Genomic DNA, 57,671 nt, shown 5'->3' on the forward strand with positions numbered 1-57,671 from the left:
CGGCCCATCGTCCATTTTTGCCGGATCTTACGGCTGGCGTTCAAACGGCGTGCTGCATAAGGCGTCGACGCTGCTGCAGCGTTACATGAGTCTGGCGGGCGGTTATACAGGACATCTGGGAGATTATTCCACTGGCGCTGCGCAGGCGATCATGCCGTACGTGGTCGGCGGCAACGAAGTTTACCAGCAGCAGACCAGTTGGCCGCTGGTGCTGGCGCATACCGATGTGGTGGTGCTCTGGAGTGCCAACCCGCTTAACACGTTGAAAATTGCCTGGAATGCCAGTGACGAGCAGGGCATTGGCTATTTCGACGCGCTGCGCAAAAGCGGCAAGCGCATCATCTGCATTGACCCGATGCGCTCTGAAACCATGGATTTCTTCGGCGACAGAGCCGAGTGGATTGCGCCGCATATGGGCACCGACGTGGCAATGATGCTGGGTATCGCCCATACGCTGCTGGAGAACGACTGGCACGACAGTGACTTCCTCACCCGCTGCACCTCCGGCTTTGACCAATTTGCCGACTATCTCACGGGGCAATCCGACGGGGTGGCTAAAACCGCAGAATGGGCGGCAGGAATTTGTGGTGTTTCTGCTGACAAAATTCGCGAACTGGCCGCGTTATTCCATGACAACACCACGATGTTAATGTCCGGCTGGGGGATGCAGCGCCAGCAGTTTGGCGAGCAGAAGCACTGGATGCTGGTCACGCTTGCCGCCATGCTCGGGCAGATCGGTACGCCGGGCGGCGGTTTTGGTCTCTCCTATCATTTTGCCAACGGCGGAAACCCAACGCGCAAAGCGGCGGTGCTGGCTTCTCTGCAAGGTTCGGTGGCAGGCGGCGTGGATGCCGTGGATAAAATCCCGGTGGCGCGAATCATTGAAGCCCTGGAAAACCCGGGCGGTTTTTATCAGCACAACGGTCTGGACCGCCATTTCCCGGATATTAAATTTATCTGGTGGGCGGGCGGGGCGAACTTCACGCACCATCAGGATACCAATCGCCTGATCCGCGCCTGGCAAAAGCCGGAGTTGGTGGTGATTTCCGAGTGCTTCTGGACCGCTTCGGCCAAACATGCGGATATTGTGCTGCCGGCGACCACGTCGTTTGAGCGTAACGATCTCACCATGACCGGCGATTACAGCAACCAGCATATGGTACCGATGAAGCGCGTTGTGGCGCCGCGCGATGAAGCACGTGATGATTTTGACGTGTTTGCTGAACTGAGCGAGCGGTGGGAAGCGGGCGGTCGTGAACGTTTTACCGAAGGGAAAACGGATCTGCAATGGCTGGAGACGTTTTACCAGATCGCCGGGCAGCGCGGTGCGGCGCAGGGCGTAACGCTGCCGCCATTTTCTGCGTTCTGGGAAGCGAACCAGTTGATCGAAATGCCGGAAAGCGAACAGAACGCGCAGTTCGTCCGTTTCGCTGATTTCCGCCGCGACCCGGAGAACCATCCGCTGAAAACCGAGAGCGGCAAGATTGTGATCTACAGCGAGCGCATCGCCAGCTTTGGCTATGCCGATTGCCCGCCACACCCTTCCTGGCTGGAGCCGGACGAGTGGCACGGCAACGCCCAGCCGGAGCAGCTGCAGGTGTTATCTGCTCATCCCGCACATCGTCTGCACAGCCAGCTTAACTACTCCTCACTGCGTGAGCAGTATGCGGTCGCCGGGCGAGAGCCGATCACGCTGAATACCCATGACGCAAAAGCCCGCGGGATTGCGGACGGCGATGTGGTGCGCGTCTGGAATCATCGTGGTCAGGTGCTGGCAGGGGCGGTGGTCAGCGACGGGATTAAACCGGGCGTGATCTGTATTCACCAGGGCGCATGGCCCGATCTTGAGCCTGCCGAGGGGGGGATCTGTAAAAACGGGGCGGTTAACGTGCTGACCAAAGATCTCCCCAGCTCGAAGCTGGGGAACGGTTGTGCAGGGAATACGGCGCTGGCCTGGGTCGAGAAATACCAGGGGCCTGAGCTTACCTTAACGGCGTTTGATCCGCCTGCCAGCTCATAATCCAGGTCGGGTGCTGGGTATCGTCCTGCCAGGCGCTGTCTTCGATGCGAAAGCCCTGTGCATGATAGAAATTCACCGCCCGGACGTTTTTCTGATAGACCTCCAGGCTTAAATGCGGGAAGCGCTGTTGAACATGGTTCAGCAGCGCGCCTCCAATACCTTGCCCGATATACGTTGGCCTGACGAACAGCGCCCCCACAAACTGCGACTGTATAATGCTAATAAAACCACGCAGCGTACCGTCCTCTTCCCACACCCAGGTTTCCGCTGCAGGGAGGTAGACCTCCCGCACCATGGCTTCGTTCTCCTTCCAGTAGCTTGCGCTGATGAACGGGTGCGCTTCGGTGGTGCTTTCAAGCCACAGGCTCAGGAGCGGATCGGCATTGTCACTTTGCCACTTGCGGATCATGTTGCCTCCCCGGATGACAGAAGCAGCCGGTAACATGGTCATTGACCAGGCCACAGGCCTGCATAAAGGCGTAGCAGATGGTGGAGCCGACAAACTTAAAGCCGCGCTTTTTGAGGGCCTTAGAGAGCGCGTCCGACTCCGGCGTGGAGGCCGGGATCTCCGCCAGCGAGGTGGCCTGAGTGAGCTGCGGCGTGTTATTCACAAACGACCAGACAAACGCAGAGAAGGGCTCGCCGTTTTGCTCCATCGCCAGGTAAGCGCGGGCATTGCCGATGATGGCCTGAATCTTACCGCGATGGCGGATGATGCCAGCATCCTGCACCAGGCGTTCTACGTCTTCATCGGTCATGGCGGCGACGGCGGCGGGGTCGAACTGGTGGAAGGCGTTGCGGTAGTTTTCACGTTTCTTCAGTACCGTTATCCATGACAATCCCGCCTGCTGTCCCTCAAGGCAGATCATCTCAAAGAGTTTTCTGCCCTCCGTCTCCGGCACGCCCCATTCCCGATCGTGATAGTCGATATAAAGCTGATCCTGGCTTACCCAACCGCAACGTTCCATCCGTTATCTCCCTTACTGATGCTGATTTCGCAAAATTTTCATTCCGTCTGTCTTGACGTGCCTGGTATAAAGACAATAGTTAATACAGGGCTATATGCCCGCTAAACGCTTCCTGAATAACGACAAATATCGCCGAACTCGGCTCTCTCTGGGGTCGCTTTGATGATGATAAAAAAAATCAGTGGTCGCCATGCTGTTTCTGGCCTGGTGGGGATTTCAGCCTGCCTGTTGTTTTGTCATACAGCGTCTGCCTGGCAACAGGAATATATCGTTTCAGACGCCCAAAATAATACGGCGGAACGCTATACATGGGACGCGGATCACCAACCGCGTTATGAAGATATTCTTGCTGAGCGTATTCAGTCTTCGCAAAATTTGCCTGGGCTTGCCCTGGCTGTACCTTCAGGCGCCACCACGGACGCGGCGATGAGCCTGGGCTGGAATTTTCCGGTTTCAGCGCGGATAACCACCGGTCCGGTGATGTCCTGGCGGTATGACGGCTCGACGCCGATGATGATCAATGAGTTTGGCGATAGCGCGACGACGCAGACGCTCGCCGATCCGCTCTGGCATGCCAGCGTGAGCACGCTAGGCTGGCGCGTAAATACTCAGTACGGCGATCTTCGTCCCTGGGCGCAGGTGAGCTATAACCAGCAGTTTGGTGAAAACCAGTGGAAATCGCAGTTTGGCATGCCGCAAACGCCGGCCCCTGCTCAAAACGGTAGCTGGATGGATGTCACTGTTGGAACGGATATGCCTTTTAATACGCACATGGCGGCGTATGCGTCGCTGGCTCAGGGGGAACGCACCACGACGGGTGAAGAGTTTCTCTATACCCTGGGGGTGAGTGCGAATTTTTAATGTTGTTACTTTTTTAAACGTAGCGATAACATCTCGGAAACAATAACCACGGGCTTTACAGTGATAGCAGGTACTAACCTGCTGTCGCTTTGTTCCCCGGCAAGGTCATTCATTCCCGATTCCAGGCATTTCATTCCGTTCCTCCTGCATTTCATGCCGTTTTACCCCATCACCGCTAGGGTTTTGTTTATCGTTGTCCTCAGCGAATTCTTCTAATTTCTGTTGCAGGACAACGGCCATGAACACATCAACTTATAACCGTACGCGCTGGCTCACGCTCTTTGGCACCATCGTCACCCAGTTCGCGCTGGGATCGGTCTATACCTGGAGTCTGTTTAACAGTGCGCTTTCCGACAAACTTGGCGCACCGGTCAGCCAGGTGGCGTTTTCTTTTGGTCTGCTGAGTCTTGGGCTGGCGATCTCGTCTTCCGTCGCGGGCAAGCTGCAGGAGCGTTTTGGCGTGAAGCGCGTGACCATGGCGTCCGGCATTTTGCTCGGTCTGGGCTTCTTCCTGACGGCGCATTCCAGCAACCTGATGATGCTGTGGCTGAGTGCTGGCGTCCTGGTGGGCCTGGCAGACGGTGCGGGCTATCTGCTGACGCTGTCGAACTGCGTGAAGTGGTTCCCGGAGCGTAAGGGGTTAATCTCCGCCTTTGCCATTGGTTCTTATGGCCTGGGCAGCCTCGGCTTTAAGTTTATTGATGCCCATCTTCTGGCGTCCGTTGGCCTCGAAAAGACCTTCATGATCTGGGGTGCCATCGTGCTGGTGATGATTCTGTTCGGTGCCACGCTGATGAAAGATGCCCCGCAGCAGGAAGTGAAATCCGTTAACGGCGTGGTGGAGAACGACTTTACGCTGGCGCAGTCCATGCGCAAACCGCAGTACTGGATGCTGGCGGTGATGTTCCTGACGGCCTGCATGAGCGGTCTGTACGTCATTGGCGTGGCGAAAGATATCGCCCAGGGAATGGTGAAACTGGATGCGGCAACCGCGGCGAATGCGGTGACGGTTATTTCCATCGCCAACCTGTCTGGTCGCCTGGTGCTGGGGATCTTGTCCGACAAGATTGCCCGTATCCGCGTCATTACGATAGGGCAGGTGGTCTCTCTGGTGGGGATGGCGGCGTTACTGTTCGCCCCGCTGAATGAAGCGACATTCTTTGCAGCAATTGCCTGCGTGGCCTTTAACTTTGGCGGCACCATTACCGTCTTCCCGTCGCTGGTAAGCGAGTTCTTTGGGCTGAATAACCTGGCGAAAAACTACGGGGTTATCTATCTCGGCTTTGGGATCGGCAGTATCTGCGGCTCGCTGATTGCCTCGCTGTTCGGCGGGTTCTACGTGACCTTCTGCGTGATATTTGCTTTGCTGATTATTTCGCTGGCACTGTCCACGACGATTCGTCAGCCGCAGCGTGAAGTCTATAAAGAAGCGCATGCCTGATTTAATAAAGAGAGGCCGCAGGGCCTCTTTTTTATCTCTGCATTGCTTTCGGACTTGTTATTTTGTAAAAATCTTCATCGATCACATTCTCTGCTGCCACTTTTCTTTCCCGCTGTGGTCTACTTATCGCGCTTGTGGACCTTTCTGATAACGGTTTCTCTCGCACCAACTTACTCTGTCTGCTTTCTCGATGAGATTCGGCGGGTCTTTATACCCCTTCCCCCAGGGTTGTTTGCATGAAATATATTAGGTCTCTTACCCAGCAACGATTGTGTCTGATGCTGGCTGTCTATATCGGTTTGTTTCTGAATGGCGCGGTGCTGTTCAGAAGAGTGGAAGGTTATTTTGAACACCTCACCGTAAGAAATGGAATTTTTGCCGCGATTGAAGTGTTTGGTTCCGTTCTGGCAACCTTCTTCCTGTTACGCCTGCTCTCACTTTTTGGCCGACGTACCTGGCAAATTCTGGCCTCGCTGGTGGTGATTATCTCTGCCGCCGCAAGCTATTACATGACGTTCATGAACGTCGTCATCGGGTACGGTATCGTGGCGTCGGTGATGACCACGGATATCGATCTTTCAAAAGAGGTGGTCGGTAAAGGCTTTATCGTCTGGACGGTGTTAACCTGCCTGATCCCGCTCTTCTTTATCTGGAGTAATACCTGCCGCTATACCTTATTACGCCAGTTGCGTACGCGCGGACAGCGGGTACGCAATATCGTTGTCGTTTTGCTGGCCGGACTGCTGGTATGGGCGCCTATTCGCTTAATGGAAAAACAGCAAAAACGAATTGAAAAAGCGACGGGCGTTGATATGCCAAGCTACGGTGGTGTAGTGGCTAACTCTTATCTGCCGTCTAACTGGCTCTCGGCATTAGGTCTTTATGCCTGGGCACAGGCGGACGAATCGAGTGATGTGAAATCGCTGATTAACCCGACAAAAAAATTCACCTATCAGGCACCTGCTGACGGACTGGATGATACTTACGTCGTGTTTGTTATCGGTGAAACAACACGCTGGGATCATATGGGTATTCTCGGTTACGACCGTGATACCACACCAAAACTGGCTCAGGAAAAGAACCTGGTGGCCTATCGCGGCTACTCTTGCGATACCGCGACGAAGCTCTCATTGCGCTGTATGTTTGTGCGTGAAGGCGGTGCGAGTGATAACCCACAACGCACGCTGAAAGAGCAAAACGTGTTTGCTGTGCTGAAGCAGCTTGGTTTTAGCTCCGATCTCTTCGCTATGCAAAGTGAGATGTGGTTCTACACCAATACGCTGGCGGATAACATCGCGTACCGTGAGCAGATTGGCGCCGAGCCCCGCAACCGCGGTAAAAACGTCGACGATATGCTGCTGCTTGAGGAGATGTCTGAGTCTCTGAAGAATCATCCGCAGGGCAAACATCTCGTCATTCTGCATACAAAAGGGTCACATTACAGCTATTACCAACGTTACACGCGCGACTTTGCAAAGTGGCAACCTGAGTGCATCGGTATTAATAAAGACTGCAGCAAGCAGGAACTGATCAATGCCTACGATAACTCGGTACTGTATGTTGATACCTTCCTGAGCCGCGTGATTGACCAGCTGCGCGACAAGAAAGCGATTGTTATCTATGCGGCAGATCACGGTGAATCCATCAATGAGAAAGAGCATTTGCACGGTACACCGCGCAAGCTGGCACCGCCGGAGCAGTTCCGCGTGCCGATGATTATGTGGATGTCGGATAAGTATCTGGAAAACCCTGACAAAGCTGCAATGTTTGCTCATCTGAAAAAAGAGGCGGAGATGAAGGTGCCACGTCGCCACGTTGAACTGTACGACACCATTATGGGTTGTCTCGGCTATACCTCACCAAATGGTGGAATTAACGAAAACAACAACTGGTGTAAACTCCCTGATAGCACCGCAAAAGCCGCGCAGTAGCTGCTCTGGCGAGAATATCGCCAGTTGAATGGCTTTTTGAAAATAAGGGATTGACGGGGGCGCACCTCAGCAGTAAGATGCGCTCCGCATTCGGCGAGTAGCGCAGCTTGGTAGCGCAACTGGTTTGGGACCAGTGGGTCGGAGGTTCGAATCCTCTCTCGCCGACCACATTCTGAAAAGGGCTAACCGCAAGGTTAGCCCTTTTTGCATTATGACCTTAGCCCGCCAGAGTCACCAAAACGCCCCTTATCCTGGCTTCTCCCTGCCTGTTAACGATTTTGTGACATAATCCATTGTATTTTTTTATATATAGATTGATCTTTTTTCGCGTTGCTTATGGATAACCTCAGCATTTTTCGCTGTGCGTTTTAACGTTCGCGGTATTTAGTGCTCAGATAATCACCATTCTGCAAGAAAATTTACCCATTCTGAATAAAAGTTAATCACTGATTGTTGCGAAATATGAAGATATTTGTGCTGCAAGATGGCGAGTAGCATAAATTTCCCTGCTGAAAACTGGCATACATAGTTTTTTTAATCTTTGTTTGCGGTTTCTCACACTCCACGTAAATCCCCGTCACCTGTATTGACGTTTTCACATTCTGTTGACAGATTGTAGGGCATGAGGGGCATTTCAGGGACGATCTGCGCTGCAACTCAAACGCTCTTCTGAAAGGATTCTCCATCCCTTTACTGCCTTCGGGCACCACCGACCGGACCGGGTAAAAAATAAATAAAGGTCTGGCGGCGTAACACAACAAAGCAAAACATCACATTGGAGCAGAATAATGAGTATTTCCTTGAAGAAGTCAGGGATGCTGAAGCTTGGTCTGAGCCTGGTGGCTATGACCGTGGCAGCAAGCGTACAGGCAAAAACCCTGGTTTACTGTTCTGAAGGCTCGCCGGAAGGCTTTAACCCACAGCTCTTTACCTCTGGCACGACGTACGACGCAAGCTCTGTACCGATCTATAACCGTCTGGTTGAATTCAAAACCGGCACCACCGAAGTGATTCCGGGTCTGGCTGAGAAGTGGGACGTCAGCGAAGACGGTAAGACCTATACCTTCCACCTGCGTCAGGGCGTGAAGTGGCAGGACAGCAAAGAATTTAAACCAACGCGTGACTTTAACGCCGACGACGTTGTGTTCTCCTTCGACCGTCAGAAAAATGCCCAGAACCCGTACCACAAAGTGTCGGGCGGCAGCTATGAGTACTTCGAAGGGATGGGTCTGCCTGACCTGATCTCAGAAGTGAAAAAAGTGGACGATAAAACCGTGCAGTTCGTGCTGACGCGTCCGGAAGCGCCATTCCTGGCTGACCTGGCCATGGACTTCGCCTCTATTCTCTCTAAAGAGTATGCGGACAACATGCTGAAAGCCGGCACGCCTGAGAAAGTGGACCTGAACCCAATCGGTACCGGCCCGTTCCAGCTGCTGCAGTACCAGAAAGACTCCCGTATTCTGTATAAAGCCTTCCCGGGCTACTGGGGCACCAAGCCGCAGATCGACCGTCTGGTCTTCTCCATCACGCCTGATGCGTCCGTGCGTTATGCAAAACTGCAGAAAAACGAATGCCAGGTGATGCCATACCCGAACCCGGCTGACATCGCGCGCATGAAGCAGGATAAGAACATTAACCTGCTGGAACAGGCGGGCCTGAACGTGGGCTACCTCTCCTTCAACACCGAGAAGAAACCGTTTGATGACGTGAAAGTGCGTCAGGCGCTGACCTACGCGGTGAACAAAGAAGCGATCATCAAAGCCGTTTACCAGGGCGCAGGCGTTGCAGCCAAGAACCTGATCCCACCAACTATGTGGGGCTATAACGATGACGTTAAAGACTACAGCTACGATCCTGAGAAAGCGAAAGCGCTGCTGAAAGAAGCGGGCCAGGATAAAGGCTTCACCGTTGAGCTGTGGGCGATGCCGGTACAGCGTCCGTACAACCCGAACGCACGCCGTATGGCGGAAATGGTTCAGGCTGACTGGGCGAAAGTTGGTGTACAGGCCAAGATCGTGACCTACGAGTGGGGCGAGTACCTGAAGCGCGCCAAAGCGGGTGAGCACCAGGCGGTGATGATGGGCTGGACCGGTGACAACGGGGATCCGGACAACTTCTTCGCTACCCTGTTCAGCTGCGCGGCGGCGAAAGACGGTTCTAACTACTCTCGCTGGTGCTACAAGCCGTTTGAAGACCTGATCCAGCCGGCGCGTGCGACCGACGATCACAACAAACGTATTGAGCTGTACAAGCAAGCGCAGGTTGTTATGCACGATCAGGCTCCGGCGCTGATTGTTGCTCACTCCACCGTGTATGAGCCAGTGCGTAAAGAAGTGAAGGGCTATGTGGTTGATCCACTGGGCAAACACCACTTCGAAAACGTATCGGTTGAATAATTAAAAGCAACGCCAGGCGGCGTTGCGCTTGCACTGGCCTACGGTATGTAGGCCGGGTAAGCGTAGCGCCACCCGGCAGCAGTGCTTTATTTCCTCTCTGAAAGGAGAGGGGATAAGATTTGTGAGCAATACAGACGTCACGCCACTGGTCGTGCGTCATCAGAGAGAATCCGGGTTATGTTGCAGTTCATCCTCCGACGTCTGGGACTTGTTATCCCGACGTTTATCGGTATCACCCTTCTCACTTTTGCCTTCGTCCATATGATCCCCGGCGACCCGGTAATGATTATGGCGGGCGAGCGTGGTATCTCCCCTGAACGTCATGCGCAGCTTCTGGCTGAACTCGGCCTCGATAAGCCGATGTGGCAGCAGTACCTCCATTATATCTGGGGCGTGTTGCACGGTGACTTAGGGATTTCGCTAAAAAGCCGTCTTCCGGTGTGGGACGAGTTCGTGCCGCGTTTTAAAGCGACACTGGAGCTTGGCGTCTGCGCCATGATTTTCGCCACTGCGGTGGGTATTCCAGTTGGGGTACTGGCTGCCGTTAAACGTGGCTCAATTTTCGACCACACCGCTGTTGGCCTGGCGCTGACCGGCTACTCCATGCCTATCTTCTGGTGGGGCATGATGCTGATTATGCTGGTTTCGGTGCAGCTTAACCTGACGCCCGTCTCCGGGCGCGTCAGCGATATGGTTTTCCTCGACGACACCAATCCGTTGACCGGCTTTATGCTGATTGATACGGCTATCTGGGGTGAAGAGGGTAACTTCATCGATGCCGTCGCGCATATGATCCTGCCAGCCATGGTGCTGGGCACCATCCCTCTGGCGGTGATTGTGCGTATGACCCGTTCCTCCATGCTGGAAGTGCTGGGCGAAGATTACATCCGTACCGCACGCGCCAAAGGGTTAACCCGTATGCGCGTCATCATCGTACATGCGCTGCGTAACGCCATGCTGCCGGTGGTGACCGTTATTGGTCTTCAGGTGGGTACGCTGCTGGCAGGGGCGATCCTGACCGAAACCATCTTCTCCTGGCCCGGCCTCGGACGCTGGCTGATTGATGCGCTGCAACGCCGTGACTATCCGGTCGTGCAGGGCGGGGTGCTGCTGGTCGCGACGATGATTATCCTCGTCAACCTGCTGGTCGATTTGCTGTACGGCGTGGTGAACCCGCGTATTCGTCATAAGAAGTAAGGGGCCATCATGTCACACGTTTCTGAAAACAAAGTGGTTGCTGCACCGGTTCCAATGACACCGCTGCAGGAGTTCTGGCACTACTTCAAGCGCAATAAAGGTGCGGTAGTAGGGCTGGTGTATGTCGCAATCATGATCCTGATTGCGGTGTTTGCGAACTTCCTCGCACCTTATAACCCTGCGGATCAGTTCCGCGATGCGCTGCTTGCACCTCCTGCGTGGCAGGATGGCGGTAGCCTGGCGCACCTGCTGGGTACCGATGATGTAGGCCGCGATGTGCTTTCGCGTCTGATGTACGGCGCGCGTCTGTCGCTGCTGGTTGGCTGCCTGGTGGTGGTGCTGTCCCTGATTATGGGGATTGTGCTTGGTCTGGTGGCGGGTTACTTCGGCGGCATCGTCGATAACATCATTATGCGTGTTGTCGACATCATGCTGGCGCTGCCAAGCCTGCTGCTGGCGCTGGTGCTGGTGGCGATCTTCGGTCCGTCTATCGGTAACGCCGCGCTGGCGTTGACCTTCGTGGCGCTTCCTCACTACGTGCGTTTAACCCGTGCGGCGGTGCTGGTGGAAGTGAACCGCGACTACGTCACCGCGTCTCGCGTGGCGGGGGCGGGGGCGATGCGCCAGATGTTCGTCAATATCTTCCCGAACTGCCTTGCGCCGTTGATTGTTCAGGCGTCGCTCGGTTTCTCAAACGCCATTCTTGATATGGCCGCTCTTGGCTTCCTGGGCATGGGTGCGCAGCCGCCAACACCGGAGTGGGGCACGATGCTCTCCGACGTGTTGCAGTTCGCACAAAGCGCCTGGTGGGTTGTCACCTTCCCGGGTCTGGCAATCCTGCTGACGGTGCTGGCATTTAACCTGATGGGTGACGGCCTGCGTGATGCGCTTGATCCCAAACTGAAGCAGTAAGAGGCACGAGATGGCGTTATTAAATGTAGATCAATTATCGGTGCACTTCGGAGACGTTGGCACTGAGTTTCGCGCCGTGGACCGCATCAGCTACAGCGTAAATCAGGGCGAAGTGGTGGGTATTGTCGGGGAATCCGGTTCCGGTAAGTCGGTGAGCTCACTGGCGATTATGGGGCTTATCGATTATCCCGGCCGCGTGATGGCGGAAAACCTGCAGTTCAATGGTCAGGATCTGAAGCGCATTTCCGAAAAACAGCGCCGCCAGCTGGTGGGCGCGGAAGTGGCGATGATTTTCCAGGACCCGATGACCAGCCTGAACCCGTGTTACACCGTCGGCTTCCAGATTATGGAAGCGATAAAGGTGCACCAGGGCGGTAATAAGAAAACCCGTCGCCAGCGCGCGATCGATCTGCTGAATCAGGTGGGTATTCCTGACCCGGCATCGCGTCTGGACGTCTACCCGCACCAGCTCTCTGGCGGGATGAGCCAGCGCGTGATGATCGCGATGGCGATTGCCTGTCGGCCAAAACTGCTGATTGCGGATGAACCGACGACGGCGCTGGACGTGACCATTCAGGCGCAAATCATCGAACTGCTGCTGGAGTTGCAGCAGCAGGAAAATATGGCGCTGGTCCTGATTACGCATGACCTGGCGCTGGTGGCCGAAGCGGCGCACAAAATCATCGTGATGTATGCAGGCCAGGTCGTCGAGACCGGAAGTTCGCACGATATCTTCCGCGCACCGCGTCACCCTTATACGCAGGCTCTGCTGCGTGCGCTGCCGGAGTTTGCCCAGGATAAAGCGCGCCTGGCGTCACTGCCGGGTGTGGTGCCGGGTAAATATGACCGTCCGCAGGGCTGTCTGCTTAACCCGCGCTGTCCGTATGCGACGGACAAATGCCGGGCGGAGGAGCCAGAGCTGAACCAGCTTGCTGACGGCCGTCAGTCGAAATGCCACTACCCACTCGATGATGCCGGGAGGCCAACACTATGAGTACGCAACAGGCCACCACGCAACAACCGCTGTTGCAGGCCATCGACCTGAAAAAACACTACCCGGTGAAGAAGGGGATTTTTGCCCCTGAGCGCCTGGTGAAAGCGCTGGACGGCGTCTCCTTTACCCTCGAACGCGGCAAAACGCTGGCGGTGGTTGGGGAGTCGGGCTGTGGTAAATCTACGCTGGGCCGTCTGTTGACGATGATTGAAGTCCCGACCGGCGGTGAACTTTATTATCAGGGGCAGGATCTGCTCAAACACGATCCTCAGGCGCAGAAGTTGCGTCGCCAGAAAATCCAGATTGTGTTCCAGAACCCGTACGGTTCTCTGAACCCGCGTAAAAAAGTGGGACAGATTCTGGAAGAGCCGCTGCTCATTAACAGTAATCTGAGCAAAGAGCAGCGCCGCGAAAAAGCGCTGGCGATGATGGCGAAGGTCGGCCTGAAAACCGAGCATTATGACCGCTACCCGCATATGTTCTCCGGCGGCCAGCGTCAGCGTATTGCCATCGCCCGCGGCCTGATGCTCGACCCGGACGTGGTGATTGCCGATGAGCCCGTCTCCGCGCTCGACGTTTCCGTGCGTGCGCAGGTGCTGAACCTGATGATGGATCTCCAGCAGGAACTGGGACTCTCTTACGTGTTCATCTCCCACGATCTGTCGGTTGTCGAACACATTGCGGATGAAGTGATGGTGATGTACCTGGGGCGCTGCGTGGAGAAGGGGAGCAAAGACCAGATCTTTACTAACCCGCGTCACCCGTATACCCAGGCCCTGCTGTCTGCGACGCCGCGTCTCAACCCGGACGATCGCCGTGAGCGTATTAAGCTGACGGGTGAGTTGCCAAGCCCGCTGAATCCGCCTCCTGGGTGTGCATTTAACGCCCGCTGCAGTCGCCGCTTTGGTCCCTGCACGCAGCTGCAGCCGCAGCTGAAGGATTATGGTGGTCAACTGGTCGCCTGTTTCGCGGTCGATCAGGATGAAAATGGCGAGAAGCCACATGCATAAAGAAAAAAAACCGGCGTTAAGCCGGTTTTTTATGTCTGCGCAATTATTTCCGCAAGCGAATCTGGTCGACTGCGTGCTTCTCGCTCTTGGTGAGGATCAGACTTGCGCGTTCGCGCGTCGGCAGGATGTTCTCTTTCAGGTTCACGTAGTTGATCTCATTCCACAGCCCCGTCGCCACCTTAATGGCCTCTTCTTTTGACAGCTGCGCATAGTTATGGAAGTAAGAGTCAGGATCGGTGAACGCGCCTTCCCGGAACTTCAGGAAGCGGTTGATGTACCAGCTCTGGAGAAGATCTTCCGGCGCATCAACATATATAGAGAAATCGACGAAGTCTGAAACGAACACATGATGTGGATCATGAGGATAATCCATCCCGCTCTGCAGGACGTTTAACCCTTCCAGGATCAGGATATCCGGCTGGACCACCGTTTTATCCCCATCCGGAATACGATCGTAAATCAGGTGTGAATAGACCGGTGCCGTGACGTGAGGCACCCCGGATTTCAGGTCAGAGACAAATTTCACCAGACGGTGCATATCATAAGAGAGCGGGAAGCCCTTCTTCTTCATTAGCCCGCGTTCTTTTAATACTTCGTTCGGGTGCAGGAAGCCGTCGGTGGTAATTAACTCAACGCTGCGGTGTTCAGGCCAGCGGCTCAACAGCGCCTGCAATACGCGCGCGGTGGTGCTTTTACCCACGGCCACGCTGCCCGCAATGCTGATGATATAAGGAATGCGCTGACCGTTCGTTCCGAGGAACTGCTCCAGTACCGCCTGACGGCGCAGGTTGGAGCTGATATAGAAGTTAAGCAAGCGAGAAAGGGGGAGATAAATTTCTGCCACCTCTTCCAGGGACAGATCTTCGTTTATCCCTTTTAACCGTGCGATTTCACCTTCCGTCAGCGTCATAGGGACGGAATCACGCAGGGCAGCCCACTGGCTGCGGTTAAAGTGAAGATAAGGCGTCATTAACGTTTGCTCTTTTTTGCTCATAAGCATGCTTCAGTGAGCCAGCTCAATACTGCCGGATCGTGGCTCATCACACAGTTAATTTTGGACAATGGGCAGGAGGTTAACACCAGATGGCAGGAATAATAAGAAAAAAGATGGAAAGCGCTACGTTACGCGGAAGCCGTCACGCTACGGTGTATCCCGTGCAAACGACCCTTGCATGTTGATTATTTGACCGCGAATGACTACTTTTACAGCGCTTAGTATGCTGTTCGCATAAAATGTGAGCGAAAGAACGTTTTATGCAAATTTTTAGTTGCATGACCGCGCAGGTATCCATAGAATGCGCGCTACTTGATGCCGACTTAGCTCAGTAGGTAGAGCAACTGACTTGTAATCAGTAGGTCACCAGTTCGATTCCGGTAGTCGGCACCATCAAGTCCGGTGGGGTTCCCGAGCGGCCAAAGGGAGCAGACTGTAAATCTGCCGTCACAGACTTCGAAGGTTCGAATCCTTCCCCCACCACCACTTTCTGGCAGCGTAAATGCCGCCGGAGCTGGTTGGAAAAATTAGCCAGCTCAAACTGAAAAAGAGAGAAATCTCTTTTTTTGTTACAGAAAGAACTGGGTAGCCGAGTTTCAGGATGCGGGCATCGTATAATGGCTATTACCTCAGCCTTCCAAGCTGATGATGCGGGTTCGATTCCCGCTGCCCGCTCCAATACGTGCTGATATGGCTCAGTTGGTAGAGCGCACCCTTGGTAAGGGTGAGGTCCCCAGTTCGACTCTGGGTATCAGCACCACTTCACTTCTCCTTCCCGTTTCTCTCTGTTTCAATTTTACTGTATTCAACAATTCAGGCATTTCGCCTGGTTGATGTGGTGATATCACCGATTTATCCGTGTCTTAGAGGGACAATCGATGTCTAAAGAAAAGTTTGAACGTACAAAACCGCACGTTAACGTCGGTACTATCGGCCACGTTGACCATGGTAAAACAACGCTGACCGCTGCAATCACTACCGTTCTGGCTAAAACCTACGGTGGTTCTGCTCGTGCATTCGACCAGATCGATAACGCACCAGAAGAAAAAGCTCGTGGTATCACCATCAACACTTCTCACGTTGAATACGACACCCCGACTCGCCACTACGCACACGTAGACTGCCCAGGCCACGCCGACTATGTTAAAAACATGATCACCGGTGCTGCGCAGATGGACGGCGCGATCCTGGTTGTTGCTGCGACTGACGGCCCAATGCCTCAGACTCGTGAGCACATCCTGCTGGGTCGTCAGGTAGGCGTTCCTTACATCATCGTGTTCCTGAACAAGTGTGACATGGTTGATGACGAAGAGCTGCTGGAACTGGTAGAGATGGAAGTTCGTGAACTGCTGTCTCAGTACGATTTCCCAGGCGACGACACCCCAATCGTTCGTGGTTCCGCGCTGAAAGCGCTGGAAGGCGACGCTGAGTGGGAAGCGAAAATCATCGAACTGGCTGGCTACCTGGATTCTTACATCCCAGAACCAGAGCGTGCGATTGACAAGCCATTCCTGCTGCCAATCGAAGACGTATTCTCCATCTCCGGTCGTGGTACCGTTGTTACCGGTCGTGTAGAGCGCGGTATCATCAAAGTTGGTGAAGAAGTTGAAATCGTTGGTATCAAAGAGACTGCGAAGTCTACCTGTACTGGCGTTGAAATGTTCCGCAAACTGCTGGACGAAGGCCGTGCTGGTGAGAACGTTGGTGTTCTGCTGCGTGGTATCAAACGTGAAGAAATCGAACGTGGTCAGGTTCTGGCGAAGCCAGGCTCAATCAAGCCACACACCAAGTTCGAATCTGAAGTGTACATCCTGTCCAAAGACGAAGGCGGCCGTCATACTCCGTTCTTCAAAGGCTACCGTCCACAGTTCTACTTCCGTACAACTGACGTGACCGGTACCATCGAACTGCCAGAAGGCGTTGAGATGGTAATGCCAGGCGACAACATCAAGATGGTTGTGACTCTGATCCACCCAATCGCGATGGATGACGGTCTGCGTTTCGCAATCCGTGAAGGTGGCCGTACCGTTGGCGCGGGCGTGGTTGCTAAAGTTCTCGGCTAATTGCTGATAACATTTGACGCAATGCGCAATAAAAGGGCATCATTTGATGCCCTTTTTGCACGCTTTCAGATCAGAACCTGGCTCATCAGTGATTATTTTTGTCATAATCATTGCTGAGACAGGCTCTGCAGAGAGCGTATAATCCGAAAAGCGAATGAGCATTTCGATTTGGTTTGCCTCGCAATCGCGGGGTGAAAATGTTTGTAGAATACTTCTGACAGGTTGGTTTATGAGTGCGAATACCGAAGCTCAAGGGAGCGGGCGCGGCCTGGAAGCGATGAAATGGGTAGTGGTAGCCGTTCTGCTGATCGTAGCGATTGTCGGCAACTACCTTTATCGTGACATTATGCTGCCGCTACGCGCGCTTGCAGTGGTAATTCTGATTGCTGCAGCGGGTGGTGTCGCGCTGTTGACGACGAAAGGCAAAGCGACTGTCGCTTTTGCACGCGAAGCGCGTACCGAAGTCCGCAAGGTGATTTGGCCGACTCGCCAGGAAACATTGCACACCACGCTGATTGTAGCGGCGGTTACCGCTGTAATGTCACTGATCCTGTGGGGACTGGATGGTATTCTGGTTCGCCTGGTATCCTTTATCACTGGCCTGAGGTTCTGAGATGTCTGAAGCCCCTAAAAAGCGCTGGTACGTCGTTCAGGCGTTTTCCGGTTTTGAAGGCCGCGTAGCAACGTCGCTGCGTGAGCATATCAAATTACACAACATGGAAGAGTTATTTGGCGAAGTTATGGTTCCGACCGAAGAAGTGGTTGAGATCCGTGGCGGCCAGCGTCGCAAAAGCGAGCGCAAATTCTTCCCGGGTTACGTGCTGGTTCAGATGGTTATGAACGACGCGAGCTGGCACCTGGTGCGCAGCGTACCGCGCGTGATGGGCTTTATCGGCGGCACGTCTGACCGTCCGGCGCCAATCAGCGACAAAGAAGTTGATGCGATTATGAACCGCCTGCAGCAGGTGGGTGATAAGCCGCGTCCGAAAACGCTGTTTGAGCCGGGTGAAATGGTTCGTGTTAATGACGGTCCGTTTGCTGACTTTAATGGTGTGGTTGAAGAAGTGGACTACGAGAAGTCCCGCCTGAAAGTCTCCGTCTCTATCTTCGGTCGTGCGACCCCGGTAGAACTGGACTTTGCTCAGGTAGAGAAAGCCTAAGCAGCGATCAAAAAAGCGACGATTTAATCGTTGCACAAGGCGCGAGATTGGAATACAATTTCGCGCCTTTTGTTTTTATGGGTCTCGGCCCGTAAAACGAATTTTATTCACGGGGAGCCTCCCTGAGGCGCTATTACCCAATCAGAGGATTTTAGAATGGCTAAGAAAGTACAAGCCTACGTCAAGCTGCAGGTTGCAGCTGGTATGGCGAACCCAAGTCCACCAGTTGGTCCAGCTCTGGGTCAGCAGGGTGTGAACATCATGGAATTCTGTAAAGCGTTCAACGCCAAAACCGAATCCCTGGAAAAAGGTCTGCCAATCCCAGTTGTAATCACTGTTTACGCTGACCGTTCTTTCACTTTCGTTACCAAAACCCCTCCAGCAGCAGTTCTGCTGAAGAAAGCGGCGGGTATCAAGTCTGGTTCCGGTAAACCGAACAAAGACAAAGTGGGTAAAATTTCCCGCGCTCAGCTGCAGGAAATCGCGCAGACCAAAGCTGCCGACATGACTGGTGCCGACATTGAAGCGATGACTCGCTCCATCGAAGGTACTGCACGTTCCATGGGCCTGGTAGTGGAGGACTAAGAAATGGCTAAACTGACCAAGCGCATGTCCGTGATCCGTGACAAAGTTGATGCGACCAAACAGTACGACATCAACGAAGCTATCGCTCTGCTGAAAGAACTGGCTACTGCTAAGTTCGTTGAAAGCGTTGACGTTGCTGTTAACCTGGGCATCGATGCTCGTAAATCTGATCAGAACGTTCGTGGTGCAACTGTACTGCCACACGGTACTGGCCGTTCCGTTCGCGTAGCTGTATTTACTCAGGGTGCTAACGCAGAAGCTGCTAAAGCTGCTGGCGCTGAACTGGTAGGTATGGAAGATCTGGCTGACCAGATCAAGAAAGGCGAAATGAACTTCGACGTTGTTATCGCATCTCCAGATGCAATGCGCGTTGTTGGCCAGCTGGGCCAGGTTCTGGGTCCACGTGGCCTGATGCCAAACCCGAAAGTGGGTACTGTAACGCCTAACGTTGCTGAAGCGGTTAAGAACGCTAAAGCAGGTCAGGTTCGTTATCGTAACGACAAAAACGGCATCATCCACACCACCATCGGTAAAGTGGACTTTGACGCTGACAAACTGAAAGAAAACCTGGAAGCTCTGCTGGTTGCGCTGAAAAAAGCAAAACCAACTCAGGCGAAAGGCGTGTACATCAAGAAAGTTAGCATCTCCACCACCATGGGTGCAGGTGTTGCAGTTGACCAGGCTGGCCTGAGCGCTGCTGCAAACTAATGCCTTTACGTGGGCGGTGATTTTGTCTACAATCTTACCCCCACGTTTGCTAACAAAAGTTAGCGGCTAAAAGAATTGTTCGTTGGAGCCTGGCCTAATCCAGGCCTCCGTCGAAGACCGCAGGTGTTTCGCAAGAGACTTAATCCCCTGCGTAGACGGTGACAGAACGCTAAGATTATTTTTGGATATTCTGGCTTGTTTCTGCTCACCGTATTAAGACGCTCTTTCCGTTTGGGAGAGTGAAGTGAGTTCCGGAACATGAGTTCCGGCAAACATCCAGGAGCAAAGCTAATGGCTTTAAATCTTCAAGACAAACAAGCGATTGTTGCTGAAGTCAGCGAAGTAGCCAAAGGCGCGCTGTCTGCAGTAGTTGCGGATTCCCGTGGCGTTACTGTAGACAAAATGACTGAACTGCGTAAAGCAGGTCGTGAAGCTGGCGTATACATGCGTGTTGTTCGTAACACCCTGCTGCGTCGCGTAGTTGAAGGTACTCCTTTCGAGTGCCTGAAAGACACGTTTGTTGGTCCGACCCTGATTGCATACTCTATGGAACACCCGGGCGCTGCTGCTCGTCTGTTCAAAGAGTTCGCGAAAGCGAATGCAAAATTTGAGGTCAAAGCTGCAGCCTTTGAAGGTGAGTTGATCCCGGCATCGCAAATCGATCGCCTGGCAACCCTGCCGACCTACGAAGAAGCAATTGCACGCCTGATGGCAACCATGAAAGAAGCTTCGGCTGGCAAACTGGTTCGCACTCTGGCTGCTGTTCGCGATGCAAAAGAAGCTGCTTAATCGCAGTTATCTTTATAAAGCATTTGCTTACGTATAAACTTATTCTGATTTTCAGGAACAATTTAAATGTCTATCACTAAAGATCAAATCATTGAAGCAGTTGCCGCTATGTCCGTAATGGACGTTGTAGAACTGATTTCTGCAATGGAAGAAAAATTCGGTGTTTCTGCTGCTGCCGCTGTAGCTGTTGCTGCTGGCCCAGCTGCTGACGCTGCTGAAGAAAAAACTGAATTCGACGTAATTCTGAAAGCTGCAGGCGCTAACAAAGTTGCTGTTATCAAAGCAGTACGTGGCGCAACTGGCCTGGGTCTGAAAGAAGCTAAAGACCTGGTAGAATCTGCTCCAGCTGCGCTGAAAGAAGGCGTGAGCAAAGACGACGCAGAAGCACTGAAAAAATCTCTGGAAGAAGCTGGCGCTGAAGTTGAAGTTAAATAAGCCAACCCTTCTGGTTGCAGCCTAAGCAATTAGGCTGATGGCTGGTGACTTTTTAGTCACCAGCCTTTTTGCGCTGTAAGGCATCAGTAGCATTTCACACTGTTTGACTGCTGATTGTCCTGACAATGCATGTTTCTATCGACGACTTAATATATTGCGACAGGGTGCTCGCTCTGTGTAAATCGCGACGAAATGATTTAAGCGTGATAGCAACAGGTATTGCGGAAAGTATTCAATTTTCCGGTCCACAAAATGGTGTTGCACAAACTGTCCCTTCGTCGGACAGATGGGTCGACTTGTCAGCGAGCTGAGGAACCCTATGGTTTACTCCTATACCGAGAAAAAACGTATTCGTAAGGATTTTGGTAAACGTCCACAAGTTCTGGACATTCCATATCTCCTTTCTATCCAGCTTGACTCGTTCCAGAAGTTTATCGAGCAAGATCCTGAAGGGCAGTACGGTCTGGAAGCCGCCTTCCGTTCCGTGTTCCCGATTCAGAGCTACAGCGGTAACTCCGAGCTGCAGTACGTCAGCTACCGCCTTGGCGAACCGGTGTTTGACGTTCAGGAATGTCAGATCCGTGGCGTGACCTATTCCGCACCGCTGCGCGTAAAACTGCGTCTGGTGATCTACGAGCGCGAAGCGCCGGAAGGCACCGTAAAAGACATTAAAGAACAAGAAGTCTACATGGGTGAAATTCCGCTCATGACAGACAACGGTACTTTCGTTATCAACGGTACTGAGCGTGTTATCGTTTCCCAGCTGCATCGTAGCCCGGGCGTCTTCTTCGACAGCGATAAAGGTAAAACACACTCTTCCGGTAAAGTACTGTATAACGCACGTATCATTCCTTACCGTGGTTCATGGCTGGACTTCGAGTTCGATCCAAAAGACAACCTGTTTGTCCGTATCGACCGTCGTCGTAAGCTGCCTGCAACCATCATTCTGCGTGCGCTGCAATATACCACTGAGCAGATCCTGGACCTGTTCTTTGAGAAAGTGATCTTTGAAATCCGCGACAACAAGCTGCAGATGGAGCTGGTGCCGGAACGTCTGCGTGGTGAGACCGCGTCGTTCGACATCGAAGCCGACGGCAAAGTGTATGTGGAAAAAGGTCGCCGTATCACCGCGCGCCACATCCGCCAGCTGGAAAAAGATGATATCAAACACATCGAAGTTCCGGTTGAGTACATTGCAGGAAAAATAGCCGCGAAAGATTACGTTGATGAATCAACTGGCGAGCTGATCTGCCCGGCTAACATGGAGCTGAGCCTGGATCTGCTGGCTAAGCTGAGCCAGTCTGGCCACAAACGTATCGAAACGCTGTTCACCAACGATCTGGACCACGGTCCTTATATCTCTGAGACTATCCGCGTCGACCCAACGACCGATCGTCTGAGCGCGCTGGTTGAAATCTACCGCATGATGCGTCCTGGTGAGCCACCAACTCGCGAAGCGGCTGAAAGCCTGTTCGAGAACCTGTTCTTCTCCGAAGACCGCTACGATTTGTCCGCGGTAGGTCGTATGAAGTTCAACCGTTCTCTGCTGCGTGATGAGATCGAAGGTTCCGGTATCCTGAGCAAAGACGACATCATCGAAGTGATGAAGAAGCTCATCGATATCCGTAACGGTAAAGGCGAAGTGGACGATATCGACCACCTCGGCAACCGTCGTATCCGTTCCGTAGGCGAAATGGCGGAAAACCAGTTCCGCGTTGGCCTGGTACGTGTTGAGCGTGCGGTTAAAGAGCGTCTGTCTCTGGGCGATCTGGATACCCTGATGCCTCAGGATATGATCAACGCCAAGCCGATTTCTGCGGCAGTGAAAGAGTTCTTCGGTTCCAGCCAGCTGTCTCAGTTCATGGACCAGAACAACCCGCTGTCTGAGATTACGCACAAACGTCGTATCTCTGCACTCGGCCCAGGCGGTCTGACCCGTGAACGTGCAGGCTTCGAAGTTCGAGACGTACACCCGACGCACTATGGTCGCGTATGTCCAATCGAAACGCCTGAAGGTCCAAACATCGGTCTGATCAACTCCCTGTCCGTGTACGCACAGACAAACGAATACGGTTTCCTCGAAACCCCGTATCGTAAAGTGACCGACGGTGTTGTAACCGACGAAATTCATTACCTGTCTGCTATCGAAGAAGGCAACTACGTTATCGCTCAGGCGAACTCCAACCTGGATGACGAAGGCCACTTTGTAGAAGATCTGGTTACCTGCCGTAGCAAAGGCGAATCCAGCTTGTTCAGCCGCGACCAGGTTGACTACATGGACGTATCCACCCAGCAGGTGGTATCCGTCGGTGCGTCCCTGATCCCGTTCCTGGAACACGATGACGCCAACCGTGCATTGATGGGTGCGAACATGCAACGTCAGGCCGTTCCAACTCTGCGTGCTGATAAGCCGCTGGTTGGTACCGGTATGGAACGTGCTGTTGCCGTTGACTCCGGTGTTACTGCAGTTGCTAAGCGTGGCGGTACCGTTCAGTACGTTGACGCATCCCGTATCGTTATCAAAGTTAACGAAGACGAGATGTATCCGGGCGAAGCGGGTATCGACATCTACAACCTGACCAAATACACCCGTTCTAACCAGAACACCTGTATCAACCAGATGCCTTGTGTATCTCTGGGTGAGCCAGTTGAGCGCGGCGACGTGCTGGCAGACGGTCCGTCCACCGACCTCGGTGAACTGGCGCTCGGTCAGAACATGCGCGTAGCGTTCATGCCGTGGAACGGTTACAACTTCGAAGACTCCATCCTCGTCTCCGAGCGTGTGGTTCAGGAAGATCGTTTCACCACCATCCACATTCAGGAACTGGCATGTGTGTCCCGTGACACCAAGCTGGGGCCAGAAGAGATCACGGCCGATATCCCTAACGTGGGTGAAGCAGCGCTCTCCAAACTGGATGAATCCGGTATTGTTTACATCGGTGCGGAAGTGACCGGCGGTGACATTCTGGTTGGTAAGGTAACGCCGAAAGGTGAAACCCAGCTGACGCCAGAAGAGAAACTGCTGCGTGCCATCTTCGGTGAGAAAGCGTCTGACGTTAAAGACTCTTCTCTGCGCGTACCAAACGGTGTTTCCGGTACGGTTATCGACGTTCAGGTCTTCACCCGTGATGGCGTTGAGAAAGATAAACGTGCGCTGGAAATCGAAGAGATGCAGCTCAAGCAGGCCAAGAAAGACCTGTCTGAAGAACTGCAGATCCTCGAAGCAGGTTTGTTCAGCCGTATTTATGCGGTGCTGGTTGCCGGTGGCGTTGAAGCTGAGAAGCTCGACAAACTGCCACGCGATCGCTGGCTGGAACTGGGCCTGACCGACGAAGAGAAACAGAATCAGCTGGAACAGCTGGCTGAGCAGTATGACGAACTGAAACACGAGTTCGAGAAAAAACTCGAAGCGAAACGCCGCAAAATCACTCAGGGCGACGATCTGGCACCAGGCGTGCTGAAGATTGTTAAGGTGTATCTGGCCGTTAAACGTCAGATCCAGCCTGGTGATAAGATGGCAGGTCGTCACGGTAACAAGGGTGTTATCTCTAAGATCAACCCGATCGAAGATATGCCGCACGATGCTAACGGTACGCCGGTAGATATCGTACTGAACCCACTGGGCGTACCGTCTCGTATGAACATCGGTCAGATTCTGGAAACCCACCTGGGTATGGCTGCGAAAGGTATCGGCGACAAGATCAACGCCATGCTGAAACAGCAGCAGGAAGTCGCGAAACTGCGCGAATTCATCCAGCGTGCCTACGATCTGGGTACCGACGTTCGTCAGAAAGTCGACCTGAACACCTTCAGCGATGAAGAAGTGCTGCGTCTGGCAGAGAACCTGCGCAAAGGTATGCCAATTGCAACGCCGGTCTTCGACGGTGCAAAAGAAGCTGAAATTAAAGAGCTGCTGCAACTGGGTGGTCTGCCAACGTCTGGTCAGATTACGCTGTTTGACGGCCGTACCGGTGAACAGTTTGAGCGTCCGGTAACCGTAGGTTACATGTACATGCTGAAACTGAACCACCTGGTCGACGACAAAATGCACGCTCGTTCTACCGGTTCTTACAGCCTGGTTACTCAGCAGCCGCTGGGTGGTAAGGCACAGTTCGGTGGTCAGCGCTTCGGGGAGATGGAAGTGTGGGCGCTGGAAGCATACGGCGCGGCATACACCCTGCAGGAAATGCTCACCGTTAAGTCTGATGACGTGAACGGTCGTACCAAGATGTATAAAAACATCGTGGACGGCAACCATCAGATGGAACCGGGCATGCCAGAGTCCTTCAACGTACTGTTGAAAGAGATTCGTTCGCTGGGTATCAACATCGAACTGGAAGACGAGTAATTCTCGCTCAAACAGGTCACTGGTGCCGGGTTAACCCCCGGCACCGGATTGTGCTAACTCCGACGGGAGCAAATCCGTGAAAGATTTATTAAAGTTTCTGAAAGCGCAGACTAAAACCGAAGAGTTTGATGCGATCAAAATTGCTCTGGCTTCGCCAGACATGATCCGTTCATGGTCTTTCGGTGAAGTTAAAAAGCCGGAAACCATCAACTACCGTACGTTCAAGCCTGAGCGTGACGGCCTTTTCTGTGCGCGTATTTTCGGGCCAGTAAAAGACTACGAGTGCCTGTGCGGTAAGTACAAGCGCCTGAAACACCGTGGTGTGATCTGTGAGAAGTGTGGCGTTGAAGTGACCCAGACCAAAGTGCGTCGTGAGCGCATGGGCCACATCGAGCTGGCGTCTCCGACTGCGCACATCTGGTTCCTGAAATCTCTGCCGTCCCGTATCGGTCTGCTGCTGGATATGCCGCTGCGTGATATCGAACGCGTACTGTACTTCGAATCTTATGTGGTTATCGAAGGCGGTATGACGAATCTGGAACGTCACCAGATCCTGACTGAAGAGCAGTATCTGGACGCGCTGGAAGAGTTCGGTGACGAATTCGACGCGAAAATGGGTGCGGAAGCTATCCAGGCCCTGCTGAAGAGCATGGATCTGGAGCAAGAGTGCGAGCAGCTGCGTGAAGAGCTGAACGAAACCAACTCCGAAACCAAGCGTAAAAAGCTGACCAAGCGTATCAAACTGCTGGAAGCGTTCGTTCAGTCTGGTAACAAACCAGAGTGGATGATCCTGACCGTTCTGCCGGTTCTGCCGCCAGATCTGCGTCCGCTGGTTCCACTGGATGGTGGTCGTTTCGCGACGTCTGACCTGAACGATCTGTATCGTCGCGTCATTAACCGTAACAACCGTCTGAAACGTCTGCTGGATCTGGCTGCGCCGGACATCATCGTACGCAACGAAAAACGTATGCTGCAGGAAGCGGTAGATGCCCTGCTGGATAACGGTCGTCGCGGTCGTGCGATCACCGGTTCTAACAAGCGTCCTCTGAAATCTTTGGCCGATATGATCAAAGGTAAACAGGGTCGTTTCCGTCAGAACCTGCTCGGTAAGCGTGTTGACTACTCCGGTCGTTCTGTTATCACCGTAGGTCCATACCTGCGTCTGCATCAGTGCGGTCTGCCGAAGAAAATGGCACTGGAGCTGTTCAAACCATTCATCTACGGCAAACTGGAGCTGCGTGGCCTGGCCACCACCATCAAAGCCGCGAAGAAAATGGTTGAGCGTGAAGAAGCTGTCGTTTGGGATATCCTGGACGAAGTGATCCGCGAACACCCGGTACTGCTGAACCGTGCACCAACCCTGCACCGTCTGGGTATCCAGGCATTTGAGCCAGTACTGATCGAAGGTAAAGCTATCCAGCTGCACCCGCTGGTTTGTGCGGCGTATAACGCCGACTTCGATGGTGACCAGATGGCTGTTCACGTACCGCTGACGCTGGAAGCCCAGCTGGAAGCGCGTGCGCTGATGATGTCTACCAACAACATTCTGTCCCCAGCGAACGGTGAGCCAATCATTGTTCCTTCTCAGGACGTTGTACTGGGTCTGTACTACATGACCCGTGACTGTGTTAACGCCAAAGGCGAAGGCATGGTGCTGACTGGCCCTAAAGAAGCTGAGCGTATTTATCGCGCTGGCCTGGCCTCTCTGCATGCGCGCGTTAAAGTGCGTATCACTGAATACGAAAAAGATGCAAACGGCGAATTCGTTGCGCACACCAGCCTGAAAGACACGACCGTTGGCCGTGCCATTCTGTGGATGATCGTACCGAAAGGTCTGCCTTTCTCCATCGTCAACCAGGCGCTGGGTAAGAAAGCGATCTCCAAAATGCTGAACACCTGTTACCGCATTCTGGGTCTGAAGCCGACCGTTATCTTCGCTGACCAGACAATGTACACCGGCTTTGCTTATGCAGCGCGTTCAGGTGCATCTGTTGGTATCGATGACATGGTCATCCCAGAGAAGAAACACGAGATCATCTCTGAAGCGGAAGCTGAAGTTGCTGAGATCCAGGAGCAGTTCCAGTCTGGTCTGGTAACCGCGGGCGAACGCTATAACAAAGTTATCGATATCTGGGCTGCGGCGAACGATCGTGTATCCAAGGCGATGATGGATAACCTGCAGACCGAAACCGTGATTAACCGTGACGGCGTAGAAGAGCAGCAGGTTTCCTTCAACAGCATCTACATGATGGCCGACTCCGGTGCGCGTGGTTCTGCAGCACAGATTCGTCAGCTGGCAGGTATGCGTGGTCTGATGGCGAAGCCAGATGGTTCCATCATCGAAACGCCAATCACCGCGAACTTCCGTGAAGGTCTGAACGTACTCCAGTACTTCATCTCCACGCACGGTGCGCGTAAAGGTCTGGCGGATACCGCACTGAAAACAGCGAACTCCGGTTATCTGACGCGTCGTCTGGTTGACGTTGCACAGGATCTGGTCGTAACTGAAGACGATTGTGGCACCCTCGAAGGTATCACCATGACCCCGGTTATCGAGGGTGGTGATGTTAAAGAGCCACTGCGCGATCGCGTACTGGGTCGTGTAACCGCGGAAGACATTCTGAAGCCGGGTACCGCAGACATTCTGGTTCCACGCAACACGCTGCTGCACGAACAGTGGTGTGACCTGCTGGAAGCGAACTCTGTTGACTCCGTGAAAGTGCGTTCCGTTGTATCCTGTGACACCGACTTTGGTGTTTGTGCGCACTGCTATGGTCGTGACCTGGCGCGTGGCCACATCATCAACAAAGGTGAAGCTATCGGCGTTATCGCGGCACAGTCCATCGGTGAGCCAGGTACACAGCTGACGATGCGCACGTTCCATATCGGTGGTGCGGCATCTCGTGCGGCTGCTGAATCCAGCATTCAGGTGAAAAACAAAGGTAGCATCAAGCTCAGCAATGCGAAGTCGGTTGTTAACTCCGCAGGCAAGCTGGTTGTGACCTCTCGTAACACCGAGCTGAAGCTGATCGACGAATTCGGTCGTACCAAAGAGAGCTATAAAGTACCTTACGGTGCGGTTATGGCGAAAGGTGATGGCGAGCAGGTTGCCGGCGGTGAAACCGTTGCAAACTGGGATCCACACACCATGCCGGTTATCACCGAAGTAAGTGGTTTCATCCGCTTTACTGACATGATCGACGGCCAGACCATTACTCGTCAGACCGACGAGCTGACCGGTCTGTCTTCTCTGGTGGTTCTGGATTCTGCTGAACGTACTACCGGTGGTAAAGATCTGCGTCCTGCACTGAAAATCGTTGATGCTCAGGGTAATGACGTTCTGATCCCGGGTACCGATATGCCTGCGCAGTACTTCCTGCCGGGTAAAGCGATTGTACAGCTGGAAGATGGCGTACAGATCAGCTCTGGTGACACCCTGGCGCGTATTCCTCAGGAATCCGGCGGTACCAAGGACATCACCGGTGGTCTGCCACGCGTTGCGGACCTGTTCGAAGCACGTCGTCCGAAAGAGCCGGCAATCCTGGCTGAAATCAGCGGTATCATTTCCTTCGGTAAAGAGACCAAAGGTAAGCGCCGTCTGGTTATCACTCCAGTAGATGGCAGCGAGCCGTACGAAGAGATGATTCCTAAGTGGCGTCAGCTCAACGTGTTCGAAGGTGAACGTGTAGAACGTGGTGACGTTGTTTCCGACGGTCCAGAAGCGCCGCACGACATCCTGCGTCTGCGTGGTGTACATGCTGTTACCCGTTACATTGTTAACGAAGTACAGGACGTATACCGTCTGCAGGGCGTTAAGATTAACGATAAACACATCGAAGTTATCGTTCGTCAGATGCTGCGTAAAGCAACCATCGAAAACGCAGGCAGCTCTGAGTTCCTCGAAGGCGAGCAGGTTGAATACTCACGCGTCAAGATCGCTAACCGCGACCTGGAAGCGAATGGCAAAATCGGTGCGACTTACGCGCGCGATCTGCTGGGTATCACCAAAGCGTCTCTGGCAACCGAGTCCTTCATCTCTGCAGCATCGTTCCAGGAAACGACTCGTGTCCTGACCGAAGCGGCTGTTGCAGGTAAACGTGATGAACTGCGCGGTCTGAAAGAGAACGTTATCGTGGGTCGTCTGATCCCAGCGGGTACCGGTTATGCATACCATCAGGATCGTATGCGTCGTCGTGCTGCGGGAGAACTGCCAGCTGCACCGCAGGTGACTGCTGAAGATGCATCCGCGAGCCTGGCAGAACTGCTGAACGCAGGTCTGGGCGGTTCCGACAACGAGTAATCGTTGATGCAGTAAATAAAAAACCCGCCTCGGCGGGTTTTTTTACATCTGCATTTTTTCAATTCACTAACGGGATCCGTCGATAAAGCTCAATCATGTCGCCTGCCAGATCCTGAATCACCATGGCGTTCATCAGGTGGTCCTGAGAGTGAACGGTTATCAGGTTGACCGGGAGCTTGCCGGTTCCTTCGTCAAGACCGATAAGCTGTGTCTGGATCGTATGCGCATGCTTCACATATTCGCGAGACTCTTCCATTGCTTTTTCGGCTTCGTCGAACTCACCTTTGCGGGCCATTTGTAATGCCGTAAGCGCGGCACTTCGCGCCGCCCCGGCGTTGACCAGCAATTCCATGATCGTTGTCTCTAAATCTTCCATGAGGTCACTCCAGCAGTTTGAGGGCTTTTTCCAGTACGGCATCGCCTTTCATCATGCCGTAGTCCATCATGTCGATCACCGCGACTTTTTTGCCCAGTGGGTCAGCCTGTGCCTGCAGTTTTGCCTGCTCGTATTTAACCTGTGGCCCCAGCAATACGATGTCGGCCGTCGCGATGTTGTCTTTAAACTCCGCAACCGGAACGGCTTTAATGGTGACTTCAACCCCTTTTTTCTGCGCGGCGTCTTTCATACGTTGAACCAGCATGCTGGTTGACATTCCCGCTGCACAGCATAAAACGATGTTCTTCATAATCAGCCTCGATCTACATGTGTTTATTGATAATTATCCCGTGCAGACCGCTTCAACAACCGCTTTACCGCGATTGTGTGTCAGGCATCACAAAGAAAACGGCATTTTTCTGAAACCGGTTACAATTCTGACGGGAGGAGAGAAAATTAGCCGACGGTTGTTCGAACAATGCGGTTTTTTCCCTGCTGTTTAGCGCTATAAAGCGCGTTATCGACACTTCCCACCAGTTGTTCCAGCGGTTCGAAGTGCCATTCCCCCAGACCCGCACTGAACGTAACGTGCAGGTTTTCTTCCCGCCAGACGCGCCTTTCAACGGCGGTGCGCCAGGCGTCAAGCAATGAGAATGCGGCAGCGATCTGCTCGGCCTGGAAGATCACCGCGAACTCTTCTCCACCGTAGCGATAGACCGAGATGTTGTGTGGCTGCATTATCTGGATCCCTTCGCGCGCCACATTACGCAGGACAATGTCACCACTCAGATGTCCCCATGTGTCGTTGATCGATTTGAAGTTATCGATATCAATCAGCGCCAGTGCGAAAGGCTGGTGGGCGGTCAGCAGTTCATCCACATCATTGTCAAACGCGCGGCGGTTTTTGCAGCCGGTCAACGCATCGTGAGTCGCCTGGCGAACATACGCCATCTCCCGCTCTTTATTGGACTGAATCGTGTGGCTCAGCATCGCTTCCAGACGCGGTGCCTGGCTGACATCGCCCGTTTTGATCGCATTGATAATGGTCATTAATACGGTACGCGAGGCATGACGCAAATAAAGGCCGAACAGAATGATGATGATGGCTGCCAGCGCGAAGCCCCAGACAACGATAGTAGTTTCGTGGCGGGTGATATCGGTAAGCGTTGCGCCAGATACCCGATAGATAACAAACCAGTCCGGGTTCGTGAAAGAGTAGTAGTAATACCAGGCATTGGTTTTCCGGTCGTAAAGATGGCCTTCGCCGCTGGTCATTTTGTCCATCAGCGCTTCGCTCACGTACTTTTTGAACAGGGCGCCTGTATCTGGGTGCAGCACGACGGTCCCGTCGCGTTCGACGACGAAGAATTCCCCTTGTACGGGGGCCACCATTTGTCGAAGGGTATACCCCATCGACGTCAAATCAAGATGAAAGGCGAGGGTTCCCTTGAGTCTGCCTTCTGTTGAAATCAATGGCTTATAAAGCGTAACTGTCGGATGCCCGGTAAAGTAGTCCGTATAATGGTGGGTATAATGGCTGAAAATACTGGCTTCTGCGTGCGCGACAAACCACGGGCGCGTCCGCGGATCGACGTTTTTACTCTTTTCCGTGGGAGGTGCTTCTGGTGCGTGTAAATAATGTCCCTCTGTATCGGCCAGCGAGATGGATGACACGGTCGGCATCAGGTTTTGCAAATGCATCAACATCTGCAGCCCTTGCGTCGGGTTGACGTTGAGCGTCTCATTCAGTATCTCGCTGCGGGCAAAGTACATCGCAGAGCGACCAAGGATATAGTCGTTTTCACGCAGGATTGATTCGGTATAGTTAACCGCCAGGTTATGCGTGAAGTTACTGTTAATCTTGTGATAATCCTCAAGAAAATCCTTTCTTTGCGAAAGAGAGACCACGACCGCGATCAGCGCAAAACTGCACAGGATCCCCGCGAAGCTGAGCATGATTGGCCGGGTAAAAGAGAGCTTTTTGCTGTGAAGTGCCATGAGTTGTACATCGATCCTGATGGTGAATACTTTTTGTCTGCCGATATCCTCTCAGCATAGTCGCTGTCCTGCGGTTCGCGGTGAATTATACGGAACACGATTTTCGGCAAGATGATTTATCTTAAGAATCACTAAGAAATTCCTTATCCATGTTTTTTGCCGCCCCATTTATGCAAGAAACCGGAGGCAGGGCGAAACGAGGAAGAAGCTTTTCGCCCTGGCCAGCATCCCTTGCTGACCGGATGACAATAAAAAAACCGGACGATCGCTGACAATCGTCCGGTTTTATCTTTCCGTAGTGTCTCGACACTTTTTTACCGTATTGCAGCGTGTTTCAACGTTATTGCGAGGCTCTTCCCAGCCAGCTGTCCCAGTCTTTCCAGACCGGCTGTAGGCCCTGTGCCGTCAGGGCGGCGGCGACTGCCTCCGGACGTCGCCCGTCATGCGGTGCAAACTGCTCCAGCTCCGGGTGATCGTCGGCGTAACCGCCCGGCTGTGTTTTGGAAAACGCGCTGACGTTGTTAATTGCCAGCGGGATCACGCGATCGCGAAACGCCTGGGACTCACGCGTTGAAAGCGATAATTCAACCTCCGGGGCGAGCAGGCGAAACGCGCAAATAGTCTGCACCAGCTGACGCTCATCCATCAGCGATGCCGGTTCTATTCCGCCTGCGCAGGGTCGCAGGCGGGGGAAAGAGATAGAATAGCGGCTCTGCCAGTAGTGCTGCTGGAGCCACAGCAAATGCTCTGCCACCATGTAGCAATCGACCCGCCAGCTGTCGGAGAGCCCAATCAGCGCCCCGAGACCGATTTTATCGATCCCGGCGCGGCCCAGCCTGTCCGGTGTCTCCAGCCGGAAGAAGAAATCCTGTTTCTTGCCCTTCAGGTGGTGCCGGGCGTACGTTGCCTCGTGGTAGGTTTCCTGGTAAACCATGACCCCATCCAGCCCGAGCGATTTTAACTCCGCGTACTCATCCTGCGACAGGGGCTGTACCTCCATCTGCAACGACGCAAACTCGCGACGTATCGCCGGAAGGTGCTGACGGAAATAGTCCATTCCCACTTTTCCCTGATGCTCGCCCGTGACCAGCAGAAGATGTTCGAACCCCATTTCACGAATGGCGGCGCACTCACGTGCGATCTCATCTTCATCAAGGGTTTTCCGCTTGATGCGGTTGCTCATGGAGAAACCGCAATAGGTGCAGTCATTGGCGCACAGGTTCGAGAGATAAAGTGGAACGTAGAAGCTTACCGTGTTGCCAAAACGCTGGCGGGTAAGGCGCTGAGCGCGCTGCGCCATCGGTTCAAGGTACGCGCTGGCCGCCGGAGAGAGCAGGGCCATCAGGTCCTCACGGGTCAGATGACGGGCATTCAGGGCACGCTCCACGTCAGCCGCCGTTTTGCTGTTGATACGCAGGGCGATATCGTCCCAGTTGAGCTGACGCCAGCGTTCGGTAAACGTACTCATGAGAGAGCCTCCAGAAAACCGGTCAGCGGGCTGGTGGCCTGCGCCTGAAAACTGCGCGAGCCAGGGCCGGATCCTCTTGCCAGCAAGCCGGCCTCTACGGCCATGCGGAACGCGCGCGCCATCATGACCGGATCGTCAGCCACCGCAATCGCCGTATTGACCAGTACCGCGTCGGCCCCCATCTCCAGCGCCTGCGCGGCATGGCTTGGTACGCCAATCCCCGCATCTACCACCACCGGCACGGTGGCTTGTTCAATGATGATCTCCAGCATCGCGCGAGTTTCGAGACCCTGATTAGAGCCAATTGGCGCACCCAGCGGCATCACGGCGGCACAGCCGACCTCTTCCAGACGCTTACATAGCACAGGGTCCGCCCCGCAGTAAGGCAGGACGGTAAACCCTTGCTGCACAAGCTTTTCTGCTGCTTTCAGCGTTTCAATCGGGTCCGGCAGCAGCCAGCGGGCATCCGGATGAATTTCCAGCTTCAGCCAGCGGGTACCGAGCGCTTCACGTGCCAGCTGTGCGGCGAAAATTGCTTCTTCCGCCGTTTTTGCACCGGAGGTGTTGGGCAAGAGCGTAACGCCTGCCTCCAGCAAAGGCGCAAGAATGGCATCGTTGTGCTGGCGCAGATCCACGCGTTTCATCGCCAGCGTCACCAGCTGGCTGCCACTTTCACGGATGGCCTCTACCATCAGCTGTGGAGAGGCGAACTTTCCGGTTCCGGTAAACAGATGTGAATCAAAGATTTTATCGGCAATATGTAGCATCTCAGCCCCCTGCGATAACCTGAAACAGCAGGATCTGGTCGCCGTCATTGACCTGCTGATGTTCCCACTGCTCGCGCGGCAGGATCTGTTGATTGAGTGCCAGCGCCGTTCCCGGCTTGAGCTGACGTAACTTATCGAGCAGGGCGGCAATGGTCAGCCCGTCGTCGCAGCTTATCGGCTCATCGTTAAACAGAATGCGCATCGCGGCCTCCGCATACCGGGCAGTGGCTGGCGCGGTTTAAGGCCAGATGGCGCCAGCCGCCTGAACGAGCGTCGAACAGCCGCAGCGTATTACGTTCCGTCTCCATGCCGCTGAGCAGCTTGATGGCCTCAAGCGCCTGAAGGGTGCCCATCACTCCGACTACCGGGCCAAGAATGCCTGCCGTGCGGCAGTTGCGTGCGGGCTCGGCATCGTCCGGCCACAGGCAGCGATAGCAGCCCTGCGCCCAGGGGGGCGTCAGGACCATCATCTGTCCGCCGAACCCCACCGCGCTGGCGGTGATCAGCGGCGTGTTATTGATCACGCAGGCGGCGTTGATCGCCTGACGCGTCGCCATATTGTCAGTGCAGTCCAGCACCACGTCGGCCAGGGCGACCTCACGGTGCAGATTGTCATCGCTCAGCCGCGTCTGGAGTGCAATCAGTTCGATGTCCGGGTTGAGCTGATTCAGCCTCTGGCGGGTAATCTGCGCTTTGGGTTGATTAATGTCCTTTGTCGTGAAGAGGATTTGTCGCTGCAGGTTGCTGAGGTGCACCTCGTCGTCGTCGGCCAGCACCAGCGTACCGATACCTGCGCCTGCCAGATAAAGCGCGGCGGGGGCGCCTAATCCACCCAGACCAACAATCAACACCCTGCTGGCGAGCAGCTTTTGCTGCCCGTCGATGGCGATATCCTCCAGCAGAATTTGACGGCTGTAGCGCATAAAATCGCGGTCATTCATCGCCCGCTCCTGCCAGCTGTAAAAGCCGTGCCGTGGCCGCCTGCCAGTCCGTCGCCTGGGTAATCGCGCTGACGACGGCGATACTGCCGACGCCGGTTTCCAGTACCGCAGGGGCGCGTTCAAGGCTTATCCCGCCAATGGCAACGGTGGGGTAATCGGTCAGGCGCTTAACGTGTAACGCCAGCTGCGTTAAACCCTGTGGTGCGGAGGGCATCTGCTTGGTTTGCGTCGGAAAAACGTGGCCGAGGGCAATGTAGGAGGGGCGCGCCGCCAGTGCCACGTCAATTTCCATATCGTCGTGTGTCGACACCCCCAGCCGCAGCCCGGCTTTGCGAATAGCGTTAAGATCGGTAGTTTCCAGATCTTCCTGACCCAGATGGACGCCGTACGCCTGGTGCTTAATAGCCAGCCGCCAGTAGTCGTTGATAAACAGACGAGCGTGGTAGCGTCGTCCCAGCGCGATGGCGGCGATAACGTCGGCCTCAACTTCTTCATCGCGCTTATCCTTGATGCGCAGCTGGAGGGTGCGAACGCCTGCCTCCAGCAGGCGTTGGATCCACTCCACGCTGTCCACCACCGGATAGAGCCCTAAACGGAAGGGCACGGAGGGGAAATCAGGCTGGTACATTAGGCCTCCTCTTTTTTGAGGTAGATCTCGCCGCCTTTCGCGCGGAAGGTTTCTGACATGTCTGCCATACCCACTTCGATGGTCTGTGCGGCGGCGTAGTCGCGTACCTCCTGGCTGATTTTCATCGAGCAGAATTTTGGACCGCACATGGAGCAGAAGTGTGCCACCTTGCCCGATTCCTGTGGCAGGGTTTCGTCGTGGTAGGCGCGGGCGGTGAAGGGGTCCAGCGCCAGGTTGAACTGATCTTCCCAGCGGAATTCAAAGCGCGCCTTCGACATGGCGTTATCGCGGATTTGCGCCCCCGGGTGGCCTTTCGCCAGATCCGCCGCATGAGCGGCAATTTTGTAGGTAATCAGTCCTTGCTTCACGTCCTCTTTATTTGGCAGGCCCAGGTGCTCTTTCGGCGTGACGTAGCAGAGCATGGCGCAGCCGAACCAGCCGATCATCGCTGCGCCAATCCCGGAGGTGAAGTGGTCGTAGCCCGGTGCAATATCGGTGGTCAGGGGCCCCAGAGTATAGAACGGCGCTTCGTGGCAGTGCTCCAGCTCCTCGGTCATATTGCGGCGGATCATCTGCATCGGCACATGTCCAGGGCCTTCAATCATTACCTGTACGTCATACTCCCATGCAATTTTTGTCAGTTCGCCCAGCGTGTGCAGCTCGGCAAACTGCGCTTCGTCGTTGGCATCGCGAATGGAGCCCGGACGCAGGCCGTCGCCCAGCGACAGGGATACGTCATAGGCAGCGCAGATTTCGCAGATCTCGCGGAAGTGTTCGTAGAGGAAGTTTTCCTGATGATGTGACAGACACCATTTTGCCATGATGGATCCGCCGCGGGAGACGATGCCGGTCAGACGTTTTGCGGTCATCGGCACGTAGCGCAGCAGCACGCCAGCGTGAATCGTGAAGTAGTCCACGCCCTGTTCCGCCTGCTCCAGCAGCGTGTCGCGGAAGGTTTCCCAGGTGAGGTTTTCGGCGATGCCGTTCACTTTCTCCAGCGCCTGATAAATCGGGACGGTACCAATCGGGACCGGGCTGTTACGCAGGATCCACTCGCGGGTTTCGTGAATATAACGGCCAGTTGAGAGGTCCATTACCGTGTCCGCGCCCCAGCGCGTTGACCAGACCAGCTTTTCTACCTCCTCTTCGATGGAGGAAGTGACGGCAGAGTTACCGATATTGGCATTGACCTTCACCAGGAAATTGCGGCCGATAATCATCGGTTCGGATTCCGGGTGGTTGATGTTGGCAGGGATAATCGCGCGGCCAGCGGCCACTTCGTCACGCACAAACTCCGGCGTGATGTTTTCCGGCAGGCGAGCGCCAAACCCTTCACCTGGATGCTGGTGGCGCAGCACTTCGCTACGGATACGCTCGCGGCCCATGTTTTCACGAATGGCGATGAACTCCATCTCCGGCGTGACGATTCCCTGGCGCGCATAGTGCAGCTGGGTCACGCGTTTGCCCGCTCTGGCGCGTTTTGGCGTCAGCAGACCGGTGAAACGCAATTCGTCCAGACCGTCGTCGGCCAGGCGCGCTTTGGTGTACGACGAGCTTTGTTCGTTGAGTTCTTCACAGTCGTTACGTGCGTCAATCCACGGCTGGCGCAGCTTTGCCAGACCCCGCTGAACATTGATGGCAACAGAGGGATCGCCATACGGGCCGGAGGTGTCATACACCGGGACGGCTTCGTTATCTTCATATTGCGGGTTATCTTTGCTGCCGCCGATAAGCGTCGGGCTAAGCTGGATTTCGCGCATCGGCACGCGAATGTCGGCCTGTGAACCGGTGATGTATATGCGCTTCGAGTTCGGGAAAGCGGTACCTTCCAGGGTATCGATGAAGTGTTGGGCGTGTTCGCGCTGTTCGCGACGGGTCAGTTTAGTGGTAGACATAGCTCATTCCAGAAGTGAAGGACATGGCTTGTCAGACGACGGATGAAGCAAGAGAAGATCGCCTCAGGGGCGATACAACAGCAGTGTGACTCTTGTTCCCTTCGCAGGTATTAACCTGATCAGGTTCCGCGGATCCCGAATTAACGGTCTCAGCCCGCGCGTTTAAGCGCTGGGCACTCCGACAAGAAAAATCCCCCTCCGCAGAGGGGCGAATGGTTGTAAATTACTCGTTAACGATTAAGAACTCAAGCAGGGCGCGCGATGTTGTCTTCGTTACTCACATCCAGGCCGTTATCCAGGACGAGGGCGATCAGCCTGTCTTCCAGCGTGAATCGCTCTTCCAGCGCTTCGCCAAGATCGGAAAGCGCCTGCTGGAACTCAAGATAATTGTCGTGATCGATGGCATTTTCGAGCGTGGAATCGTAGTAATCCATGATCTGCTGGGTGTTGGCTTCCAGCAGCGGATAGAGTTTACTGGCCGCTAAATACGGCGTTGTCCCTTCCATTTCGCGGATAATACGTTCATAAATATTGAAATGTCCGTCGGACAGGTAGTCGACCAGGCTCTGACAAAAATCATCCAGCGCTTTTTCATTCAGCCGCATAAACGATTCTTTGCCAGGCTTAATACCGACCAGATTGTAATAAGCCACGAGTAGATGCTTGCGTACATGTAGCCAGCGATCCACCAGTTTGTTACTTCCTCTAACGCGCTCAGTCAGGCTTTCTAGCTGGTTTAACATGGTTGACTCCGCAAGGTTGAGAATTGAATCTGCTTATCCAAAATGTAACCACAATGCTAACAACATGTCAGTGAAGCGAAGGTAGTGCAATAGATATGGATCGTATTATTGAAAAATCAGATCTGGGTTGGTGGATCGTCAGTCACGAACAAAAACTATGGCTTCCTGCCGGGGAGATCCCTTATGGCGCAGCAGAGGCGTTCAATCTTGTTGGCCAGCCAGCACTGAAGATTGGTGAATGGCAGGGGGATGCAGTGTGGTTGATCCAACAGCCTCGCCGTCAGGAGATGGGATCGGTTCGTCAGGTGCTGGATCAGGATGTTGGCTTGTTCCAGCTGGCGGGGCGCGGCGTCCAGCTGGCGGAGTTTTACCGCTCGCATAAATACTGCGGCTACTGCGGCCATACCATGCACCCGAGCAAAACCGAGTGGGCAATGCTCTGCGGCCACTGCCGTGAACGTTACTATCCGCAGATTGCACCCTGCATTATCGTCGCCATTCGCCGTGAGGATACTATCCTGCTGGCGCAGCATACCCGCCATCGCAACGGCATTTATACCGTTCTTGCCGGTTTCGTCGAAGTGGGTGAAACGCTGGAGCAGGCGGTAGCGCGTGAAGTGATGGAAGAGAGCGGGATCAAGGTGAAAAACCTGCGCTACGTAACGTCTCAGCCGTGGCCATTCCCGATGTCCCTGATGACGGCGTTTATGGCGGAATACGACAGCGGTGAGATCGTTATCGATCAGAAAGAGCTGCTGGACGCGAACTGGTATCGTTATGACGATTTGCCTCTGTTACCGCCACCCGGCACCGTGGCGCGTCGGCTGATAGAAGATACCGTGGCGATGTGTCGGGCCGAGTATGAGTAGTGTTACACTGAGGCCATGACGCTTAAGGAACTGCAAAAATGACCGAACTGAAGAACGATCGTTATCTGCGTGCGCTGCTGCGCCAGCCCGTTGATGTCACCCCGGTGTGGATGATGCGCCAGGCAGGACGTTATCTGCCAGAGTACAAAGCCACGCGTGCGCAGGCAGGTGATTTTATGTCGCTGTGCAAAAACGCTGAGCTGGCGTGTGAAGTGACGCTCCAGCCGCTGCGCCGCTTCCCGCTGGATGCCGCCATTCTCTTTTCGGACATTCTGACCATTCCGGATGCAATGGGCCTTGGCCTGTACTTTGAAACCGGCGAAGGCCCGCGTTTTACCTCCCCGATCAAAAGCAAAGCCGACGTGGATAAGCTGCCGATCCCCGATCCGGAAGGCGAACTGGGCTATGTGATGAACGCCGTGCGCACCATTCGCCGTGAGCTGAAAGGCGAAGTGCCGCTGATTGGCTTCTCCGGTAGCCCGTGGACGCTGGCAACTTACATGGTTGAAGGTGGCAGCAGCAAAGCTTTTACCGTGATCAAAAAAATGATGTACGCCGAGCCGATGGCTCTGCATGCGCTGCTGGACAAGCTGGCGAAGAGCGTCACGCTCTATCTCAACGCGCAGATTAAAGCGGGCGCGCAGTCAGTGATGATTTTCGATACTTGGGGTGGCGTACTGACCGGGCGCGATTATCAGCAGTTCTCCCTGTATTACATGCACAAAATCGTTGATGGCCTGCTGCGTGAAAACGAAGGCCGCCGCGTGCCGGTGACGCTGTTCACCAAAGGTGGCGGTCAGTGGCTGGAAGCGATGGCGGCGACCGGCTGCGATGCATTGGGTCTCGACTGGACGACCGATATCGCTGATGCTCGCCGTCGCGTGGGCGACAAAGTGGCGCTGCAGGGCAATATGGACCCGTCCATGCTCTATGCACCGCCAGCCCGCATTGAAGAAGAAGTGTCGACTATACTCTCTGGTTTCGGCCAGGGGGAAGGCCACGTCTTTAACCTCGGCCACGGCATTCATCAGGATGTTCCGCCAGAGCATGCAGGCGTATTTGTGGAGGCGGTGCATCGGCTTTCTGCCCAGTATCACCAGTAAGGAGTGGTTATGGATCTCGCGTCGCTACGCGCTCAGCAAATTGAACTGGCTTCATCGGTGATCCGCGAGGATCGCCTGGATAAGGATCCCCCGCAGTACATTGGCGGAGCGGACGTCGGATTCGAGCAGGGTGGTGAAGTGACGCGAGCGGCGATGGTGGTTCTGAAATACCCTTCGCTGGAGCTGGTTGAGTACAAGGTGGCGCGTATCGCCACCACTATGCCGTACATTCCGGGTTTCCTCTCCTTTCGCGAGTATCCCGCGCTGCTGGCAGCATGGGAGCAGCTCTCGCAAAAACCTGACCTGCTGTTTGTGGATGGACACGGTATCTCACATCCGCGCCGTTTAGGCGTGGCCAGCCATTTTGGGCTGCTGGTGGATGTGCCGACCATTGGCGTTGCCAAAAAACGCCTGTGTGGCGCGTTTGAACCACTTTCCCCCGAGCCGGGTGCGCTGGCGCCGCTTATCCATAAAGGCGAGCAGCTGGCGTGGGTCTGGCGCAGCAAAGCGCGCTGTAATCCGCTGTTTATCGCGACCGGTCACCGGGTGAGTATGGACAGCGCACTGGCGTGGGTTCAGCGCTGCATGAAGGGCTACCGTTTACCGGAGCCAACCCGCTGGGCGGACGCCGTCGCTTCCTCGCGTCCGGCTTTTGTTCGTTGGCAGGAAATTCAGCCGTGATTCAGGTAAACTGCGGCTAATTTTCGATTCGAGACATCATCATGTTACAAAACCCGATCCATCTGCGCCTTGAGAAGCTGGAAAGCTGGCAGCACGTCACCTTTATGGCTTGCCTGTGCGAGCGCATGTATCCCAACTATGCCGCGTTCTGTAAGCAGACGGGCTTTGGTGATGGTCATATCTACCGCCGCATTCTGGATTTGATCTGGGAAACGCTGACGGTCAAAGACGCAAAGGTGAATTTCGACTCCCAACTGGAAAAGCTGGAAGAGGCGATCCCGGCCGCGGATGATTTTGATCTGTACGGTGTCTATCCGGCCATTGATGCCTGCGTGGCATTAAGTGAGCTGATCCACTCCCGTCTGAGTGGCGAAACCCTGGAGCATGCTATCGAAGTCAGTAAGGCATCCATTACGACCGTTGCGATGCTCGAAATGACCCAGGAAGGCCGTGAAATGACCGACGAAGAGCTGCGAGCTAACCCGGCGGTTGAGCAGGAATGGGATATCCAGTGGGAAATTTTCCGCCTGCTGGCAGAGTGTGAAGAACGTGACATTGAGCTGATCAAAGGGCTGCGTGCGGACTTACGTGAGTCGGGCGAGAGCAATATTGGTATAATTTTTAACCAATGAGACAACAAAACGTGATTTAACGCCTGTTTTGTCGCACCTCGACTCTTCCCTTCTGCCCCCCGTCTGGTCTACATTTGGGGGGCGAAAAAAAGTGGCTATCGGTGCGTGTATGCAGGAGAGTGCTTTTTTGGCATTTTCGTCGCACTCGATGCTTAGCAAGCGATAAACACATTGAAAGGATAACTTATGAACAAGACTCAACTGATTGATGTAATTGCGGACAAGGCTGATCTGTCTAAAGTGCAGGCTAAAGCTGCTCTGGAATCTACCCTGGCTGCTATTACTGAGTCTCTGAAAGAAGGCGATGCTGTACAACTGGTTGGTTTCGGTACCTTCAAAGTGAACCACCGCGCTGAGCGTACTGGCCGCAACCCGCAGACCGGTAAAGAAATCAAAATCGCCGCAGCTAACGTGCCGGCATTTGTTTCTGGTAAAGCACTGAAAGACGCTGTTAAGTAAGACGCGTGGCAGTGAACAGTTTTAGCGAAGGGGCGGCAACGCCCCTTTTGTCATTCCGGCGTGGAACGCTCGCGCTGGCAGGCGTGCTTCTGCTGTCTGCCTGCAGCCACGACACCTCTCTGCCACCGTTTACCGCCAGCGGCTACGCTGACAATCAGGGTGCGGTGAGGATATGGCGCAAAGATTCCGGCGGCGAAGTGCATCTGCTCTCCGCTTTCAGTCCGTGGCATAACGGCAATACGTCGACCGCGGAGTATCGCTGGCAGGGTGATTACCTGTCGCTGATTGAACTGAACGTCTACAGTAAAACCCCCGAACATGTGAAAGTGCGTTTTGACGACCATGGTGAGCTGAGCTTTATGCAGCGTGAAGTGAGTGGTCAAAAACAGCAGCTTTCCAGCGATCAGATTGCCCTCTACCGCTATCGTGCTGAACAAATCCGCCAGACCAGCGATGCGCTTCGTCTTGGACGTGTGGTGCTGCGTCAGGGGCGCTGGCATAACGATGGCACGGTAACCACCTGCGAAGGGCAGACGGTGAAGCCTGAGCTTGAATCCTGGGCGACCGAACATATTCAACGCCGTCAGCGTCATTCATCAATGGAAGTGAGTGTGGCGTGGCTTGAGGCGCCGGAAGGCTCTCAGCTGTTGCTGGTGGCGAACGAAGATTTCTGCACGTGGCAGCCGACAGAGAAGAGTTTTTGACGTAAATCCCCTCTCCCTTGAGGGAGAGGGTTAGGGTGAGGGGGAAAATTACTCGCCCTGCTCGCGAGCAATCGCACGATAACCAATATCCTGACGGCTAAAGCTACCGTTCCAGTGAATATCCGCCATCAGCGCATAGGCACGCTTCTGCGCTTCTGCAACGGTATGACCCAGTGCGGTAGCACACAGGACGCGGCCGCCGTTGGTCAGGACGCGCTCGTCGTCAGACAGTTTCGTACCCGCGTGGAATACCTTCGCACCGTCAATCTCTTCCAGCGGCAGGCCGTGGATTTCATCACCGGTGTTGTAGTTACCCGGATAACCGCCCGCGGCAATCACCACGCCCAGAGACGCACGTTCATCCCACTCTGAGGTTTTCTCGTCCAGCTTGCCTTCGCAAGCCGCCAGACACAGATCGACCAGGTCCGATTTCATGCGCAGCATTATCGGTTGAGTTTCCGGATCGCCAAAGCGGCAGTTGAACTCGATAACCTTAGGGTTGCCCTGCTTGTCGATCATCAGACCTGCATAGAGGAAACCGGTGTAGGTATTCCCTTCCGCCGCCATGCCTTTCACGGTAGGCCAGATAATGCGGTCCATGGTGCGCTGATGTACTTCATCCGTCACCACCGGGGCAGGGGAGTAGGCGCCCATCCCGCCGGTATTAGGACCGGTATCGCCATTACCCACGCGTTTATGATCCTGGCTGGTGGCCATCGGCAGAACGTGCTCGCCGTCGACCATGACAATGAAGCTCGCTTCTTCGCCGTCGAGGAACTCTTCAATCACGATACGGTGGCCTGCATCGCCAAAGGCATTGCCAGCCAGCATATCCTGAACCGCGGCTTCCGCTTCTTCGAGGGTCATCGCAACGATAACCCCTTTACCGGCGGCCAGACCGTCGGCTTTAATAACGATCGGCGCGCCTTTTTCACGCAGGTAAGCCAGAGCTGGCTCCACTTCGGTGAAGTTCTGATATTCCGCCGTCGGGATGTTGTGACGTGCCAGGAAATCTTTGGTGAAGGCCTTAGACCCTTCCAGCTGGGCAGCACCTTCCGTTGGTCCGAAGATTTTCAGGCCAGCAGCGCGGAACGCGTCAACTACGCCAATCACCAGGGGCGCTTCCGGGCCGACAATGGTCAGATCGATTTTCTCATTCTGGGCAAAGTTCAGCAGGGCCGGGATATCGGTCACACCGATGGCGACGTTCTGCAAAGCGGGTTCCAGGGCAGTACCGGCGTTACCCGGTGCCACGAAGACCGTTTTCACCCGCGGAGACTGCGCCGCTTTCCACGCCAGAGCGTGCTCGCGTCCGCCGTTACCAATCACTAATACTTTCATTTTTCTGCTCCGGGAATTAATGGCGGAAGTGGCGCATGTCGGTGAAGATCATCGCGATACCGTGCTCGTCGGCGGCGGCAATCACTTCGTCGTCGCGGATAGAACCACCAGGCTGGATCACGCAGGTAATGCCTACAGCGGCTGCCGCATCGATACCGTCACGGAACGGGAAGAAGGCATCAGAGGCCATGGCGGAACCTTTCACTTCCAGCCCTTCATCACCTGCTTTGATCCCGGCAATTTTCGCAGAGTAGACACGGCTCATCTGGCCTGCGCCTATTCCGATGGTCATGTTCTCTTTGGCGTAGACGATGGCGTTGGACTTGACGAACTTCGCCACTTTCCAGCAGAACAGCGCGTCACGCAGCTCCTGCTCGCTCGGCTGGCGTTTGGTCACTACGCGCAGGTCAGCTTCTGTCACCATACCCAGATCGCGATCCTGAACCAGAAGGCCGCCGTTCACGCGTTTGAAGTCCAGACCCGGCACGCGATTTGCCCACTGACCGCAAATCAGTACGCGCACATTCTGTTTTGCCGCGGTGATTTTGAGCGCTTCTTCGGATGCCGATGGTGCAATGATCACTTCAACAAACTGTCGGGAGATGATGGCCTGCGCGGTTTGGGCATCCAGCTCGCGGTTGAAGGCGATAATGCCGCCAAACGCGGAGGTCGGGTCGGTTTTGTAAGCACGGTCGTAAGCGTCCAGAAGAGAGGTGCTCACCGCCACGCCGCATGGGTTAGCGTGCTTGACGATAACGCAGGCTGGCTCGCTGAACTCTTTCACGCATTCCAGCGCAGCGTCGGTGTCAGCAATATTGTTGTAGGAGAGCGCCTTGCCCTGAACCTGCTGAGCGGTGGCAACCGAGGCTTCTTTGATCTCTTCTTCTATATAGAAGGCAGCCTGCTGGTGGCTGTTCTCGCCGTAACGCATATCCTGCTTCTTGATGAAGTTCAGGTTCAGCGTGCGCGGGAAGCGGCCAGAAGGATCGTTGCTTTCACCGTGGTAAGCCGGCACCAGGCTACCGAAGTAGTTGGCGATCATGCTGTCGTATGCAGCGGTGTGTTCGAAGGCTTTGATAGCGAGGTCGAAACGCGTGTCGAGCGTCAGTGACCCTTCGTTGGCATCCATCTCGCTAATAATGGTGTTGTAATCGCTGCTCTTCACCACGATGGCCACATCTTTATGGTTCTTGGCTGCAGAGCGCACCATGGTCGGGCCGCCGATATCAATATTTTCTACCGCATCTTCCAGAGAGCAGCCTTCGCGGGCAACGGTCTGGGCAAACGGGTAGAGGTTAACGACAACCATGTCGATTGGCGCAATATCATGCTTTTCCATAATGGCATCGTCCTGGTCGCGACGGCCAAGAATACCGCCGTGCACTTTCGGATGCAGAGTTTTGACGCGTCCATCCATCATCTCCGGGAAACCGGTGTAATCGGACACTTCGGTTACCGGCAGACCTTTATCTGCTAACAGGCGTGCGGTGCCGCCTGTAGAAAGCAGCTCCACACCGCGTGCAGAAAGTGCCTGAGCGAATTCGACGATACCGGCTTTATCAGAAACACTGAGCAGAGCGCGGCGGACTGGACGACGTTGTTGCATGGTAAATCCCCTGGATTTCACGATTACAGAGAGCGTTAGATGAATTTTCCTGCGAAAAACTCATCTAACACACCTGACGAGGCATCCTTGTGAAGCGCGAGCATTTTAACGAAAACGTTTGCGCAACGCTCGCACATTTTTACTTTTTCGTATCATTGTGGATAAGTCTGTGTGTAAAAGGGTATAAGACGGGGTTTTGCTGTGGAATGCAGCAGTCAGTCATTTTTCTGTCATTTAGCGGTTGCGGCCTGCGGAGAACTCCCTATAATGCGCCTCCATCGACACGGCAGATGTGAATCACTTCACAGACAACCCGGTCGGTTGAAGAGAAAAAATCCTGAAATAACGGGTTGACTCTGAAAGAGGAAAGCGTAATATATGCCACCTCGCAACGGTGAGCGAAAGCCGCGTTGCACTGCTCTTTAACAATTTATCAGACAATCTGTGTGGGCACTCAAAGTGACATGGATTCTTAACGTCGCAAGACGAAAAATGAATACCAAGTCTCTGAGTGAACATACGTAATTCATTACGAAGTTTAATTCACGAGCATCAAACTTAAATTGAAGAGTTTGATCATGGCTCAGATTGAACGCTGGCGGCAGGCCTAACACATGCAAGTCGAACGGTAGCACAGAGAGCTTGCTCTCGGGTGACGAGTGGCGGACGGGTGAGTAATGTCTGGGAAACTGCCTGATGGAGGGGGATAACTACTGGAAACGGTAGCTAATACCGCATAACGTCGCAAGACCAAAGAGGGGGACCTTCGGGCCTCTTGCCATCAGATGTGCCCAGATGGGATTAGCTAGTAGGTGGGGTAACGGCTCACCTAGGCGACGATCCCTAGCTGGTCTGAGAGGATGACCAGCCACACTGGAACTGAGACACGGTCCAGACTCCTACGGGAGGCAGCAGTGGGGAATATTGCACAATGGGCGCAAGCCTGATGCAGCCATGCCGCGTGTATGAAGAAGGCCTTCGGGTTGTAAAGTACTTTCAGCGGGGAGGAAGGTGTTGTGGTTAATAACCGCAGCAATTGACGTTACCCGCAGAAGAAGCACCGGCTAACTCCGTGCCAGCAGCCGCGGTAATACGGAGGGTGCAAGCGTTAATCGGAATTACTGGGCGTAAAGCGCACGCAGGCGGTCTGTCAAGTCGGATGTGAAATCCCCGGGCTCAACCTGGGAACTGCATTCGAAACTGGCAGGCTAGAGTCTTGTAGAGGGGGGTAGAATTCCAGGTGTAGCGGTGAAATGCGTAGAGATCTGGAGGAATACCGGTGGCGAAGGCGGCCCCCTGGACAAAGACTGACGCTCAGGTGCGAAAGCGTGGGGAGCAAACAGGATTAGATACCCTGGTAGTCCACGCCGTAAACGATGTCGACTTGGAGGTTGTGCCCTTGAGGCGTGGCTTCCGGAGCTAACGCGTTAAGTCGACCGCCTGGGGAGTACGGCCGCAAGGTTAAAACTCAAATGAATTGACGGGGGCCCGCACAAGCGGTGGAGCATGTGGTTTAATTCGATGCAACGCGAAGAACCTTACCTACTCTTGACATCCAGAGAACTTTTCAGAGATGAATTGGTGCCTTCGGGAACTCTGAGACAGGTGCTGCATGGCTGTCGTCAGCTCGTGTTGTGAAATGTTGGGTTAAGTCCCGCAACGAGCGCAACCCTTATCCTTTGTTGCCAGCGGTTAGGCCGGGAACTCAAAGGAGACTGCCAGTGATAAACTGGAGGAAGGTGGGGATGACGTCAAGTCATCATGGCCCTTACGAGTAGGGCTACACACGTGCTACAATGGCGCATACAAAGAGAAGCGACCTCGCGAGAGCAAGCGGACCTCATAAAGTGCGTCGTAGTCCGGATTGGAGTCTGCAACTCGACTCCATGAAGTCGGAATCGCTAGTAATCGTAGATCAGAATGCTACGGTGAATACGTTCCCGGGCCTTGTACACACCGCCCGTCACACCATGGGAGTGGGTTGCAAAAGAAGTAGGTAGCTTAACCTTCGGGAGGGCGCTTACCACTTTGTGATTCATGACTGGGGTGAAGTCGTAACAAGGTAACCGTAGGGGAACCTGCGGTTGGATCACCTCCTTACCTTAAAGAACCTGCCTTTGTAGTGCTCACACAGATTGTCTGATGAAAAGTAAATAGCAAGGCGTCTTGCGATTGAGACTTCAGTGTCCCCTTCGTCTAGAGGCCCAGGACACCGCCCTTTCACGGCGGTAACAGGGGTTCGAATCCCCTAGGGGACGCCACTTGCTGGTTCGTGAGTGAAAGTCGCCGACCCCCGTATCTCAAAACTGATTTGCGAGTCATGTTTGAGATATTTGCTCTTTAAAAATCTGGATCAAGCTGAAAATTGAAACGACACACATGTTATGTGTGTTCGAGTCTCTCAAATTTTCGCAAACCGATGATGAATCGAAAGAAACATCTTCGGGTTGTGAGGTTAAGCGACTAAGCGTACACGGTGGATGCCCTGGCAGTCAGAGGCGATGAAGGACGTGCTAATCTGCGAAAAGCGCCGGCGAGGTGATATGAACCTTTGACCCGGCGATGTCCGAATGGGGAAACCCAGTGTGATTCGTCACACTATCGTTAACTGAATACATAGGTTAACGAGGCGAACCGGGGGAACTGAAACATCTAAGTACCCCGAGGAAAAGAAATCAACCGAGATTCCCCCAGTAGCGGCGAGCGAACGGGGAGCAGCCCGGAGTCTGAATCAGCTTGTGTGTTAGTGGAACGGTCTGGAAAGTCCGACGGTACAGGGTGATAGTCCCGTACACGAAAATGCACAGGTTGTGAACTCGAAGAGTAGGGCGGGACACGTGGTATCCTGTCTGAATATGGGGGGACCATCCTCCAAGGCTAAATACTCCTGACTGACCGATAGTGAACCAGTACCGTGAGGGAAAGGCGAAAAGAACCCCGGCGAGGGGAGTGAAAAAGAACCTGAAACCGTGTACGTACAAGCAGTGGGAGCCTACTTGTTAGGTGACTGCGTACCTTTTGTATAATGGGTCAGCGACTTATATTCTGTAGCAAGGTTAACCGTATAGGGGAGCCGAAGGGAAACCGAGTCTTAACTGGGCGTTAAGTTGCAGGGTATAGACCCGAAACCCGGTGATCTAGCCATGGGCAGGTTGAAGGTTGGGTAACACTAACTGGAGGACCGAACCGACTAATGTTGAAAAATTAGCGGATGACCTGTGGCTGGGGGTGAAAGGCCAATCAAACCGGGAGATAGCTGGTTCTCCCCGAAAGCTATTTAGGTAGCGCCTCGTGAACTCATCTTCGGGGGTAGAGCACTGTTTCGGCTAGGGGGCCATCCCGGCTTACCAACCCGATGCAAACTACGAATACCGAAGAATGTTATCACGGGAGACACACGGCGGGTGCTAACGTCCGTCGTGAAGAGGGAAACAACCCAGACCGCCAGCTAAGGTCCCAAAGTCATGGTTAAGTGGGAAACGATGTGGGAAGGCACAGACAGCCAGGATGTTGGCTTAGAAGCAGCCATCATTTAAAGAAAGCGTAATAGCTCACTGGTCGAGTCGGCCTGCGCGGAAGATGTAACGGGGCTAAACCATGCACCGAAGCTGCGGCAGCGACGCTTATGCGTTGTTGGGTAGGGGAGCGTTCTGTAAGCCGTTGAAGGTGGCCTGTGAGGGTTGCTGGAGGTATCAGAAGTGCGAATGCTGACATAAGTAACGATAAAGCGGGTGAAAAGCCCGCTCGCCGGAAGACCAAGGGTTCCTGTCCAACGTTAATCGGGGCAGGGTGAGTCGACCCCTAAGGCGAGGCCGAAAGGCGTAGTCGATGGGAAACAGGTTAATATTCCTGTACTTGGTGTTACTGCGAAGGGGGGACGGAGAAGGCTATGTTAGCCGGGCGACGGTTGTCCCGGTTTAAGCATGTAGGCGGAGGTTCCAGGTAAATCCGGTACCTTTTAACGCTGAGGTGTGATGACGAGGCACTACGGTGCTGAAGTAACAAATGCCCTGCTTCCAGGAAAAGCCTCTAAGCATCAGGTAACACGAAATCGTACCCCAAACCGACACAGGTGGTCAGGTAGAGAATACCAAGGCGCTTGAGAGAACTCGGGTGAAGGAACTAGGCAAAATGGTGCCGTAACTTCGGGAGAAGGCACGCTGATATGTAGGTGAAGCCCCTGCGGGTGGAGCTGAAATCAGTCGAAGATACCAGCTGGCTGCAACTGTTTATTAAAAACACAGCACTGTGCAAACACGAAAGTGGACGTATACGGTGTGACGCCTGCCCGGTGCCGGAAGGTTAATTGATGGGGTTAGCGGTAACGCGAAGCTCTTGATCGAAGCCCCGGTAAACGGCGGCCGTAACTATAACGGTCCTAAGGTAGCGAAATTCCTTGTCGGGTAAGTTCCGACCTGCACGAATGGCGTAATGATGGCCAGGCTGTCTCCACCCGAGACTCAGTGAAATTGAACTCGCTGTGAAGATGCAGTGTACCCGCGGCAAGACGGAAAGACCCCGTGAACCTTTACTATAGCTTGACACTGAACACTGGTCCTTGATGTGTAGGATAGGTGGGAGGCTTTGAAGCGTGGACGCCAGTCTGCGTGGAGCCGACCTTGAAATACCACCCTTTAATGGCTGGTGTTCTAACGTAGACCCGTAATCCGGGTTGCGGACAGTGTCTGGTGGGTAGTTTGACTGGGGCGGTCTCCTCCCAAAGAGTAACGGAGGAGCACGAAGGTTAGCTAATCCTGGTCGGACATCAGGAGGTTAGTGCAATGGCATAAGCTAGCTTGACTGCGAGAGTGACGGCTCGAGCAGGTGCGAAAGCAGGTCATAGTGATCCGGTGGTTCTGAATGGAAGGGCCATCGCTCAACGGATAAAAGGTACTCCGGGGATAACAGGCTGATACCGCCCAAGAGTTCATATCGACGGCGGTGTTTGGCACCTCGATGTCGGCTCATCACATCCTGGGGCTGAAGTAGGTCCCAAGGGTATGGCTGTTCGCCATTTAAAGTGGTACGCGAGCTGGGTTTAGAACGTCGTGAGACAGTTCGGTCCCTATCTGCCGTGGGCGCTGGAGAATTGAGGGGGGCTGCTCCTAGTACGAGAGGACCGGAGTGGACGCATCACTGGTGTTCGGGTTGTCATGCCAATGGCACTGCCCGGTAGCTAAATGCGGAAGAGATAAGTGCTGAAAGCATCTAAGCACGAAACTTGCCCCGAGATGAGTTCTCCCTGAGACTATAAGTCTCCTGAAGGAACGTTGAAGACGACGACGTTGATAGGTCGGGTGTGTAAGCGCAGCGATGCGTTGAGCTAACCGATACTAATGAACCGTGAGGCTTAACCTTACAACGCCGAAGGTGTTTTGGCGAAGAGAGACGATTTTCAGCCTGATACAGATAACAGAATTTGCCTGGCGGCTTTAGCGCGGTGGTCCCACCTGACCCCATGCCGAACTCAGAAGTGAAACGCCGTAGCGCCGATGGTAGTGTGGGGTCTCCCCATGTGAGAGTAGGGAACTGCCAGGCATCAAATAGAAGAACCCCGTACCGTAAGGTGCGGGGTTTTTTGCTTTGGGCGTTATTCCTCTCCTTGAAACTTTCTCACCTTCCTCTTGCAGACTCGACATTCAGGCCGGATCTCGGTATTGTTAGCTGTCTGGATGTCTAAACGTTTATACGTATGCTTTGAGGATTCAACGATATGCCGATTCGGGTGCAGGACGAGCTACCAGCCGTCAATTTCTTACGTGAAGAGAACGTCTTTGTGATGACGGCTTCACGCGCAACAGTTCAGGAAATTCGCCCGCTGAAGGTTCTTATTCTCAACCTGATGCCGAAAAAGATTGAAACAGAGAATCAGTTCCTGCGTCTGCTTTCAAACTCTCCGCTGCAGGTCGATATTCAGCTGCTGCGGATCGATGCGCGCGAGTCACGCAACACGCCTTCTGAGCACCTGAACAACTTTTACTGTAACTTCGATGACATTCAGGGGGAAAACTTCGACGGCCTGATTGTGACCGGCGCACCGCTCGGTCTGGTTGAATTTAACGATGTTGCCTACTGGCCGCAGATCAAACAGGTCCTGGAGTGGGCAAAAGATCACGTCACGTCCACCTTGTTTGTTTGTTGGGCGGTACAGGCGGCACTGAATATTCTTTATGGTATCCCTAAACAAACCCGCACTGAAAAGCTCTCCGGCGTATACGAACACCACATTCTTCATCCACATGCTCTGCTGACGCGCGGGTTTGATGATTCGTTTCTGGCGCCGCATTCGCGCTATGCCGATTTCCCGGCGCAGCTGATCCGTGATTACACCGATCTGGAGATCCTGGCCGAAACGGAAGAGGGGGATGCATACCTGTTTGCCAGCAAAGATAAGCGCATTGCCTTTGTAACCGGGCATCCTGAATACGATCCGCATACCCTTGCGTCAGAGTATTTCCGTGATGTCGAAGCGGGTCTTAATCCGGATGTGCCGTACAACTATTTCCCGAAAAACGATCCACAAAACAAACCGAGAGCAACCTGGCGCAGCCACGGGAATTTGCTTTTTACTAACTGGCTCAACTATTACGTCTACCAAATCACGCCATACGATCTGCGACACATGAATCCGACGCTAGAGTAATCTTCTGCATTAAACGATCCTAAAGCGTTTCAGCTGTTCGCATCAGGCACCTTCGGGTGCCTTTTTTATTTCCGAAATTCTACTCAACATTGAGAAAAACTTTAATTTCATACTGATCAATGAGTTAACGTTATAAATAAAATAAAATGGAAATTGTTTTTGATTTTGGAAAGAATAGAGATAGTCTTAATTCTGCTGAGCGAAAACTACACAACGATCTTTCGTTCGCATCGGGGGCGTGATTTTGGATCTTTGATGAGGAGCAGAGTAATGACTCAACAGGCAACGACGGTCGACGAACTGGCCTTTACCCAGCCGCATGGTGAGCAAGAACAGCAAATATTGACGGCAGAGGCGGTCGAATTTCTGACTGAACTGGTGACCCGCTTTACGCCGCAGCGCAATAAGCTGCTGGCAGCACGCATTCACCAGCAGCAGGAAATTGACGATGGCAAGTTGCCTGGGTTTATTTCGGAAACCGCTTCCATTCGCCGTGGTGAGTGGAAAATTCGTGGTATTCCTGAAGATTTACAGGATCGCCGCGTTGAGATCACCGGTCCGGTAGAACGCAAAATGGTGATCAACGCCATGAACGCGAACGTTAAAGTCTTTATGGCTGATTTTGAAGACTCGTTGGCACCGGACTGGCGTAAGGTTATCGAGGGGCAAATCAACCTGCGCGACGCCGTGAACGGCACCATCAGCTATACCAACGAAGCCGGGAAAATCTATCAACTTAAACCGAATCCGGCGGTGCTGATCTGTCGCGTACGCGGTCTCCATCTGCCTGAAAAACACGTCACCTGGCGTGGGGAAGCCATTCCCGGCAGCCTGTTTGATTTCGCGCTCTATTTCTTCCACAACCACAAAAACCTGCTGGCAAAAGGCAGCGGCCCCTATTTCTATCTGCCAAAAACGCAGGCCTGGCAGGAAGCGGCGTGGTGGAGTGAGGTGTTCAGTTATGCAGAAGATCGTTTCAACCTGCCACGTGGCACCATCAAAGCCACCCTGTTGATTGAAACGCTGCCTGCGGTTTTCCAGATGAACGAAATTCTGCATGCCCTGCGTGACCACATCGTCGGCCTGAACTGTGGGCGTTGGGACTATATCTTCAGCTATATCAAAACCCTGAAAAATTATCCCGATCGTGTACTGCCCGATCGTCAGGTCGTCACTATGGATAAGCCGTTCCTGAGCGCCTACTCGCGCCTGCTGATCAAAACCTGCCACAAGCGCGGTGCCTTTGCGATGGGCGGCATGGCGGCATTTATTCCGAGCAAAGACGCGGAGCGTAACAATCAGGTGCTCAACAAAGTGAAGGCCGATAAAGAGCTTGAAGCGCGTAACGGTCATGACGGAACGTGGATCGCCCATCCGGGCCTCGCAGACACGGCAATGGAAGTCTTTAACCGCGTACTCGGTGACAATAAAAATCAGCTCTTTGTTACGCGCGAAGAGGATGCGCCAACGGCTGAAGAACAGCTGCTGGCACCGTGTGCAGGTGAACGTACGGAAGAGGGCATGCGCGCCAACATTCGCGTTGCGGTGCAGTACATCGAAGCCTGGATCTCTGGCAACGGCTGCGTGCCGATCTACGGCCTGATGGAAGATGCCGCCACGGCGGAAATCTCCCGCACCTCTATCTGGCAATGGATCCATCATCAAAAAACGCTCAGCAACGGTAAGCCGGTGACCAAAGCCCTGTTCCGCCAGATGCTGGCCGAAGAAATGCGGGTGATCCAGGACGAGTTGGGCGAACACCGCTTCAGCAGCGGACGTTTTGATGATGCTGCACGCCTGATGGAACAAATCACCACCTCAGATGACTTAATCGACTTCCTGACCCTGCCGGGCTACCGCTTCCTGGCGTAACTCACCACATAACAATATGGAGCATCTGCACATGAAAACCCGTACCCAACAAATCGAAGAACTGAAGAAAGAATGGACACAACCGCGCTGGGAAGGCATTCGTCGTCCGTACAGCGCGGAAGAAGTGGTGAAATTACGCGGCTCGGTCAATCCGGAATGCACGCTGGCGCAAAATGGCGCGGCGAAAATGTGGAAGCTGCTGCACGGTGGTTCCAAAAAGGGTTATATCAATAGCCTCGGGGCGTTGACCGGCGGTCAGGCACTGCAGCAGGCGAAGGCCGGTATTGAGGCTGTCTATCTTTCCGGCTGGCAGGTTGCGGCGGATGCCAACCTGGCATCCAGTATGTATCCGGATCAGTCCCTCTACCCGGCGAACTCCGTGCCGTCGGTGGTTGATCGAATCAACAACACCTTCCGCCGTGCGGATCAGATCCAGTGGGCGGCAGGCATCGAACCCAACGATCCGCGCTTTATTGACTACTTCCTGCCGATCGTCGCGGATGCGGAAGCGGGTTTCGGCGGCGTGCTGAACGCGTTCGAGCTGATGAAATCAATGATTGAGGCCGGTGCAGCGGCCGTTCACTTCGAAGATCAGCTGGCATCGGTGAAGAAGTGCGGACACATGGGCGGTAAGGTGCTGGTTCCGACCCAGGAAGCGATTCAGAAGCTGGTTGCCGCGCGTCTGGCGGCAGACGTGCTCGGCGTGCCGACGCTGGTCATTGCCCGTACCGATGCGGATGCGGCTGACCTGATCACCTCTGACTGCGATCCGTACGACAGCGAGTTTATTACCGGTGAGCGCACCAGCGAAGGGTTCTATCGTACCCATGCAGGCATCGAACAGGCGATCAGCCGTGGCCTGGCGTATGCCCCTTACGCCGACCTGGTCTGGTGTGAAACCTCCACGCCGGATCTGGCGCTGGCAAAACGTTTTGCCGATGCCATTCATGCGAAATATCCGGGCAAACTGCTGGCCTATAACTGCTCGCCGTCCTTCAACTGGCAGAAGAATCTGGATGATAAAACCATCGCCAGCTTCCAGCAGCAGCTTTCTGACATGGGCTACAAGTACCAGTTCATTACCCTGGCGGGTATCCACAGCATGTGGTTCAACATGTTCGACCTTGCACATGCTTATGCGCAGGGTGAAGGCATGAAACACTACGTCGAGAAGGTTCAGCAGCCAGAATTCGCCGCCGGAAAAGAGGGTTATACCTTCGTTTCTCACCAGCAGGAAGTGGGAACGGGCTACTTCGACAACGTGACCACTATCATTCAGGGCGGTGCCTCCTCCGTCACCGCCTTAACGGGATCAACCGAAGAAGCACAGTTCTAATCGTTTCCCCCTCTCCCCCCTCGGGGAGAGGGTTGGGGTGAGGGGGAATATATGTCGCGTGGCCTGGAATTACTGATTGCTCAAACTATTTTGCAGGGCTTCGATGCCCAGTATGGTCGTTTTCTTGAAGTGACATCCGGTGCGCAACAGCGCTTCGAACATGCAGACTGGCATGCGGTTCAGCAGGCCATGAAGCAGCGTATTCACCTTTATGACCACCACGTGGGTCTGGTGGTGGAGCAGTTGCGCTGTATTACCGATGGTAAAAGCCCGGATGCGGACTTTTTACTGCGCGTGAAAGAGCACTACACCCATTTATTACCTGACTATCCGCGCTTCGAGATTGCGGAGAGCTTTTTCAACTCCGTCTATTGCCGGTTATTTGACCACCGCTCATTATCTCCTGAGCGGTTATTTATCTTCAGCTCTCAGCCTGAACGACGATTTCGTGCTATCCCACGTCCGCTGGCGAAAGATTTCTTCCCGGAACGCGGGTGGGAGAAGCTTTTGCACCGTGTGCTAACCGATTTGCCGCTGCGTTTGCCCTGGGAGAATAAAACCCGGGATATAGGTTATATCCACACCCACCTGCGCGAAACCTTCGGCGAGGCGTTGCTCGGCCGCAGCCACTTGCAGGTTGCCAACGAGCTTTTCTATCGCAATAAAGCCGCCTGGCTGGTAGGAAAACTGGTCACGCCATCGGCCATCGTACCGTTTCTGCTCCCCATCCATCGCACAGATGACGGGGAACTGTTTGTCGATACCTGCCTGACCACCAGCGCCGAGGCCAGCATTGTATTTGGCTTCGCCCGCTCCTATTTCATGGTGTACGCACCGTTGCCTGCCGCGCTGGTGGAATGGCTGCGGGAGATCCTGCCGGGCAAAACCACCGCCGAGCTGTATATGGCGATTGGCTGTCAGAAGCACGCTAAAACGGAAAGCTATCGGGAATACCTGCGTTATGTCACCACCGCAGATGAACAGTTTATCGAAGCGCCTGGCATTCGCGGCATGGTGATGCTGGTGTTTACGCTTCCGGGGTTCGACCGCGTATTTAAGGTCATTAAAGACCGCTTCGCGCCGCAAAAAGAGATGACCGCCGCGCACGTCCGCGCCTGCTATCAGCTGGTCAAAGAGCATGACCGTGTCGGACGTATGGCGGATACTCAGGAATTCGAAAACTTTGTGCTGGATAAGCAACAGATCGACCCGGCGCTGATGGCGCTTTTGCTCAAGGAAGCATCCGGGAAAATCACCGATCTTGGCGACAAAATCGTGATTAGCCATCTTTACATCGAGCGCCGCATGGTGCCGCTGAACATCTGGCTGGAGCAGTCCGAGGGTCAGGTGCTGCGCGATGCTATAGAAGAATACGGTAACGCGATTCGCCAGCTTGCCGCGGCCAATATTTTTCCGGGCGATATGCTGTTTAAAAACTTCGGTGTCACGCGCCACGGGCGAGTGGTGTTTTATGATTACGACGAGATTTGCTACATGACCGAAGTGAATTTCCGCGATATCCCGCCGCCCCGTTACCCGGAAGATGAACTGTCTGGTGAACCGTGGTACAGCGTTTCGCCGGGCGATGTCTTTCCCGAAGAGTTTCGCCACTGGCTGTGCGCCGACCCGCGCATCGGGCCGCTATTTGAAGAGATGCACGCCGACCTTTTTCGTGCCAGCTACTGGCGTGGGCTGCAAACGCGGATCAAAAACGGGCATGTGGAAGATGTGTACGCTTACCGCCGCAAGCAGCGGTTTTGCATCCGGTTTAACGAATCCCACCATACGCCAGCGTCACCTCTTTCGCCGCCTTAATCACCAGCGCACCTAACTCGGTGACGCGGTCGTCGGTCATGCGCGAAATTGGCCCGGAGATAGAGATGGCGGCAAACGGCTCGCGGTGCTCATCAAAGATACAGGCCGCGATACAGCGCAGACCCAAAGCATGTTCTTCATCATCAAATGAATAGCCACGCTTGCGGGTTAACGCCAGATCCTCTTTCAGATGCACCGGCGAAACCAGCGTGGCATGGGTATAGGCGTGCAGCCCTTTACGATGCAGCAGCCCTGTCACCTGATCTTCGCTGAGCTGAGACAGAAACGCTTTTCCTGCCCCGGACGCATGCATCGGCAGCTTACCGCCAATCGGCGCGGACATACGCATCAGCTGCGTGCACTGCACCTGATCGATAATGATTGCCTGATGATCGCTCTGATCAAGCACCGCCAGGTTTACCGTCTCGCCGGAATCTTCCATCAGCTTGCGCAGAATCGGATGGACAATCGCCAGCAGATTGCGGCTTTGCAGGAAGCTGCTGCCAACGATAAAGGCATGTGCGCCCACCGCCCAGTGTCCCAGCTCGCCGACCTGGCGGACAAAGCCCAGCTGCTGCATAGTGGTCAGCAGGCGGTGCGTGGTGGAGTTCGGCAGGCCAGCCTGCTGGGCCAGCTCCGTCAGGGCCACGCTGCTGTGCGACTCGGCTATCCACTCCAGCAG

At 54.2% G+C, this 57,671-nt stretch carries 44 protein-coding genes, 6 tRNA genes, 3 rRNA genes and 1 riboswitch (2 of these 54 cut by a window edge); of the genes, 37 read left to right on the top strand and 16 right to left on the bottom strand.

Annotation, left to right across the window (positions count from 1 at the left end; translation table 11 throughout):
- Window positions 1–2,020, top strand: partial view of a molybdopterin guanine dinucleotide-containing S/N-oxide reductase gene (locus tag BFV64_RS00820; RefSeq protein WP_069601613.1) — the 3' portion only. Its footprint begins 296 nt before the window's first position; only the last 2,020 of its 2,316 coding nucleotides appear in the window; its start codon lies off the left edge, out of view; its stop codon occupies window positions 2,018–2,020.
- Here the strand turns inward: BFV64_RS00820 and BFV64_RS00825 are convergent.
- Window positions 1,983–2,429, bottom strand: coding sequence for an N-acetyltransferase (locus tag BFV64_RS00825; protein WP_014882051.1), 447 nt, complete (start codon window positions 2,427–2,429; stop codon window positions 1,983–1,985). The genes BFV64_RS00820 and BFV64_RS00825 overlap by 38 nt on opposite strands.
- Window positions 2,407–2,988, bottom strand: a complete 582-nt coding sequence (gene tag, locus BFV64_RS00830; protein ID WP_023331755.1) for a DNA-3-methyladenine glycosylase I — start codon at window positions 2,986–2,988, stop codon at window positions 2,407–2,409. The genes BFV64_RS00825 and tag overlap by 23 nt, the downstream gene beginning before the upstream one ends.
- A 162-nt stretch (window positions 2,989–3,150) precedes the next feature.
- Here tag and BFV64_RS00835 point away from each other — a divergent pair, with 162 nt between their 5' ends.
- The 9 genes from BFV64_RS00835 (at window position 3,151) to dppF (ending at window position 13,730) form a co-directional block, all read left to right on the top strand.
- Window positions 3,151–3,849, top strand: a complete 699-nt coding sequence (locus tag BFV64_RS00835; RefSeq protein WP_023331756.1) for an autotransporter domain-containing protein — start codon at window positions 3,151–3,153, stop codon at window positions 3,847–3,849.
- Window positions 3,850–4,087: 238 nt separating this feature from the next.
- Window positions 4,088–5,290 (top strand): L-lactate MFS transporter, encoded by a 1,203-nt coding sequence (locus BFV64_RS00840; RefSeq protein WP_014882054.1) that lies wholly within the window; start codon window positions 4,088–4,090, stop codon window positions 5,288–5,290.
- 236 nt (window positions 5,291–5,526) lie between these two features.
- The gene (eptB, locus tag BFV64_RS00845) at window positions 5,527–7,221 is read left to right on the top strand and encodes a kdo(2)-lipid A phosphoethanolamine 7''-transferase (RefSeq protein ID WP_069601614.1); all 1,695 of its coding nucleotides are present in this window, start codon (window positions 5,527–5,529) and stop codon (window positions 7,219–7,221) included.
- Window positions 7,222–7,312: 91 nt separating this feature from the next.
- Window positions 7,313–7,389 (top strand) — tRNA-Pro (locus BFV64_RS00850).
- A 620-nt stretch (window positions 7,390–8,009) separates the two neighbouring features.
- Complete coding sequence (dppA, locus tag BFV64_RS00855) at window positions 8,010–9,617, top strand: dipeptide ABC transporter periplasmic-binding protein DppA (RefSeq protein WP_014882056.1); 1,608 nt, start codon at window positions 8,010–8,012, stop codon at window positions 9,615–9,617.
- A 177-nt stretch (window positions 9,618–9,794) separates the two neighbouring features.
- Complete coding sequence (gene dppB / locus BFV64_RS00860) at window positions 9,795–10,814, top strand: dipeptide ABC transporter permease DppB (protein WP_014882057.1); 1,020 nt, start codon at window positions 9,795–9,797, stop codon at window positions 10,812–10,814.
- Between the two features lie 9 nt (window positions 10,815–10,823).
- Window positions 10,824–11,726, top strand: a complete 903-nt coding sequence (gene dppC / locus BFV64_RS00865) for a dipeptide ABC transporter permease DppC (RefSeq protein WP_014882058.1) — start codon at window positions 10,824–10,826, stop codon at window positions 11,724–11,726.
- A gap of 10 nt (window positions 11,727–11,736) precedes the next feature.
- Entirely contained in the window at window positions 11,737–12,720 is a 984-nt protein-coding gene (dppD, locus tag BFV64_RS00870) for a dipeptide ABC transporter ATP-binding protein (protein ID WP_032635363.1), read from the top strand.
- The gene (gene dppF, locus BFV64_RS00875; protein WP_023331759.1) at window positions 12,717–13,730 is read left to right on the top strand and encodes a dipeptide ABC transporter ATP-binding subunit DppF; all 1,014 of its coding nucleotides are present in this window, start codon (window positions 12,717–12,719) and stop codon (window positions 13,728–13,730) included. The genes dppD and dppF overlap by 4 nt, the downstream gene beginning before the upstream one ends.
- Before the next feature lie 43 nt (window positions 13,731–13,773).
- Here dppF and coaA read toward each other — a convergent pair whose 3' ends face one another.
- Window positions 13,774–14,724: a type I pantothenate kinase gene (coaA, locus tag BFV64_RS00880; protein WP_014882061.1), complete on the bottom strand. Its 951-nt coding sequence runs from the start codon at window positions 14,722–14,724 to the stop codon at window positions 13,774–13,776.
- A gap of 317 nt (window positions 14,725–15,041) precedes the next feature.
- Between coaA and BFV64_RS00885 the strand changes: the two genes are divergently transcribed.
- From BFV64_RS00885 to rpoC, 13 genes are all read left to right on the top strand, one after another.
- Window positions 15,042–15,117: transfer RNA gene (locus BFV64_RS00885), tRNA-Thr, on the top strand.
- An 8-nt stretch (window positions 15,118–15,125) separates the two neighbouring features.
- A tRNA-Tyr gene (locus tag BFV64_RS00890) sits at window positions 15,126–15,210 on the top strand.
- A 117-nt stretch (window positions 15,211–15,327) separates the two neighbouring features.
- Window positions 15,328–15,402: transfer RNA gene (locus tag BFV64_RS00895), tRNA-Gly, on the top strand.
- A 6-nt stretch (window positions 15,403–15,408) separates the two neighbouring features.
- A tRNA-Thr gene (locus BFV64_RS00900) sits at window positions 15,409–15,484 on the top strand.
- Window positions 15,485–15,602: 118 nt separating this feature from the next.
- The gene (gene tuf, locus BFV64_RS00905; RefSeq protein WP_013094997.1) at window positions 15,603–16,787 is read left to right on the top strand and encodes an elongation factor Tu; all 1,185 of its coding nucleotides are present in this window, start codon (window positions 15,603–15,605) and stop codon (window positions 16,785–16,787) included.
- A 229-nt stretch (window positions 16,788–17,016) separates the two neighbouring features.
- Window positions 17,017–17,400 (top strand): preprotein translocase subunit SecE, encoded by a 384-nt coding sequence (gene secE / locus BFV64_RS00915; RefSeq protein ID WP_013094999.1) that lies wholly within the window; start codon window positions 17,017–17,019, stop codon window positions 17,398–17,400.
- Window position 17,401: 1 nt separating this feature from the next.
- Complete coding sequence (gene nusG, locus BFV64_RS00920) at window positions 17,402–17,947, top strand: transcription termination/antitermination protein NusG (protein ID WP_003862341.1); 546 nt, start codon at window positions 17,402–17,404, stop codon at window positions 17,945–17,947.
- A 156-nt stretch (window positions 17,948–18,103) separates the two neighbouring features.
- Window positions 18,104–18,532, top strand: a complete 429-nt coding sequence (rplK, locus tag BFV64_RS00925) for a 50S ribosomal protein L11 (protein WP_008503452.1) — start codon at window positions 18,104–18,106, stop codon at window positions 18,530–18,532.
- A gap of 3 nt (window positions 18,533–18,535) precedes the next feature.
- On the top strand, window positions 18,536–19,240 hold the full coding sequence (gene rplA, locus BFV64_RS00930) for a 50S ribosomal protein L1 (protein WP_013095000.1): 705 nt from the start codon (window positions 18,536–18,538) through the stop codon (window positions 19,238–19,240).
- A 291-nt stretch (window positions 19,241–19,531) separates the two neighbouring features.
- On the top strand, window positions 19,532–20,029 hold the full coding sequence (gene rplJ, locus BFV64_RS00935) for a 50S ribosomal protein L10 (RefSeq protein ID WP_004097644.1): 498 nt from the start codon (window positions 19,532–19,534) through the stop codon (window positions 20,027–20,029).
- 66 nt (window positions 20,030–20,095) lie between these two features.
- The gene (rplL, locus tag BFV64_RS00940) at window positions 20,096–20,464 is read left to right on the top strand and encodes a 50S ribosomal protein L7/L12 (RefSeq protein ID WP_014882064.1); all 369 of its coding nucleotides are present in this window, start codon (window positions 20,096–20,098) and stop codon (window positions 20,462–20,464) included.
- 319 nt (window positions 20,465–20,783) lie between these two features.
- Entirely contained in the window at window positions 20,784–24,812 is a 4,029-nt protein-coding gene (rpoB, locus tag BFV64_RS00945) for a DNA-directed RNA polymerase subunit beta (RefSeq protein WP_069601615.1), read from the top strand.
- A gap of 76 nt (window positions 24,813–24,888) precedes the next feature.
- The gene (rpoC, locus tag BFV64_RS00950; RefSeq protein ID WP_014882066.1) at window positions 24,889–29,112 is read left to right on the top strand and encodes a DNA-directed RNA polymerase subunit beta'; all 4,224 of its coding nucleotides are present in this window, start codon (window positions 24,889–24,891) and stop codon (window positions 29,110–29,112) included.
- Window positions 29,113–29,170: 58 nt separating this feature from the next.
- Here the strand turns inward: rpoC and BFV64_RS00955 are convergent, their stop codons facing one another.
- The 10 genes from BFV64_RS00955 to BFV64_RS01000 form a co-directional block, all read right to left on the bottom strand.
- A complete protein-coding gene (locus BFV64_RS00955; RefSeq protein ID WP_008503455.1) occupies window positions 29,171–29,488 on the bottom strand; it encodes a PTS lactose/cellobiose transporter subunit IIA in 318 nt (105 codons plus the stop codon).
- Window positions 29,489–29,492: 4 nt separating this feature from the next.
- Window positions 29,493–29,798 (bottom strand): PTS sugar transporter subunit IIB, encoded by a 306-nt coding sequence (locus BFV64_RS00960; protein ID WP_014882067.1) that lies wholly within the window; start codon window positions 29,796–29,798, stop codon window positions 29,493–29,495.
- A gap of 146 nt (window positions 29,799–29,944) precedes the next feature.
- Window positions 29,945–31,486 (bottom strand): sensor domain-containing diguanylate cyclase, encoded by a 1,542-nt coding sequence (locus tag BFV64_RS00965; RefSeq protein ID WP_063614559.1) that lies wholly within the window; start codon window positions 31,484–31,486, stop codon window positions 29,945–29,947.
- 340 nt (window positions 31,487–31,826) lie between these two features.
- On the bottom strand, window positions 31,827–32,954 hold the full coding sequence (gene thiH, locus BFV64_RS00970; RefSeq protein WP_063614560.1) for a 2-iminoacetate synthase ThiH: 1,128 nt from the start codon (window positions 32,952–32,954) through the stop codon (window positions 31,827–31,829).
- On the bottom strand, window positions 32,951–33,721 hold the full coding sequence (thiG, locus tag BFV64_RS00975; protein ID WP_045282299.1) for a thiazole synthase: 771 nt from the start codon (window positions 33,719–33,721) through the stop codon (window positions 32,951–32,953). Before thiG ends, thiH begins: the two co-directional genes overlap by 4 nt.
- A 1-nt stretch (window position 33,722) precedes the next feature.
- Entirely contained in the window at window positions 33,723–33,923 is a 201-nt protein-coding gene (gene thiS / locus BFV64_RS00980) for a sulfur carrier protein ThiS (protein ID WP_014882071.1), read from the bottom strand.
- Window positions 33,907–34,662 (bottom strand): HesA/MoeB/ThiF family protein, encoded by a 756-nt coding sequence (locus tag BFV64_RS00985; RefSeq protein WP_045282298.1) that lies wholly within the window; start codon window positions 34,660–34,662, stop codon window positions 33,907–33,909. The genes thiS and BFV64_RS00985 overlap by 17 nt, the downstream gene beginning before the upstream one ends.
- Entirely contained in the window at window positions 34,655–35,290 is a 636-nt protein-coding gene (gene thiE, locus BFV64_RS00990) for a thiamine phosphate synthase (protein ID WP_023336585.1), read from the bottom strand. Before thiE ends, BFV64_RS00985 begins: the two co-directional genes overlap by 8 nt.
- Window positions 35,290–37,185: a phosphomethylpyrimidine synthase ThiC gene (gene thiC, locus BFV64_RS00995; RefSeq protein ID WP_023331766.1), complete on the bottom strand. Its 1,896-nt coding sequence runs from the start codon at window positions 37,183–37,185 to the stop codon at window positions 35,290–35,292. Before thiC ends, thiE begins: the two co-directional genes overlap by 1 nt.
- Before the next feature lie 79 nt (window positions 37,186–37,264).
- Window positions 37,265–37,376, bottom strand: a riboswitch (TPP riboswitch).
- A 54-nt stretch (window positions 37,377–37,430) separates the two neighbouring features.
- The gene (locus BFV64_RS01000) at window positions 37,431–37,928 is read right to left on the bottom strand and encodes an Rsd/AlgQ family anti-sigma factor (protein ID WP_014882075.1); all 498 of its coding nucleotides are present in this window, start codon (window positions 37,926–37,928) and stop codon (window positions 37,431–37,433) included.
- A gap of 95 nt (window positions 37,929–38,023) precedes the next feature.
- Between BFV64_RS01000 and nudC the strand changes: the two genes are divergently transcribed.
- The 6 genes from nudC (at window position 38,024) to BFV64_RS01030 (ending at window position 42,376) form a co-directional block, all read left to right on the top strand.
- Window positions 38,024–38,797, top strand: coding sequence for an NAD(+) diphosphatase (gene nudC, locus BFV64_RS01005; protein ID WP_023336587.1), 774 nt, complete (start codon window positions 38,024–38,026; stop codon window positions 38,795–38,797).
- A 38-nt stretch (window positions 38,798–38,835) separates the two neighbouring features.
- Complete coding sequence (gene hemE / locus BFV64_RS01010) at window positions 38,836–39,900, top strand: uroporphyrinogen decarboxylase (protein ID WP_023336588.1); 1,065 nt, start codon at window positions 38,836–38,838, stop codon at window positions 39,898–39,900.
- Between the two features lie 9 nt (window positions 39,901–39,909).
- A complete protein-coding gene (gene nfi, locus BFV64_RS01015; protein WP_023331768.1) occupies window positions 39,910–40,581 on the top strand; it encodes a deoxyribonuclease V in 672 nt (223 codons plus the stop codon).
- 41 nt (window positions 40,582–40,622) lie between these two features.
- Window positions 40,623–41,213, top strand: coding sequence for a YjaG family protein (locus BFV64_RS01020; RefSeq protein WP_014882079.1), 591 nt, complete (start codon window positions 40,623–40,625; stop codon window positions 41,211–41,213).
- A gap of 186 nt (window positions 41,214–41,399) precedes the next feature.
- Window positions 41,400–41,672 (top strand): nucleoid-associated protein HU-alpha, encoded by a 273-nt coding sequence (gene hupA / locus BFV64_RS01025; protein WP_002445246.1) that lies wholly within the window; start codon window positions 41,400–41,402, stop codon window positions 41,670–41,672.
- 11 nt (window positions 41,673–41,683) lie between these two features.
- Complete coding sequence (locus tag BFV64_RS01030; RefSeq protein ID WP_045282296.1) at window positions 41,684–42,376, top strand: DUF1481 domain-containing protein; 693 nt, start codon at window positions 41,684–41,686, stop codon at window positions 42,374–42,376.
- A gap of 48 nt (window positions 42,377–42,424) precedes the next feature.
- Here BFV64_RS01030 and purD read toward each other — a convergent pair whose 3' ends face one another.
- The gene (gene purD, locus BFV64_RS01035; protein ID WP_023331769.1) at window positions 42,425–43,717 is read right to left on the bottom strand and encodes a phosphoribosylamine--glycine ligase; all 1,293 of its coding nucleotides are present in this window, start codon (window positions 43,715–43,717) and stop codon (window positions 42,425–42,427) included.
- A gap of 16 nt (window positions 43,718–43,733) precedes the next feature.
- Window positions 43,734–45,323, bottom strand: coding sequence for a bifunctional phosphoribosylaminoimidazolecarboxamide formyltransferase/IMP cyclohydrolase (purH, locus tag BFV64_RS01040; RefSeq protein ID WP_045282295.1), 1,590 nt, complete (start codon window positions 45,321–45,323; stop codon window positions 43,734–43,736).
- Window positions 45,324–45,883: 560 nt separating this feature from the next.
- On the opposite strand from purH, the gene BFV64_RS01050 reads away from it, so the two are divergent.
- The 8 genes from BFV64_RS01050 to aceK all read left to right on the top strand — a co-directional run bounded on the left by BFV64_RS01050 (window position 45,884) and on the right by aceK (window position 56,989).
- Window positions 45,884–47,423 (top strand): 16S ribosomal RNA (locus tag BFV64_RS01050).
- Window positions 47,424–47,508: 85 nt separating this feature from the next.
- Window positions 47,509–47,584 (top strand) — tRNA-Glu (locus BFV64_RS01055).
- 192 nt (window positions 47,585–47,776) lie between these two features.
- Window positions 47,777–50,681 (top strand): 23S ribosomal RNA (locus tag BFV64_RS01060).
- Between the two features lie 64 nt (window positions 50,682–50,745).
- A 5S ribosomal RNA gene (gene rrf / locus BFV64_RS01065) occupies window positions 50,746–50,861 on the top strand.
- The 16S, 23S and 5S rRNA genes sit together here with 1 tRNA gene alongside, the layout of an rRNA operon.
- A 175-nt stretch (window positions 50,862–51,036) precedes the next feature.
- Window positions 51,037–51,966, top strand: a complete 930-nt coding sequence (gene metA, locus BFV64_RS01070) for a homoserine O-acetyltransferase MetA (RefSeq protein ID WP_023331771.1) — start codon at window positions 51,037–51,039, stop codon at window positions 51,964–51,966.
- Between the two features lie 270 nt (window positions 51,967–52,236).
- Window positions 52,237–53,838 carry a malate synthase A gene (aceB, locus tag BFV64_RS01075; protein ID WP_045281844.1) on the top strand — a complete coding sequence of 534 codons (1,602 nt, stop codon included), beginning with the start codon at window positions 52,237–52,239 and terminating at the stop codon, window positions 53,836–53,838.
- A gap of 31 nt (window positions 53,839–53,869) precedes the next feature.
- Window positions 53,870–55,174: an isocitrate lyase gene (gene aceA, locus BFV64_RS01080; protein ID WP_014882085.1), complete on the top strand. Its 1,305-nt coding sequence runs from the start codon at window positions 53,870–53,872 to the stop codon at window positions 55,172–55,174.
- A 51-nt stretch (window positions 55,175–55,225) separates the two neighbouring features.
- Window positions 55,226–56,989 carry a bifunctional isocitrate dehydrogenase kinase/phosphatase gene (aceK, locus tag BFV64_RS01085; RefSeq protein ID WP_023331773.1) on the top strand — a complete coding sequence of 588 codons (1,764 nt, stop codon included), beginning with the start codon at window positions 55,226–55,228 and terminating at the stop codon, window positions 56,987–56,989.
- On the opposite strand, the gene iclR is transcribed toward aceK, so the two are convergent.
- On the bottom strand, window positions 56,943–57,671 hold the 3' portion of the coding sequence (iclR, locus tag BFV64_RS01090; protein WP_014882087.1) for a glyoxylate bypass operon transcriptional repressor IclR. Its footprint extends 99 nt past the window's final position; 729 of the gene's 828 nt are visible here — the last part of the coding sequence; the start codon falls outside the window, past its right edge — the gene reads right to left on this strand; it ends in the stop codon at window positions 56,943–56,945. The genes aceK and iclR overlap by 47 nt on opposite strands.

The organism is Enterobacter kobei, from assembly GCF_001729765.1.
Classification (GTDB): Bacteria; Pseudomonadota; Gammaproteobacteria; order Enterobacterales; family Enterobacteriaceae; genus Enterobacter; species Enterobacter kobei.

What these genes read in the sequence shown, in the direction of transcription:
- BFV64_RS00825 (WP_014882051.1), bottom strand. Translation starts at nt 2,429, where the DNA reads ATGATCCGCAAGTGGCAAAGTGACAATGCCGATCCGCTCCTGAGCCTG.
- tag (WP_023331755.1), bottom strand. Translation starts at nt 2,988, where the DNA reads ATGGAACGTTGCGGTTGGGTAAGCCAGGATCAGCTTTATATCGACTAT.
- BFV64_RS00835 (WP_023331756.1), top strand. Translation starts at nt 3,151, where the DNA reads ATGATGATAAAAAAAATCAGTGGTCGCCATGCTGTTTCTGGCCTGGTG.
- BFV64_RS00840 (WP_014882054.1), top strand. Translation starts at nt 4,088, where the DNA reads ATGAACACATCAACTTATAACCGTACGCGCTGGCTCACGCTCTTTGGC.
- eptB (WP_069601614.1), top strand. Translation starts at nt 5,527, where the DNA reads ATGAAATATATTAGGTCTCTTACCCAGCAACGATTGTGTCTGATGCTG.
- dppA (WP_014882056.1), top strand. Translation starts at nt 8,010, where the DNA reads ATGAGTATTTCCTTGAAGAAGTCAGGGATGCTGAAGCTTGGTCTGAGC.
- dppB (WP_014882057.1), top strand. Translation starts at nt 9,795, where the DNA reads ATGTTGCAGTTCATCCTCCGACGTCTGGGACTTGTTATCCCGACGTTT.
- dppC (WP_014882058.1), top strand. Translation starts at nt 10,824, where the DNA reads ATGTCACACGTTTCTGAAAACAAAGTGGTTGCTGCACCGGTTCCAATG.
- dppD (WP_032635363.1), top strand. Translation starts at nt 11,737, where the DNA reads ATGGCGTTATTAAATGTAGATCAATTATCGGTGCACTTCGGAGACGTT.
- dppF (WP_023331759.1), top strand. Translation starts at nt 12,717, where the DNA reads ATGAGTACGCAACAGGCCACCACGCAACAACCGCTGTTGCAGGCCATC.
- coaA (WP_014882061.1), bottom strand. Translation starts at nt 14,724, where the DNA reads ATGAGCAAAAAAGAGCAAACGTTAATGACGCCTTATCTTCACTTTAAC.
- tuf (WP_013094997.1), top strand. Translation starts at nt 15,603, where the DNA reads ATGTCTAAAGAAAAGTTTGAACGTACAAAACCGCACGTTAACGTCGGT.
- secE (WP_013094999.1), top strand. Translation starts at nt 17,017, where the DNA reads ATGAGTGCGAATACCGAAGCTCAAGGGAGCGGGCGCGGCCTGGAAGCG.
- nusG (WP_003862341.1), top strand. Translation starts at nt 17,402, where the DNA reads ATGTCTGAAGCCCCTAAAAAGCGCTGGTACGTCGTTCAGGCGTTTTCC.
- rplK (WP_008503452.1), top strand. Translation starts at nt 18,104, where the DNA reads ATGGCTAAGAAAGTACAAGCCTACGTCAAGCTGCAGGTTGCAGCTGGT.
- rplA (WP_013095000.1), top strand. Translation starts at nt 18,536, where the DNA reads ATGGCTAAACTGACCAAGCGCATGTCCGTGATCCGTGACAAAGTTGAT.
- rplJ (WP_004097644.1), top strand. Translation starts at nt 19,532, where the DNA reads ATGGCTTTAAATCTTCAAGACAAACAAGCGATTGTTGCTGAAGTCAGC.
- rplL (WP_014882064.1), top strand. Translation starts at nt 20,096, where the DNA reads ATGTCTATCACTAAAGATCAAATCATTGAAGCAGTTGCCGCTATGTCC.
- rpoB (WP_069601615.1), top strand. Translation starts at nt 20,784, where the DNA reads ATGGTTTACTCCTATACCGAGAAAAAACGTATTCGTAAGGATTTTGGT.
- BFV64_RS00955 (WP_008503455.1), bottom strand. Translation starts at nt 29,488, where the DNA reads ATGGAAGATTTAGAGACAACGATCATGGAATTGCTGGTCAACGCCGGG.
- BFV64_RS00960 (WP_014882067.1), bottom strand. Translation starts at nt 29,798, where the DNA reads ATGAAGAACATCGTTTTATGCTGTGCAGCGGGAATGTCAACCAGCATG.
- BFV64_RS00965 (WP_063614559.1), bottom strand. Translation starts at nt 31,486, where the DNA reads ATGGCACTTCACAGCAAAAAGCTCTCTTTTACCCGGCCAATCATGCTC.
- thiH (WP_063614560.1), bottom strand. Translation starts at nt 32,954, where the DNA reads ATGAGTACGTTTACCGAACGCTGGCGTCAGCTCAACTGGGACGATATC.
- thiG (WP_045282299.1), bottom strand. Translation starts at nt 33,721, where the DNA reads ATGCTACATATTGCCGATAAAATCTTTGATTCACATCTGTTTACCGGA.
- thiS (WP_014882071.1), bottom strand. Translation starts at nt 33,923, where the DNA reads ATGCGCATTCTGTTTAACGATGAGCCGATAAGCTGCGACGACGGGCTG.
- BFV64_RS00985 (WP_045282298.1), bottom strand. Translation starts at nt 34,662, where the DNA reads ATGAATGACCGCGATTTTATGCGCTACAGCCGTCAAATTCTGCTGGAG.
- thiE (WP_023336585.1), bottom strand. Translation starts at nt 35,290, where the DNA reads ATGTACCAGCCTGATTTCCCCTCCGTGCCCTTCCGTTTAGGGCTCTAT.
- thiC (WP_023331766.1), bottom strand. Translation starts at nt 37,185, where the DNA reads ATGTCTACCACTAAACTGACCCGTCGCGAACAGCGCGAACACGCCCAA.
- BFV64_RS01000 (WP_014882075.1), bottom strand. Translation starts at nt 37,928, where the DNA reads ATGTTAAACCAGCTAGAAAGCCTGACTGAGCGCGTTAGAGGAAGTAAC.
- nudC (WP_023336587.1), top strand. Translation starts at nt 38,024, where the DNA reads ATGGATCGTATTATTGAAAAATCAGATCTGGGTTGGTGGATCGTCAGT.
- hemE (WP_023336588.1), top strand. Translation starts at nt 38,836, where the DNA reads ATGACCGAACTGAAGAACGATCGTTATCTGCGTGCGCTGCTGCGCCAG.
- nfi (WP_023331768.1), top strand. Translation starts at nt 39,910, where the DNA reads ATGGATCTCGCGTCGCTACGCGCTCAGCAAATTGAACTGGCTTCATCG.
- BFV64_RS01020 (WP_014882079.1), top strand. Translation starts at nt 40,623, where the DNA reads ATGTTACAAAACCCGATCCATCTGCGCCTTGAGAAGCTGGAAAGCTGG.
- hupA (WP_002445246.1), top strand. Translation starts at nt 41,400, where the DNA reads ATGAACAAGACTCAACTGATTGATGTAATTGCGGACAAGGCTGATCTG.
- purD (WP_023331769.1), bottom strand. Translation starts at nt 43,717, where the DNA reads ATGAAAGTATTAGTGATTGGTAACGGCGGACGCGAGCACGCTCTGGCG.
- purH (WP_045282295.1), bottom strand. Translation starts at nt 45,323, where the DNA reads ATGCAACAACGTCGTCCAGTCCGCCGCGCTCTGCTCAGTGTTTCTGAT.
- metA (WP_023331771.1), top strand. Translation starts at nt 51,037, where the DNA reads ATGCCGATTCGGGTGCAGGACGAGCTACCAGCCGTCAATTTCTTACGT.
- aceB (WP_045281844.1), top strand. Translation starts at nt 52,237, where the DNA reads ATGACTCAACAGGCAACGACGGTCGACGAACTGGCCTTTACCCAGCCG.
- aceA (WP_014882085.1), top strand. Translation starts at nt 53,870, where the DNA reads ATGAAAACCCGTACCCAACAAATCGAAGAACTGAAGAAAGAATGGACA.
- aceK (WP_023331773.1), top strand. Translation starts at nt 55,226, where the DNA reads ATGTCGCGTGGCCTGGAATTACTGATTGCTCAAACTATTTTGCAGGGC.